At 67.8% G+C, this 56983-nt stretch carries 48 protein-coding genes, 1 tRNA gene and 1 pseudogene (2 of these 50 running past the window's edge); 24 read left to right on the top strand and 26 right to left on the bottom strand.

Annotated elements, in window-relative coordinates:
* Window positions 1-443: the beginning of a dicarboxylate/amino acid:cation symporter gene (locus tag G6R31_RS12205; RefSeq protein WP_017870491.1), read on the bottom strand. 910 nt of this gene lie to the left of the window's left edge; only the first 443 of its 1353 coding nucleotides appear in the window; the start codon lies at window positions 441-443; its stop codon lies off the left edge, out of view.
* Window positions 444-695: 252 nt separating this feature from the next.
* Here G6R31_RS12205 and lpdA point away from each other — a divergent pair, with 252 nt between their 5' ends.
* Window positions 696-2102, top strand: coding sequence for a dihydrolipoyl dehydrogenase (gene lpdA, locus G6R31_RS12200; RefSeq protein WP_017870490.1), 1407 nt, complete (start codon window positions 696-698; stop codon window positions 2100-2102).
* Between the two features lie 306 nt (window positions 2103-2408).
* Window positions 2409-2483: transfer RNA gene (locus G6R31_RS12195), tRNA-Glu, on the top strand.
* Window positions 2484-2785: 302 nt separating this feature from the next.
* Here the strand turns inward: G6R31_RS12195 and G6R31_RS12190 are convergent.
* Both G6R31_RS12190 and G6R31_RS12185 read right to left on the bottom strand, forming a co-directional pair.
* Window positions 2786-3250: a hypothetical protein gene (locus G6R31_RS12190; protein WP_017870489.1), complete on the bottom strand. Its 465-nt coding sequence runs from the start codon at window positions 3248-3250 to the stop codon at window positions 2786-2788.
* Between the two features lie 212 nt (window positions 3251-3462).
* The gene (locus tag G6R31_RS12185) at window positions 3463-5835 is read right to left on the bottom strand and encodes a DUF937 domain-containing protein (RefSeq protein ID WP_017870488.1); all 2373 of its coding nucleotides are present in this window, start codon (window positions 5833-5835) and stop codon (window positions 3463-3465) included.
* A gap of 212 nt (window positions 5836-6047) precedes the next feature.
* On the opposite strand from G6R31_RS12185, the gene G6R31_RS12180 reads away from it, so the two are divergent.
* Both G6R31_RS12180 and G6R31_RS12175 read left to right on the top strand, forming a co-directional pair.
* Entirely contained in the window at window positions 6048-6932 is an 885-nt protein-coding gene (locus G6R31_RS12180) for a sulfurtransferase (RefSeq protein WP_017870487.1), read from the top strand.
* A gap of 248 nt (window positions 6933-7180) precedes the next feature.
* Entirely contained in the window at window positions 7181-8449 is a 1269-nt protein-coding gene (locus tag G6R31_RS12175; RefSeq protein WP_051056488.1) for an NRAMP family divalent metal transporter, read from the top strand.
* An 87-nt stretch (window positions 8450-8536) separates the two neighbouring features.
* Here the strand turns inward: G6R31_RS12175 and G6R31_RS12170 are convergent, their stop codons facing one another.
* Complete coding sequence (locus G6R31_RS12170) at window positions 8537-9640, bottom strand: hypothetical protein (protein WP_017870484.1); 1104 nt, start codon at window positions 9638-9640, stop codon at window positions 8537-8539.
* Window positions 9641-10261: 621 nt separating this feature from the next.
* Between G6R31_RS12170 and aguB the strand changes: the two genes are divergently transcribed.
* The 4 genes from aguB to G6R31_RS12150 all read left to right on the top strand — a co-directional run bounded on the left by aguB (window position 10262) and on the right by G6R31_RS12150 (window position 14041).
* Entirely contained in the window at window positions 10262-11155 is an 894-nt protein-coding gene (gene aguB / locus G6R31_RS12165) for an N-carbamoylputrescine amidase (protein WP_017870482.1), read from the top strand.
* Window positions 11156-11384: 229 nt separating this feature from the next.
* Complete coding sequence (locus G6R31_RS12160; protein WP_081608258.1) at window positions 11385-12497, top strand: GGDEF domain-containing protein; 1113 nt, start codon at window positions 11385-11387, stop codon at window positions 12495-12497.
* Window positions 12494-13462: a protein-methionine-sulfoxide reductase catalytic subunit MsrP gene (msrP, locus tag G6R31_RS12155; protein ID WP_025567650.1), complete on the top strand. Its 969-nt coding sequence runs from the start codon at window positions 12494-12496 to the stop codon at window positions 13460-13462. The genes G6R31_RS12160 and msrP overlap by 4 nt, the downstream gene beginning before the upstream one ends.
* Window positions 13463-14041 (top strand): protein-methionine-sulfoxide reductase heme-binding subunit MsrQ, encoded by a 579-nt coding sequence (locus G6R31_RS12150; RefSeq protein ID WP_017870479.1) that lies wholly within the window; start codon window positions 13463-13465, stop codon window positions 14039-14041.
* 514 nt (window positions 14042-14555) lie between these two features.
* Here the strand turns inward: G6R31_RS12150 and G6R31_RS12145 are convergent.
* The 3 genes from G6R31_RS12145 to G6R31_RS12135 form a co-directional block, all read right to left on the bottom strand.
* Window positions 14556-16046: an amidohydrolase gene (locus tag G6R31_RS12145; protein WP_017872013.1), complete on the bottom strand. Its 1491-nt coding sequence runs from the start codon at window positions 16044-16046 to the stop codon at window positions 14556-14558.
* A 254-nt stretch (window positions 16047-16300) separates the two neighbouring features.
* Window positions 16301-16846, bottom strand: coding sequence for a hypothetical protein (locus G6R31_RS12140; protein WP_026138836.1), 546 nt, complete (start codon window positions 16844-16846; stop codon window positions 16301-16303).
* Window positions 16847-16860: 14 nt separating this feature from the next.
* The gene (locus G6R31_RS12135) at window positions 16861-17616 is read right to left on the bottom strand and encodes a peptidylprolyl isomerase (protein ID WP_017872015.1); all 756 of its coding nucleotides are present in this window, start codon (window positions 17614-17616) and stop codon (window positions 16861-16863) included.
* Between the two features lie 77 nt (window positions 17617-17693).
* Between G6R31_RS12135 and cmk the strand changes: the two genes are divergently transcribed.
* Complete coding sequence (gene cmk, locus G6R31_RS12130; protein WP_017872016.1) at window positions 17694-18314, top strand: (d)CMP kinase; 621 nt, start codon at window positions 17694-17696, stop codon at window positions 18312-18314.
* A gap of 389 nt (window positions 18315-18703) precedes the next feature.
* Here cmk and G6R31_RS12125 read toward each other — a convergent pair whose 3' ends face one another.
* Window positions 18704-20143, bottom strand: coding sequence for a nitronate monooxygenase (locus tag G6R31_RS12125; protein WP_025568132.1), 1440 nt, complete (start codon window positions 20141-20143; stop codon window positions 18704-18706).
* Between the two features lie 382 nt (window positions 20144-20525).
* Complete coding sequence (locus tag G6R31_RS12120; protein ID WP_017871298.1) at window positions 20526-22598, bottom strand: hypothetical protein; 2073 nt, start codon at window positions 22596-22598, stop codon at window positions 20526-20528.
* Between the two features lie 152 nt (window positions 22599-22750).
* Between G6R31_RS12120 and hemA the strand changes: the two genes are divergently transcribed.
* Complete coding sequence (gene hemA, locus G6R31_RS12115) at window positions 22751-23851, top strand: glutamyl-tRNA reductase (protein ID WP_025568105.1); 1101 nt, start codon at window positions 22751-22753, stop codon at window positions 23849-23851.
* A gap of 170 nt (window positions 23852-24021) precedes the next feature.
* Here the strand turns inward: hemA and G6R31_RS12110 are convergent, their stop codons facing one another.
* On the bottom strand, window positions 24022-24756 hold the full coding sequence (locus tag G6R31_RS12110; RefSeq protein ID WP_017871296.1) for a YebC/PmpR family DNA-binding transcriptional regulator: 735 nt from the start codon (window positions 24754-24756) through the stop codon (window positions 24022-24024).
* Window positions 24757-24901: 145 nt separating this feature from the next.
* Here G6R31_RS12110 and G6R31_RS12105 point away from each other — a divergent pair, with 145 nt between their 5' ends.
* The gene (locus G6R31_RS12105; RefSeq protein ID WP_017871295.1) at window positions 24902-25741 is read left to right on the top strand and encodes an alpha/beta fold hydrolase; all 840 of its coding nucleotides are present in this window, start codon (window positions 24902-24904) and stop codon (window positions 25739-25741) included.
* 206 nt (window positions 25742-25947) lie between these two features.
* Here the strand turns inward: G6R31_RS12105 and mltG are convergent, their stop codons facing one another.
* The 4 genes from mltG to gatB all read right to left on the bottom strand — a co-directional run bounded on the left by mltG (window position 25948) and on the right by gatB (window position 30182).
* Window positions 25948-26979 carry an endolytic transglycosylase MltG gene (mltG, locus tag G6R31_RS12100; protein ID WP_017871294.1) on the bottom strand — a complete coding sequence of 344 codons (1032 nt, stop codon included), beginning with the start codon at window positions 26977-26979 and terminating at the stop codon, window positions 25948-25950.
* On the bottom strand, window positions 26976-27995 hold the full coding sequence (locus G6R31_RS12095) for a carbohydrate kinase family protein (protein WP_017871293.1): 1020 nt from the start codon (window positions 27993-27995) through the stop codon (window positions 26976-26978). Before G6R31_RS12095 ends, mltG begins: the two co-directional genes overlap by 4 nt.
* A gap of 79 nt (window positions 27996-28074) precedes the next feature.
* Complete coding sequence (locus G6R31_RS12090) at window positions 28075-28746, bottom strand: hypothetical protein (RefSeq protein ID WP_017871292.1); 672 nt, start codon at window positions 28744-28746, stop codon at window positions 28075-28077.
* Window positions 28743-30182, bottom strand: a complete 1440-nt coding sequence (gene gatB / locus G6R31_RS12085; protein WP_017871291.1) for an Asp-tRNA(Asn)/Glu-tRNA(Gln) amidotransferase subunit GatB — start codon at window positions 30180-30182, stop codon at window positions 28743-28745. Before gatB ends, G6R31_RS12090 begins: the two co-directional genes overlap by 4 nt.
* 167 nt (window positions 30183-30349) lie before the next feature.
* Between gatB and G6R31_RS12080 the strand changes: the two genes are divergently transcribed.
* On the top strand, window positions 30350-31384 hold the full coding sequence (locus G6R31_RS12080; protein WP_017871290.1) for an AfsR/SARP family transcriptional regulator: 1035 nt from the start codon (window positions 30350-30352) through the stop codon (window positions 31382-31384).
* Window positions 31385-31443: 59 nt separating this feature from the next.
* Here G6R31_RS12080 and G6R31_RS12075 read toward each other — a convergent pair whose 3' ends face one another.
* A complete protein-coding gene (locus G6R31_RS12075) occupies window positions 31444-32091 on the bottom strand; it encodes an MBL fold metallo-hydrolase (protein WP_017871289.1) in 648 nt (215 codons plus the stop codon).
* Window positions 32092-32153: 62 nt separating this feature from the next.
* Between G6R31_RS12075 and G6R31_RS12070 the strand changes: the two genes are divergently transcribed.
* Complete coding sequence (locus G6R31_RS12070) at window positions 32154-32642, top strand: hypothetical protein (protein ID WP_017871288.1); 489 nt, start codon at window positions 32154-32156, stop codon at window positions 32640-32642.
* A gap of 66 nt (window positions 32643-32708) precedes the next feature.
* Entirely contained in the window at window positions 32709-32936 is a 228-nt protein-coding gene (locus G6R31_RS12065) for a hypothetical protein (protein ID WP_017871287.1), read from the top strand.
* Between the two features lie 56 nt (window positions 32937-32992).
* On the opposite strand, the gene G6R31_RS12060 is transcribed toward G6R31_RS12065, so the two are convergent.
* From G6R31_RS12060 to G6R31_RS12040, 5 genes are all read right to left on the bottom strand, one after another.
* On the bottom strand, window positions 32993-33199 hold the full coding sequence (locus G6R31_RS12060; RefSeq protein ID WP_017871286.1) for a YwbE family protein: 207 nt from the start codon (window positions 33197-33199) through the stop codon (window positions 32993-32995).
* Window positions 33200-33201: 2 nt separating this feature from the next.
* Window positions 33202-33843, bottom strand: a complete 642-nt coding sequence (locus G6R31_RS12055; RefSeq protein ID WP_017871285.1) for a class I SAM-dependent methyltransferase — start codon at window positions 33841-33843, stop codon at window positions 33202-33204.
* A gap of 73 nt (window positions 33844-33916) precedes the next feature.
* Window positions 33917-34129 (bottom strand): hypothetical protein, encoded by a 213-nt coding sequence (locus G6R31_RS12050; protein WP_017871284.1) that lies wholly within the window; start codon window positions 34127-34129, stop codon window positions 33917-33919.
* Window positions 34130-34363: 234 nt separating this feature from the next.
* Window positions 34364-35059, bottom strand: coding sequence for a histidine phosphatase family protein (locus G6R31_RS12045; RefSeq protein WP_017871283.1), 696 nt, complete (start codon window positions 35057-35059; stop codon window positions 34364-34366).
* Between the two features lie 91 nt (window positions 35060-35150).
* Window positions 35151-38468: a heterodisulfide reductase-related iron-sulfur binding cluster gene (locus G6R31_RS12040; RefSeq protein ID WP_017871282.1), complete on the bottom strand. Its 3318-nt coding sequence runs from the start codon at window positions 38466-38468 to the stop codon at window positions 35151-35153.
* Window positions 38469-38634: 166 nt separating this feature from the next.
* Here G6R31_RS12040 and G6R31_RS12035 point away from each other — a divergent pair, with 166 nt between their 5' ends.
* Entirely contained in the window at window positions 38635-39147 is a 513-nt protein-coding gene (locus G6R31_RS12035) for a DUF2726 domain-containing protein (protein WP_161618009.1), read from the top strand.
* A gap of 117 nt (window positions 39148-39264) precedes the next feature.
* A complete protein-coding gene (locus tag G6R31_RS12030; protein WP_017871280.1) occupies window positions 39265-41037 on the top strand; it encodes an N-acetylmuramoyl-L-alanine amidase family protein in 1773 nt (590 codons plus the stop codon).
* Window positions 41038-41304: 267 nt separating this feature from the next.
* Here G6R31_RS12030 and G6R31_RS12025 read toward each other — a convergent pair.
* Window positions 41305-41436 (bottom strand): annotated as a pseudogene (locus G6R31_RS12025) (FAD-binding protein); the annotation flags it as partial.
* Window positions 41437-41545: 109 nt separating this feature from the next.
* On the opposite strand from G6R31_RS12025, the gene G6R31_RS12020 reads away from it, so the two are divergent.
* Genes G6R31_RS12020 through G6R31_RS12000 form a run of 5 tightly spaced genes read left to right on the top strand, consistent with a single transcriptional unit; the run spans window position 41546 to window position 46231 of the window.
* Window positions 41546-41893: a PadR family transcriptional regulator gene (locus G6R31_RS12020; RefSeq protein WP_017871278.1), complete on the top strand. Its 348-nt coding sequence runs from the start codon at window positions 41546-41548 to the stop codon at window positions 41891-41893.
* The gene (locus G6R31_RS12015; RefSeq protein ID WP_025566880.1) at window positions 41890-43014 is read left to right on the top strand and encodes a permease prefix domain 1-containing protein; all 1125 of its coding nucleotides are present in this window, start codon (window positions 41890-41892) and stop codon (window positions 43012-43014) included. Before G6R31_RS12020 ends, G6R31_RS12015 begins: the two co-directional genes overlap by 4 nt.
* Window positions 43011-43391 carry a hypothetical protein gene (locus tag G6R31_RS12010; RefSeq protein ID WP_017872073.1) on the top strand — a complete coding sequence of 127 codons (381 nt, stop codon included), beginning with the start codon at window positions 43011-43013 and terminating at the stop codon, window positions 43389-43391. The genes G6R31_RS12015 and G6R31_RS12010 overlap by 4 nt, the downstream gene beginning before the upstream one ends.
* Window positions 43381-44373: a permease prefix domain 1-containing protein gene (locus tag G6R31_RS12005; protein WP_025566877.1), complete on the top strand. Its 993-nt coding sequence runs from the start codon at window positions 43381-43383 to the stop codon at window positions 44371-44373. The genes G6R31_RS12010 and G6R31_RS12005 overlap by 11 nt, the downstream gene beginning before the upstream one ends.
* 28 nt (window positions 44374-44401) lie before the next feature.
* Entirely contained in the window at window positions 44402-46231 is a 1830-nt protein-coding gene (locus tag G6R31_RS12000) for an arginine--tRNA ligase (RefSeq protein WP_017871663.1), read from the top strand.
* A 67-nt stretch (window positions 46232-46298) separates the two neighbouring features.
* Here the strand turns inward: G6R31_RS12000 and G6R31_RS11995 are convergent, their stop codons facing one another.
* On the bottom strand, window positions 46299-47306 hold the full coding sequence (locus G6R31_RS11995) for an alpha/beta fold hydrolase (RefSeq protein WP_017871662.1): 1008 nt from the start codon (window positions 47304-47306) through the stop codon (window positions 46299-46301).
* A gap of 266 nt (window positions 47307-47572) precedes the next feature.
* Between G6R31_RS11995 and G6R31_RS11990 the strand changes: the two genes are divergently transcribed.
* The 3 genes from G6R31_RS11990 to G6R31_RS11980 all read left to right on the top strand — a co-directional run bounded on the left by G6R31_RS11990 (window position 47573) and on the right by G6R31_RS11980 (window position 50617).
* Window positions 47573-48175, top strand: a complete 603-nt coding sequence (locus tag G6R31_RS11990) for a YceD family protein (protein ID WP_025566875.1) — start codon at window positions 47573-47575, stop codon at window positions 48173-48175.
* Entirely contained in the window at window positions 48172-48690 is a 519-nt protein-coding gene (gene moaC / locus G6R31_RS11985) for a cyclic pyranopterin monophosphate synthase MoaC (protein ID WP_017871660.1), read from the top strand. Before G6R31_RS11990 ends, moaC begins: the two co-directional genes overlap by 4 nt.
* Before the next feature lie 148 nt (window positions 48691-48838).
* Window positions 48839-50617: a bactofilin family protein gene (locus G6R31_RS11980; RefSeq protein ID WP_229659262.1), complete on the top strand. Its 1779-nt coding sequence runs from the start codon at window positions 48839-48841 to the stop codon at window positions 50615-50617.
* Window positions 50618-50767: 150 nt separating this feature from the next.
* Here the strand turns inward: G6R31_RS11980 and G6R31_RS11975 are convergent, their stop codons facing one another.
* The 4 genes from G6R31_RS11975 to slpA form a co-directional block, all read right to left on the bottom strand.
* On the bottom strand, window positions 50768-51157 hold the full coding sequence (locus G6R31_RS11975; RefSeq protein WP_017871658.1) for a helix-turn-helix domain-containing protein: 390 nt from the start codon (window positions 51155-51157) through the stop codon (window positions 50768-50770).
* A gap of 215 nt (window positions 51158-51372) precedes the next feature.
* Window positions 51373-52674 (bottom strand): bifunctional folylpolyglutamate synthase/dihydrofolate synthase, encoded by a 1302-nt coding sequence (locus G6R31_RS11970; RefSeq protein ID WP_229659263.1) that lies wholly within the window; start codon window positions 52672-52674, stop codon window positions 51373-51375.
* A 105-nt stretch (window positions 52675-52779) separates the two neighbouring features.
* Window positions 52780-53724 (bottom strand): manganese-dependent inorganic pyrophosphatase, encoded by a 945-nt coding sequence (locus tag G6R31_RS11965; protein ID WP_017871656.1) that lies wholly within the window; start codon window positions 53722-53724, stop codon window positions 52780-52782.
* 109 nt (window positions 53725-53833) lie between these two features.
* Window positions 53834-56983 carry the 3' portion of an S-layer protein SlpA gene (slpA, locus tag G6R31_RS11960; RefSeq protein WP_017871655.1) on the bottom strand. It continues 363 nt past the right edge of the window, so only the last 3150 of its 3513 coding nucleotides appear in the window; its start codon lies off the right edge, out of view — the gene reads right to left on this strand; it ends in the stop codon at window positions 53834-53836.

Here is a 56983-nt window from a genome sequence, read left to right as displayed (position 1 = left end):
TCACCGCTGGTAAACGCGCTCACGAAGGTGTCGGGCACAATCTTGAGGACGTGGTCCCACACCGACGTTTCCCCGGCGGCCTCGGTGTATTTGGTCAGGCCCTCGGTGTCGAGCGTCTTGGGGTCCACGTTCATGCCGACGCCGGGCTTGAGGACGTTCATGACGACCATGCCGATGACCAGGGCCAGCGTCGAGACGACCTCGAAGTAGAGCAGCGCCTTGCCGCCCACGCGCCCGACCTTCTTGGTGTCGCGCATGTGGGCGACCCCGCTCACGACTGTGGCGAAGATGATGGGCGCAATGATCATCTTGATGAGCTTGACGAAGAGGTCGCCTAAGGGCTTGAGACCCTCACCGAACTTCGGAAACAGTGCCCCGACGAGAATGCCGAGCACGATGGCGATGATGACCTGAACATAGAGACTGCGAAAGATCTTGGGCACGGCGGGGGTCCTCCTGGGTGAGGGCGCACAGGAACGGTCACGGACGGGACGAGCCGCCAGCGGGGAACGGAAGCGGAATTCTTGGTGTCCGGCAGTATGCAGCCCAGCCCCCCCGACGTAAAGAGGTCACCCGGCCTGCGGCGCAGACGCGCAACGAGGCGGCGGTCCCGGTCGGCAGCTGCCCCTCCGTGTCTCCCTGACAGGAACGGCTCCCATTTGCCGCTTGAGGGCGGTGGTACGCTCTGAAACGGTATGGATACCTTTGACGTTCTGGTGATTGGGGGCGGCCCGGCAGGCTACGTGGCGGCCATTCGTGCGGCGCAACTCGGGTTCAAGACGGCCTGTGTGGACGCCTTCGAGCGTGACGGCAAGCCCTCGCTGGGCGGCACCTGCCTGAACGTGGGCTGCATTCCCAGCAAGGCGCTGCTCGATTCTTCCGAGCGCTTCGAGATGATCGCGCACGACACCGCCGAGCACGGCATTCAGGTCGAGCCGCCGCGCATCGACGTGTCCAAGATGCTGGCCCGCAAGGACGGCGTGGTGGACAAGCTGACCGGCGGCATCGCTTACCTGTTCAAGAAGAACAAGGTCACGTCGTTTCACGGCTACGGCAAACTCGTGCGCCAGGACGGTGAGCAGTGGGTGGTGGACGCCGCGGGCACCGAGGTCAAGGCCAAGCATGTCATCGTGGCGACGGGCAGCAGCCCCCGCGCCCTGCCGGGCGTGCCCTTCGGCGGTCACATCGTGGAAAACAGCGGCGCACTCCAGATTGACCGGGTGCCCGGCAAGCTCGGCGTGATCGGTGCGGGCGTCATCGGCCTCGAACTCGGCAGCGTGTGGCGGCGCCTCGGGGCGCAGGTCACCATCCTCGAAGCCATGCCCGGCTTCCTGATGGCCGCCGACGACGCGGTCGCCAAAGAAGCCCTCAAGCAGTTCCAGAAGCAGGGCCTCGACTTCCACTTCGGCGTCAAGATCGGTGAGATCAAGCAGGATGAGGGCGGCGTGACCGTCTCCTACGAGGAAAACGGCTCGACGGTCACCGCGCAGTTCGACAAGCTGATCGTCTCCATCGGCCGCGTGCCCAACACCCAGGGTCTGAACGCCGAGGGCGTGGGGCTGGCGCTCGACGAGCGCGGCTTCGTCAAGGTGGACCAGCACTACCGCACCAACCTCCCCGGCGTGTACGCCATCGGCGACGTGATCGGCGGCGCGATGCTGGCGCACAAGGCCGAGGAAGAGGGCGTGGCGCTGGCCGAGATGCTGGCCGGGCAGGCCGGGCACGTCAACTACGACGTGATTCCCTGGATCATCTACACCAGCCCCGAAATCGCCTGGGCGGGCCTGACCGAAAAGCAGGCCAAGGACAAGGGCCTGAACGTCAAGACCGGCCAGTTCCCCTTCAGCGCCAACGGACGCGCCCTGGGCCACGGTGACCCGCGCGGCTTCGTCAAGGTGGTGGCCGACGCCCAGACCGACAAGCTGCTCGGCGTCCACATGATCGGCGGCGGCGTGTCTGAACTGATCGGCGAAGTGGTCGCCATCATGGAATTCGGCGGCAGCGCCGAGGACCTCGCCCGCACCATCCACGCGCACCCCACGCTGGCCGAAGTCGTCAAGGAAGCCGCGCTGGCGGTGGACAAACGCGCCATTCATATGTAATACGGATTCCGATTGAATCCAGAAATCTGCTGGATTCAATCCGACTGAAAGGAGTAGGAAAAGATACGGATTTCGCGATATGGATGCACAGGCGGTGTAGTTCCGACTGTGCAGGAATTTAGCGGAATCCGTACAAAAGGTGCAGGGCAGAGGGGGGAGGGAAGAAGGTCGTTCCCTCTCCCCTCTCCTTTTCACCGTCCGTACCTCTGCCCCCTATTGACGAATCTCCGCCCTGCCTGTATCTTTCTGTGCGTGCCGGAAACGGCGCCCCTTGAAAGGCAGAAGAGCAACCCCCTTCTGAAGTGTGGCCCCATCGTCTAACGGTTAGGACACTACCCTTTCAAGGTAGCGATACGGGTTCGAATCCCGTTGGGGTCACCAGAAACCGCGCTCTCTGCAAAGGGGGCGCGGCTTTTTTTTGTTTGCCCTGCCACCGATTTGCCCTCTCATACGGATTCCGCTTCATTCCTGCACAGTCGGGCCTATACAGTTGGGAAGGCGCCGCCTGTGCATCCATATCGCAGAATCCGTATTTTTTCCTACTCGCATCCGCTCTGCTGCGCAGCTTTGCAAGTCGGATTGAATCTGAAACGACCAGATTCAATCGGAATCCGTATCAGCAAGAAGAAAAGCCAGCGCGGAGGCTGACTTTCCAGGGAAGTGTGGTGACTTTTGGCGTTCGCTCAGCGGGCCGCGTCGATGTCGTAGTTGTTGAGGACGGTGGTCTGAATCTCGCCCGTGCTGTCGTTGCGCACGTTCCAGCCGTACTTGACGCCGCTGTAGACATAGTTGTCGCGGGGGGCGTAGATCAGGGACTTGCCGTTGTGACGGCTGAGCACCGCATCGCCGCTGTCGTAGGCGTTGTTGTTGTTGGCGTCGCGGAAGACGATCAGGCGGTAGACGCCCGACTGCACGTCACGGGGCAGGGTGAAGGTGTAGCCGCCGGTCAGCAGCTTGTCGAGCACCTGGGCCTGACGACCGTCGGCCACGTACTGGTTGTTGTTGAAGCCCACGAGCGCGAGGCGCAGGTTCTGATCCGAGTCGAAGCCGCGCAGTTGGCCGGACACGGCGGCGCTGCGGGTGCCGATCACGCTGCACGAGCTGAGGAGGGCGGTGCCGAGGACGGCGAGCGTCAGTGCTTTTTTCATGGTGGTTCTCCTTTGCCGCTGGACGCGGCCCGGGTTCAGTGTCAGGAAACAGACGGCCCGGTCTGACGTTCAGGCTACGAAGGCCCTGCCAGCCCCGGCAAGGGCGCCTCCCTTCATCTTTCGGCGCTCGGGGGAACAGGGCAGCAGAGCGGGGCACCCCCAGAACAAGTCCGGAGGTGCCCCGCAGCGCCGCAGGTTGGCCGAGGTTCAGGTCAGCGGGCGCGGACTTTGAGGTTCAGAGTCGCGTCGGCGGGGGCGCTGGCAGCCGTGCCACTGGCGCGGACCTCGTAGGTCACGTCGTTGACGGTGCCCGAGCGGCCGCCGGGGTTGCTGCTGTAGCTCCAGGTGCAGCCCGCGCCGAGGGGAATCTTCTTGGTGCCGATGACGCGGTCGGCGCGGCGGATGGTGACGGTGTAGCTGTCGCTGCTGCCGACGCCACCGAAGCGGAAGGGCGCACTCACGGTTTCGCCGTCTTCCAGGCTGACCGACAGGTCTTGCGAGCATTGGCCCGCGTCGGCGGTGCCCGCGCCGACCTTCACGGGGAGGGTGGCGACTTCGTTGCCGCTGCCGTCCTGAATGGTGTAGGTCTTGTCGCCCTCGCTGGGGGCGGCCACGTCCGCCGTCCAGTTGCCGTCGTCGCCCACGGTGAAGGTGCCCACGCTCACGCCGTCTTCGAGCAGCTCGTAGGTTTCGCCGGGCGTGCCGGTGCCGGTCAGGTTAAAGCCGGTGGCGGCCACGTCGGCATTCTGGGCCGGTTCGGTCACCGTGAAGTCACCCGCTGCGGCGCCGTCGGTGCCCGTGCTGTCCGTGTCGCTCGTGTCCGTGCCAGTCGCATCGGTGCTGCCCTCGGCGTTTTCATCGGTGACGTTCACCTTGAATTCGCTCTTGGCACCCTCGCCACCGATGATGCTGTAGGTGTGCTCGCCGACGGTGGGAGCGGGAATCTCGGCGGTCCAGTTGCCGTCGGCGTCGGCGGTGGCCTCGGCGACGGTCTGGCCCTCGTCCTCGATCTTGAGCTGCATGTTGGGGGCCGCCGTGCCGCTCATGGTGAAGGGCTGAGCGGGCAGGTTGCTGTCCGACTGCGGGTTGCTCACGATGATGCCGCCGTCTTGCTGGGCCGCAGTGCTCGTCGTGGTGGTCGTGGTGGTCCTGTTCTGGTTGTTGACGAACCAGCAGCCGCCCAGCAGCAGCAGCGGAAGCAGCCACACCCACCAGGGAATCCCGCCCCGACGTTCGGGCACCGGCGCCGAGGTGGTCGTCGCCGTAGTCACGGGCGGAGTGACCACCGGCGCGGCGGGCGTCACAGGCTTGGCCGCGGCCACGTTCTCGACCACACGCGGGGTGGTGGAGGCGACCACCGTTTCGCTGGTCTGCGCCTGAGCGTTCTGAGCCTGAGCGGTGCCGGTGCCGAGCAGCGCGGCGAGGCCACCCATGCCCGCCGGAATCAGGCCGGGGAGCTTGTCCTGCATGGCGCCGAGCAGCCCGCTCAGGACCACCGGACTCATGCGCGAGGTGCGGGCGGTGCGGCCCAGCAGCCCCAGCACCAGCGGGGTGAGCAGGGACAGCAGGCGGCCCGCGTTGGCGCCACTGCCGCCCAGTGCGGTGCCCAGGCGACCGGTCAGCGCGTCCACGTTGCCGTAGAGCTGACCCAGCACGCCGCGCCCCTGCCCTTCAAGCCGCGCCATCTCGGCGCTGTCGCTCAGCAGGCTGGCGTTGAGGCGGCCATCGGTTCCAGTCAGGCGCTCGAGTTCCTGGCTGTTGTTCAGAAGCTCGGCGGCGCCCGCTTCGGTGCGGCCCCGACCGATCAGGGCGCTGAGCACCACCGGCAGGGCGCCCAGCACGGCCTTGCCCGCCGTCGCGCCGCTGAAGCCCGCCGCGCGGCCGATGCGGTCGGCGTTCTCACCGCTGAATTCGGCCTGAATGGTTTCGAGCAGGCTGGTGGGGGTCACGGCGCCGGGCGCGAGCTGCGCCGCCGTGACACCGTTGCCCAGGCCGCTGGGGGGCGGGGGGGGCACCTGTCCGGCGTCGAGGCCAGTGGCGACAGCCCCGGCGCCCCCGGCCAGACCACTGGCAGCCAGACCACCCGCAGCCAGACCACCAGTGGCCAGACCACCCAGGTCGAGGTCGCCCAGGCCACCGCGCAGGCTGCCGAGCATGGACTCGGCGGTGCTGGCGTTCATGCCCTGACGCCCCAGCAGGCTCAGCAGCAGCGGCAGGGCCATGTGCAGGACCTTCTGCACCCCGCCCACGCTGCCACCCACGCGGCGCGTGACCTGCTGCACGATGTCGTCGGCCTGCCCGCCCAGCAGGGTGGGGGCCAGAAGTCCGCCCGCCTGCTGGAGGTTCAGGGCGCCGCTGGGGGCGCTCAGGGCTTCACTGACCGAGCCGAAGTGCGGCAGGTTGCTCAGGGCTTCGCCGAGCTGGGTGCGGCCCTCGGGAGTGCTGGCGTGTGCGGCCAGAGCGTCGAGCTGCAGCGGCAGACCGAGGCTCAGCGCCCGCTGGGTGAGGGTAGCATCGAGTCCGGCGACCTGACCCAACTGGGACACGGCTTCGGGGCTGAAGTACGACTGAATAATGTCTCTCATGGTTCCTCCCGTCCTGCGGAGTGTGGTAGTACCGGAAACCGCAGCGCGGTCCCCGACATCCGTTCCTTGTGACAAAGGTATCTTCTCACATTTAGTGATTTTTCCCTCACCCCCTGAAGGTTTCTTTACCTGCCCCCTTTCCCTGCACCCCTGAACCCGGCTGCGGCCCGCGCCACTTGGGGCCAACACAGGGCCGGGCGGTAGGCTGCGGTATGACCCTTTCCTCCCCGCTCACCTCGCCGCTCAAGTCCGCCGACTGGCTGCTGGCGCACCGAAACGACCCGGACCTGCGCGTGCTCGACTGCCGCTACGCCCTGTCCGACCCGCTGCTGGGGCGCCTCGCGTACCTGGAGGGGCACGTTCCCGGTGCCGCGTACGCCGACCTGGAAACCGACCTCAGCGGGCCGGTGCAGCCGGGGGGCGCAGGCGGGCGTCATCCTCTGCCCGACCCGCAAGTTCTGGCGGCGTGGCTGGGCGCGGCGGGCATCGGCGACGGCAGCACGGTGGTCTGCTACGACGACCCCAGTGGCGGCCAGGGCTTTTACGCGGCGCGGGCGTGGTGGCTGCTGCGCTGGCTGGGGCACCGCGAGGTGTATGTGCTCGACGGCGGCTGGCCCGCGTATCTGGCGGCAGGAGGAGAGGTGAGCACCGAGGAGCCGACGCCCACCCCTGCCAACTTCACCCCCCAGGTGCAGCCCGAGATGGTCGCCACTGCCGGGGAGGTGCAGGCGCGGAGCGCAGACACGGTGCTGATCGATGCCCGCGCACCCGAACGCTACCGGGGCGAGACCGAGCCGCTGGACAGAAAAGCCGGGCACATTCCCGGGGCCGTGAACCGGCCCTTCAGCGCGGGGCTGGACGAGCAGGGCCGCTTCCGCAGCGCCGAGGCCCAGACCGAGCGCTTGAATGTGGGAGACGCGCCCACCATCACCTACTGCGGCAGCGGCGTGAGTGCTACGCCCAACCTGCTCGCCCGCGAACTGGCGGGAATCCCGCTGGGACCGGACAACCGCCTGTATGCCGGGTCGTGGAGCGACTGGGTCAGCGACGACACGCGGCCCATTGCCACCGGAGCCGGAAACGAGCCAGCGAAGTAACGCTCCGGGCAGGACCACTGTTCACCTGTTGCTCCGCCTTGCCGCAGGGGGGACCGTTCGTTGCGAGTCGGCCTAGAGCAGTTCTCCGAATTACGTGATGCGCGGAACGGCACCCCGCATCACTCCATTCTCCGCCCTGCTCAGTGTTTTGCACTCGCTCCGCTCGCCAAAAAGACGTAACGTCTTTTTGTCAAATGCTCTAGATGATGCTCCGGCCTGTCAGGCGCGCTTTGGTGACAATGGGCGGAATGCGCAGCGCCCCGTCCGCTTCTTCCCCCAGTCCTTCGAGCTGGCGCACCCGACTGGCCGCCCTGGGTCCGGGCATCATGATGGCGTCGGCGGCCATCGGCGGCTCGCACATCGTGTCCTCGGCGCAGGCCGGGGCGCTGTTCGGGTGGCAACTGGCGGGCCTGATCGTGCTCACCAACCTGCTCAAGTACCCCTTTTTCCGCTTCGGGCCGCAGTACACCGTCGAAACGGGCCGCAGCCTGATCGAGGGCTACGCCGACAAAGGCCGGCCTTACCTGTGGGTCTTTTTCATCCTGTGCGCGGTGTCCTCGGTCATCTCGGCGGCGGGGGTGGGGCTGCTCTCGGCGGTCATTCTCAATTCGATGCTGCCTGCCGGACTGGCCGTGAGTGCGCCCGTAACGGCGAGCGTGATGATGCTGGTCGTCTGGGCGCTGCTGATTGCCGGACACTACAAGGCGCTGGACGGCGTCACCAAACTGATCGTGGCCGGGCTGACGGTGGCGACGGTGGTGTCCACCTTCGTCGCGGCGAGCAAAGGCTCCAACGTACAGCCCGGCTTCGTCCAGCCTTCGCCCTGGAACCTCGCCACGCTGCCCTTTCTGGTGGCCCTGGTGGGCTGGATGCCTGCGCCCATCGAAATCAGCGCCATCAACTCGATGTGGATCAAGGCCAAGCAGAAGCTCAGCCCCGCCAACGCCGCCGACACCCTGTTCGACTTCAATGTGGGCTACGTGACCTCGGCCCTGCTCGCCCTTTTTTTCCTGGCGATGGGGGCGCTGGTGCAGTACGGGAACGGCGAAAAGCTGGAACCGGCCAGCGCCGCTTACATCAACCAGCTCGTGCAGATGTATGGCCGCACTATCGGCGAGTGGTCGCGCCCTGTCATTCTGCTCATCGCCTTCATGTGCATGTTCGGCACGACCATCACGGTGGTGGACGGCTACGCCCGCGCCAGTGCCGAGGCGCTGCGGCTGCTGCGGGGCAGGAGCGAACTCAGGTCCCACTCGGTCGGCCTGTGGGTCACGGGCATCAGCGTGGTCAGCCTCGCCCTCATCCTGCTGATGCAAAACCAGCTGGCGGGCATGCTGAAATTCTCCATGACCAGCGCCTTCGTGACCGCGCCCGTCTTCGCGTGGCTCAACCTCAGCCTCGTCAGCGGCAACCGGCACCTGTCGGGGGGCCTTAAGGCACTCGCTTATGCCGGGCTGGTGTTTCTGGCAGGCTTCACGGCGCTGTTCCTGGCGAATCTGACGGGGCTGGTTGGCTGAACTGAGGCGGGCGTCACTCTTCCCACTTCTCGCCTGAGGCAAGGGTCAGAAAAAAGCCATCTGCCTTCTGCCTTCTGCCATCCGCCCTCAACGCAGCGTCACACTGTCCGTCTCATTCCCCGCGTCCCTGTACTGCACGCGCCACTTCGCGCCCGCGCCGTCGGCCCGCAGGCCTTCGGGGGTTTTGGGGTCGGGAAATGAGCAGTAGCCGCCCGTCTGAAGGCCCGTCCAGGCGCGGGCGTCGGCCTCGCTGGTGCCGATGACGCTGCCGCTCCAGCGCACGTTGCGCAGGTAGGAGCCGCTCTGGAGGTTCTGATGCCCGCGCCTCTGGCCGATGGTGGTCATGCGCTTGAGGACGTTGCCGCCGCCCAGCGCGTCCCAGCGGTAACGCGGGTCCACCGGCGCGCGGAGGGTCAGGCTGGCGGCTTCGCGGTCGAGGTTGGTCACGCCGCTCATGGTCATGCTCAGGATGGTCTGCCCCGCTTCCTGACTCACCCAGAAGGTCAGGTCGGCGGCCTGCCCCGCCAGCAAGCGCCAGGGGTCGCCGCTGCGCTGGCGCTCGGTGGCGACGGTAATCGCGCTCGGCCCGCCGGGCTGCTCGACCAGAAAAAAGGGTGCCCAGTCGTCCTGCTCGCGGGCCATGTAGCGCCCGTGCTGAAACCCCGCGTCCACCGCGCCGCCCTTGCCGCCCCAGCCGCCCACGTACACGAAGGCGGTGTCGCCGCTGCCGCCCGATTTTTCCTCGTACAGGTCGGCGGATTTGTCGGTGGGCAGATAGACGCTGCTGCGCTGGAAGGCGTAGCCGGGTTTGGAATACACGCGGCGATACGGCCCGGTCTGCTCGTCGCGGCACTCCACCTTGACGCCCGCAGGCACCTTCTGGCCCGCGCCGTCGTGCTGCGTGGTTTTGGGGGCGGTCCCGAAAATCTTGGCAATCAGGCTGCCCAGCCCGCCGCCCGTGCCCTGCACCGCCCTCAGTTCGCCTGTCACGGGATGCGGCGCGAAACGGTGAACCTCCAGCGCCCCCGCCAGCGCCGCGCTGTTGGCCGTAATCCCGCGCTCGGTCAGCACCGCCACGTGCCGCGCCTGCTCGGCGCTCAGCCCCGGCAGCAGCGCCAGCAGCAATTCGGGGTCGGGGCCGACGGCGTGCGGCGGGGCAGCCGGGTACGGGGCGGGCGTCCAGAGGGTCATGGAGTGGAGTCTAAGGGTCTAAAGGTCTGAGGGTCTGAGGGGCGATGTCCGGCCAGCACCAAACCAGTCAGCAGTGCGGCTCCACATAGGCAGGCCAGGAAAAAGCCTCGGTTAACGTCGCCGTCAAGCTGAACGGCGAGCCACTCGGTAGCGGTATCCGGCATTGCGGCGAAAATAGGCGGCAAGACCAGCCCGTAGAAAATGGGGAATAACGCCAGCAGGGGCGCAGGCGTCCAACGCGCCGCACGCCACGCCCCCCAGAGAGTGAGTCCAGCGACGAGAGCGAACAGAAGAAGGCACTCGACTTGAAAGGCAGACCATACAGCGGCCCGCTGCGGCGCAAGAGCGGCGGCCTGCACGGTGGCCTCCATGTAGCCCCGCAGCGAGGCGGCAGGCAAAAGGAGCGCCCCAACTCCCCAAGCAAGACACCAGAATCGGCCCCCAGGTATCCAGCGGCCCAGCCACCCCACGCCGAGGCCCAGGAGCAGTGCGGCGGTCAGAGGCAGCGTCAAGAAAAGGAACAGGCCAAGCATGGCTCTACCCTGGACGGCAGGTAGGAAAAGCGCATCCGTCAAAGGTTGCACTACCAACGCGCTGACGCCCGCCCGCTATCCTCTCCCCATGAACCGCCGCCCCGACCACGTCAAACTCGCCGTGATTCAGATGCACATGACGAGCGACCTTGAGGACAACGTGTCCCGCGCCGTGCAGCATGTCCGTGACGCCGCCAAGCAGGGCGCCCAGGTCATTCTGCTGCCCGAACTGTTTGAAAACCTGTACTTCTGTCAGGTGGAACGCGAGGAATACTTCGCCCTGGCGCACGAAATCGAGGGCCATCCCTTCATCGGGCGGTTTCAGGAGCTGGCCCGCGAGCTGAACGTGGTGCTGCCCGTCAGCTACTTTGAAAAGGCGGGGCAGGCGCACTACAACTCGCTGGTGTGCATCGACGCCGACGGCACGCTGCTCGGCAACTACCGCAAAACCCATATTCCCGACGGCCCCGGCTACGAGGAAAAGTACTACTTCAACGGCGGTGACACGGGGTTCAAGGTCTGGGACACGAGGTACGGGCGCATCGGCGTGGGCATCTGCTGGGACCAGTGGTACCCCGAAACCGCCCGCGTGATGATGCTTCAGGGGGCCGACTTCCTGCTCTACCCCACCGCCATCGGCAGTGAGCCTGCCGAGGTGGACACGCCCAACAGCTACCTGATGTGGCAGCGGGCCATGCAGGGCCACGCGGTGAGCAATTCGACGTTTATCGGCGCGGCCAACCGCATCGGCAAGGAAATTGTCGGCGGGCTGGAGCAGACCTACTACGGCCACGCCTTTATCGCCGACTACACGGGCGAACTCGTGGCCGAATTCGGCGAAACCGAGGAAGGGCCGCTGCTCTTTGACCTCGACCTCAAGGAAGCCCGCAAGTTCCGCGCCGGGATGGGCTTTTTCCGGGACCGCCGCCCCGAGCTGTACGGCCCGCTGCTGACCCTCGACGGGGTGACGCGCCGGAGCTGAGGAGGGCCGAGGGTGAAGGCCGGGTCAGAAGGTCGAGTCCTTTGCACCTCACACTGCGAGATGTTCGGGAACACACCGGACCTTCTCCGCAAGCGATTTTGCGAGTTCATTCCCAGTGCAATCGCTCCTCGCACGGCTGGGGGCTTTTCAAGGCCGCCCGGCTGATCTAAAGATCACTTTCGACCTGTCTTAAGTCGCCACAAATCGTTTCCATGTCTAATGACAGGTCATGACTCCGCTCCGCTTTCCTTTGCCCGAGGCCCGCATGCGGCGTCGGCCAGGGGTATATCTGGCGTTGACCCTGCTGACAGGGGTGCTTCAGGTGCTGGCGGCGCTGGCCTGCATGCACGACCCGCCCCGGCTGGCGGCGGGCGTCACCGGCGTGGCGCTGAGCGCAGCGATGGTCGGCCTGAGCCTGCGCCGCCCGCTGCCCGAAGACCACATTCACCGGCTGGCGGTGACCCTGGCGCTGGTGTGGCTGCTGACCGAGGCCGCATTGATGGTCTGGCACGGCGGGGTGCTCAGCCCCCAGCAGCTCACCAACGCGGCCATCACGTCGGCGCTGGCGCTGACCCTGCTGCCGCCGCGCCAGGCCGTGCCTATCGTGGCGATGGTCTACGGGCTGCTGCTGGTGCTGGTGCTGACCATTCCCGGCAGCGACCTGATTCTGCTGCTGATGAACATGGTGCTGGCGGGGCTGATGGGCTTCATGTCGGTCTACGGGCGGCAGGTCAGCGTGGCGCAGGCCCGCAGCGCGTGGCTTCAGGACCTCGCCTTTCGGGACCCGCTCACCGGCCTCGCCAACCGGCACATGGCCGACGAGGAACTGCGGGCGCTCGAGCTGGCCCAGGGCGCGCTGGCACCCGAGCAGTCGGCGGGGGCGGTGGGGGACGCGGCGCTGCTGATTCTCGACCTCGACGACTTCAAGCGCATCAACGATTCGCTGGGACACGCTCGGGGCGATCAGGCGCTGGTGCATGTGGCGCGGCTGATCGAGGGCCAGTTGCGCCCCGGCGACACGGCGGCCCGCTGGGGGGGCGAGGAATTTCTGGTGATTTTGCGCGGGGTCAGCCGTGAACAGGCCCGCGCCGTCGGCGAGCGGATGTTGCAGGCCGTACAGAACACGCCGCTGCCGGGTTTTCCCCACCTGACGCTCAGTGGCGGCGGGGCCATGCTGGAAGAAGCACCGGACCATGCCGCGCTCCTCGACCTCGCCGACCGCCGTCTCTACGCCGCCAAGCACGCAGGCCGCGCCCGCAGCGTCTGGTCGGAAGACGAGGTGCTGGCCACCTACGCCCTTTCGCACGCGCCGCGGAGCGCCACCCGGAGCCGAGGACCATGACCGACCCCCGTCCCCCAGCCCCCCCTGCCGACCCGGGCCGCCGCGAACTGCTCAGGCAGGCCGCGCTGCTGACCGCCACCGCTGCCGGCTTCGGCGGGGGGTTGACGCTGCTCACGCGCTCCGCCGGTTCGGGGGCCGGTCCTGCTGCGGCGCCCCCGGTCCCCGAACCGGCGGGGCGCGTCATTCGTCCGAGCGGGCCGTACGATACCCGCGAGCCGCTGACGAGCTACCGCGACATGACCACCTACAACAACTTCTACGAACTGGGGCTGGGCAAGGGCGACCCCGCCCGAAATGCCGGAGCGCTCGTCACGCGGCCCTGGACGGTGGTGGTGGACGGCGAGGTGAGAAAGCCCGTCACGCTGGACGTGGACACGCTCACGCGCTGGTTTCCGCCCGAGGACCGTATCTACCGCATGCGCTGCGTGGAAGGCTGGAGCATGGTAATGCCGTGGCTGGGCTTTTCGCTGGGCGACCTGCTGCGCCGCGTAGAGCCGACGGGCGCCGCGAGGTACGTGCAGTTCACCGCCATCCACGCCCCCGACAAGCTGCCGGGGCAACGGCCCTGGGTGCTCGACTGGCCGTATACCGAGGGCCTGCGGCTGGACGAGGCGCTGCACCCGCTCACCCTGCTCGCCGTGGGGCTGGAGGGCCGGACTCTGCTGCCGCAAAACGGCGCTCCGCTGCGGCTGGTCGTGCCGTGGAAATATGGCTTCAAGAGCATCAAGGCCATCGTGCGTATCACGCTCACGCGGACGCCGCCGCCGACCACCTGGGCGCTGGCTGCTCCGCACGAATACGGCTTTTACGCCAACGTCAACCCCGCCGTGCCGCACCCGCGCTGGTCGCAGGCCACCGAGCAGCGCATCGGGGAAAGCGGGCGCCGTCCCACGCTGCCCTTCAACGGCTACGCCGAGCAGGTGGCGGGGCTGTACGCAGGCATGGACCTGCGGCGGAACTTCTAGGTGCGCCGCCTTCCGCCGCTGGCGTGGCTGGAACCGGGAGTGGCCCTCGGCGGTCTGGTGCCGGCTGCCTTCCTCGGCTGGGACGCGCTGACGGGCGGGCTGGGGGCCAACCCGGTCAAGCAGGCCACCCACCAGACGGGACAGTTGGCACTGATGTTGCTGACCCTCTCGCTCGCCTGCACACCGGCGCGGGTCTGGCTGCGGTGGACCTGGGCCGCCCGCGTTCGCCGGGCGCTGGGGCTGCTCGCGGCCTTTTACGCGGCGCTGCACTTCGGGCTTTATGTGCGCGGGCAGGACGTTCATCTGGGCCGCATCTGGGAGGACGTGGCCGAGCGGCCCTTCGTCACCTCGGGCTTTGCGGCGCTGCTGCTGCTCGTGCCGCTGGTGCTCACGAGCGGCAAGGGCAGCGTGCGGCGGCTGGGCTTCCGGCGCTGGACCCGGCTGCACCGTCTGGTCTACCCCGCCGCCGGGCTGGCCGCGCTGCACTACTGGTGGGGGGTCAAACAGGACCACACCGGACCCCTGCTCGCCGGGCTGGGCCTGCTTCTGCTGGGGCTGGCGCGGCTGAGACGGCCCTGATACGGGACTGGGCTTTATCAACGGTTCGGACAGATTCATAATTTTCGGCTGAAGAAACTGCGATTTATACGGATTCCGCTTAATTCCTGCACAGTCGGGAAAGCGCCGCCTGTGCATCCATATCGCGGAATCCGTATTTTTTCCTACTCGCATCCGCTCGGATTGAATCTGAAACGACCAGATTCAATCGGAATCCGTATTAGTTGTCTGGGACGCCATTTATGTTACCCCTCCCAGCCTCCCCCGCAAGGGGGGAGGAGCTAAAAACACCGCATTCATCGCAATTCAGAAGCCAGGTTCTCAAAACTGTCCGAACCATTGGTTACTCCGCACCTCCGAGGAAAGCGGCCGAATGTGCTCTGCTTCGCAGCTTTGCAAATCCGCGTCGCCCAGCCCCGTCTTCTCCTCTCCTCCCCGCGCTGAAAGCGGGCTAGGGAGCACTTCTATCGGCCCTGCGCGGCTCGCTCTGCTCGGAACAACAGTGTGGAGGCCCAAACTCTTTTGCAAAGCCGTACTAAAGAACCAGTGCCCGCGCCGCGCCGCCCAGTTCGTCCCAGAGGGTAAACGCCGCCCGCGCTCCGGGCCGAATCCAGCCTTCGCCGTTCCACCCGGCGGCGAGGGCGGGGCCTCGGGTGTAGGCCCACAGCACTTCGCCGGGCGTGAGCGCCTCGTGCGGGGCGAGGGGCAGACCGTCGTCGCCCAGCCGGGTCACGGCGGCGGCGAAGTTGGCCTGCACGCTCGGCGGGGCCACCGGCGCGTCGCTGCCGAAGGCGAGGGTGGCCCCGGCTTCTTTCAGCGACCGGAACGCGAAGCTCGTTACCTCGCCCTGCGGCAGCAGCCCACGAATCATGGCGGCGTCGCCCTGAAGGTGAATGGGCTGCACGCTGGCACTCAGGCCCCGGAAACGCGGCAGGTCTTGCGGGCGCAGGTGCTGGGCGTGTTCGATGCGCAGCCGGATGCCCCGCGCCTCCGCCTCGGGGCGAAGCTGCTCGTAGACGTTCAGCACCTCGGTGTTGGCGCGGTCCCCGATGGCGTGGGTCACGGGGGTCAGGCCCAGCTTCAGCGCCTCGCGGCCCCGTTCGAGCATCAGTTCGGGCGAGTCCAGGGCGATGCCGGTGCCGGAGCCGTCGGCAAACCCCGGCGCGTGCAGCCAGGCGGTGCGGCTGCCGAGCGCGCCGTCGGCGAAGAACTTGACGCCGCCCCACTGAAACAGCCCCCCCGCCCCGCGTGCCAGTCCCAGGTCGTGCGCTTGGGCCAGCCGCTCGTGCGGCAGACAGGCCCAGACCCGCAGCGGCAGTTCGCCCCGCGCCGCCAGGGTTTGCAGGGCACGCGGGGCCGCCGACGGCTCGAAGGCCATGGTGTGCGTGGCGACAAAGCCCCGCGCGGCGAGGTCCTGCGCCCCGGCGCGGGCGTGCGCCAGCCACTCGGCCTCACCGGGCGCGGGCACGAGGTCGGCCACCAGCGCCTGCGCCGTTTCCTGAAGGCAACCCAGGGGCCGAACGATGTGGCCGCCCTCCGGGTCGGGGGTCTGGTCGTGAATCCCGGCGAGGGCCAGCGCCCGGCTGTTGACCCAGAGCATGTGGTGGTCGCGCGAGTGCAGCAGCACCGGGTGGTCAGGACTGACCGCATCGAGGTCGGCGGCGGTGGGGTACCCGCTCAGGCCCATCTCGGACAGCAGAAAGCCGCCGCCCACAATCCACTCGCCCGCCGGGGTCCGCGCCGCCCGCTCGCGCAGCTTTGAGCGCACCTCGCCCACACTGCGCACCCCCTGCACGTCGAGTTGCGACAGCGACGCCCCGTACATCACCAGATGGGTGTGCGCGTCGCACAGGCCGGGGGTCAGCAGCAGGTCACGGTGGTCGAGCACCTCGGCGCGGGGGGCCAGAGCCGTCAGGTCTTCGCGGGCACCCACCGCCAGCACCCGCCCGCCGCCGACCAGCACCGCCTGCGCCCCCGGGCACGCCGGGTCGAGGGTGGTGACCTGGGCCAGAATCAGGGTGAGCATGGGCACAGGGTAGAGGGTAAAGGGTGGAGGGGTGAGGGGTAATACGGATTCCGCTTAATTCCTGCACAGTCGGGAAAGCGCCGCCTGTGCATCCATATCGCGGAATCCGTATTTTTTCCTACTCGCATCCGCTCTGCTGCGCAGCTTTGCAAGTCGGATTGAATCTGAAACTACCAGATTCAATCGGAATCCGTATAAGGGTGAAGGGACGCCCGCACGCGCCTTCCCTTCGCCCTCACCCCTCTCCCTTCTGCTCAGCGGCTCAGGTCGTAGCCCGTCACCTTGCTGCCGGGGCGGGGGTTGCCGTCGCCCAGAGGCCGGGCGCGGTCGTACAGGTTCCAGCCCTGCGCCACCGTCATGGCGGGCACCGCTTCTTCCCCGGCGCCGGGCAGCCCCTCCGGCACCCGGACCGCTGGCAGGTCGCCCCCGCGCGGGCTGAACATCAGCCACTGGCGGTTGCGGGCGAAGGTCTCGCTGGGGTCGAAGGTGCCGTCGTTGTCGGCGTCGTCGAAGGCGACGACCTGATAGACGCCGGCCACGTCGGGCAGGTCCGGCAGGTCCACCCCGAAGGCCGCACCCGGGGTCAGGCGCGTCTGGGCGAGGTTGGCGGTGTTCGTCACCACGTTGGGCAGGCCCGTGCCGACCAGGGCGAGGCGCAGGTTGGCGCCCTCCGCCCAGCCCCCGCCGAGGGTGCCGCTCAGGTCGTAGTCGCCCGGCGCCCTCACGGTCTGTTTGCCGCAGGCGGCCAGGGCCAGCACAGGCAGCAGCAGGGCGAGGCGTTTTATCGCCAGGCCTTTCATCACCTGCTCCCTCATCACTGGGCCTTGGTCAGAATGCGCACGCTCAGCAGCTTGTCGGCCACCGCGCCTTCCACCGGAGCGCCGTCGCCGCCGCTGGTGCGGGTCAGCTTGGGCAGCACGTCGTCGCCCGTGACGACCTTGCCGAAGATGGTGTGCAGGCCGTTGAGGTGCGGCGTCTGCTCGAAGGTGATGAAAAACTGCGAGCCGTTGGTGGCCGGACCGCTGTTCGCCATCGCCAGAATCCCGCTGCCGCCAAAGGTGAGCTTGGAGCGGATTTCGTCGGCGAACTGGTAGCCGGGGCCGCCCGTGCCCCAGGCGTCCTTCTGGGCCTCGTCGGCGCTCTTGGGGTCGCCCGCCTGCGCCATGAAGCCCTCGATGACGCGGTGAAAACGGGTGCCGTCATAGAAGTGGTTGCGGGCCAGCGTCACGAAGTTGTTGACGGTCACGGGCGTTTCCTGCTCGTAGAGGTCCACCAGAATCTGGCCCTTGTTCGTGTCGAGCAGCGCGTAGTAGTCCTGGCCGTCTTGCAGGCTCATGGCCGGCTCCTGCTTGAACTCGCGCACCGGCTTGTCGGTCAGGGCTTTGACTTCCACGTACCCGCCCGGCACCGCGCCGGGGGCCGTCACCTCCGTGGTCGTGCTCGTTTCGGTCTTGGTGGTCTCGGTCTCGGTTTCCGTCTTGGTTTCGGTGGTCGTCTCGGTCTTGTTCTGGCAGGCGCTCAGGGTCAGCAGGCCCAGCAGCAGAGCGGCAGAAAGGGGGAGCTTCTTCACGCCTCCCAGTCTACGGGCTGCCCCCGTGAGGAGAAGCAGGACGCGGGCCACCCCCCAAAGCTGCTACCTTTTCCCCCGTGATCGTGACCATCGACGGCGTGGCGGCCAGCGGCAAATCGAGCGTGTCGAGCGGCGTGGCGCGGGCGCTGGGCATTCCCTATGTCAGCAGCGGCCTGCTCTACCGCGCCGCCACCCTGCTGGGCCTGGAAGCCCGGCTGGACCTGGGCGAAGCGGCCCCGCTGCTTTCGCACCTGCAAATGCTCCCGCTGCGCCTCGAACCGCTGCCCGAAGGCAACCGCATCTGGCAGGGCGAGCGCGACCTGACCCCGCAGCTGCACCAGAGCGCGGTGGACGCGGGCGTGAGTGCGGTGGCCGCGCACCCCGAGTTGCGGGCCTGGGTGGACGAGCAGCTCCGGCGTCTGCCGCCGCCCTTTGTCGCCGAGGGCCGCGACATGGGCACCAACGTCTTTCCGCAGGCGGGGGCCAAGTTCTACCTGACCGCCAGCCCCCGCATCCGCGCCGAGCGCCGCGCCGCCGAGCGCCCCGAGGACGTGGACGCCATCGAAGCCGCCCTGGTCGAGCGTGACGCCAGAGACCGCGTGCAGAGCGCCCCCGCTCCTGATGCCCGCGTGATCGACACCGGACCACTGAGCCTGGAAGAAGTGATTGCGGAGATTTTGAAAGGGGTGAAGGGCTGAGGGGGAAGGCGAAAGCCCTCAGCCCCAGGTTTTTATCTTGACGGGGTACAAGGAAATGTAGAGGGGAATTTCATGCGCTTCTGACCCTCTACCCTGGTGGGAGAGGGCCTCGCATAGCGAGGGGTGATACGGATTCCGATTGAATCCAGCAGATTTCTGGATTCAATCCGACTGAAAGGAGTAGGAAAAGATACGGATTTCGCGATATGGATGCACAGGCGGTGTAGTTCCGACTGTGCAGGAATTTAGCGGAATCCGTATGAGGGGGTATCCGAGCGACAAAAACGCCCTATAGCCCAAGGAAAATCTTTTTGTACTGGATGGAGATAAAAACCTGCCCTCAGCCCCTCAACCCTTGAAACGGTCGGACGTTCGGACCCCGTAGACCTTTAGCCCCGCAGGAACGCCACCGCGTCCGCCGCCGTGTAACCGGGCTTCCAGCTGCCGAGTTCGGTCAGGCCGTCGCCGCTGGTGAGCAGGGACTTTTCCACGTCGCCGTTACGCTGGATCTGCGGCAGGCCCGCGTCGGCCATCAGCGCGTTGCACAGGCACTTGCGGCCCACGGTGTCCTCGATTTTGCCGCCCTTGGCGACGTACTGGTCCACCGGCTCGGCGGCGCAGCGCCAGCCCACCTTGCCTTCCTTGCCGGGCGCCGTGTCCCAGTAGGCTTCGCGCAGGTAGCCGATGTCGCAAATCCGCATCCGACGGGCGTAGACCTCGGGGTTGGACAGGGTGTCGGGAAGCTGCACCACCTTGAAGGGAAAGCCGGTGGGCGAGGCGAGCGGGTCGGTGTAGACCTTGAGTTCGCCCTGCTGCACCTCGTCCAGCACGCGCCGCTGCAACTCGTCGCGGATGCCCGCTTCCCTGGCGTAAGCGAACAGGGTGCCGACCTGAATCCCGGTGGCGCCCTCGGCCAGCGCCTCTTGCAGGCCGCCGCGCTTGCCGTAGCCGCCCGCCAGCCAGAACGGGAGGCCGAGCTTGCGCATCTCGGCGAGGTCGCACACGTCGCGCTCGCCGTAGACCGGCTGGCCCAGGGCGTCGAGTTCGTAGTTGCCGCGCGGGGGCGCGTTGTGGCCGCCTGCGGTGGGGCCTTCGACCACAAAGCCCTCGATGCCGCCGGTCTTTTTGCGCAGCATCGCCCCGGCCAGCACGTGTGAGGTGACGATGGGGTAGAACTTCGGGCGCACGGTGGTCATCCCCGCAAAGCCGTACGCGGCGGGGTCGAGCGTGACGCTGGGGGTGTCGCCCTGGGGGTCGCCCTTGACGCTGAGTTTGAAGGTGCCGGGCCGCCCCGCCGAGAGGTTGTCGAGCGCCGCCGGAACTTCACGCGGAATCCCCGCCCCCATGATGACCGTGTCCACCCCGGCGAGCATGGCGCCGTACAGGGCCGGCATGGTCATCAGTTCGAGCTTGGTGAGCAGGTTCAGGCCCACCGGGTGGTCGTGGCCCTCACGGGCGAGCCAGACCTCGACGAAGCCCCCGGCGATGGACAGCTCCCAGGCGAGCTGGTGGCTCCGGTGGGTGGGCAGCGGCACGCGGGCGTAGGGCTGCTCCGGGGCCTTGCCTCCCTCGATGAAGTATTTGGCGACAAATTCCTGGGCCTTGGCCGGGTTGGGGTAGGCGGCCAGCGCCCGGCGAACGTGGCCTTCCGGGTCGCCGTCTTGCAGGCGCCGGACCAGAACATTGTCGATGCCGGTGCCCGAAACCACACCGAGTTCACCGGTCTGGGACACCGCCCGCGCCAGTCGCCAGTCGGAAACGGCCACGCCCATGCCCCCCTGAATGATGCGGGGCAAGCGAGCCGGGGAAACGTGTGTCAGTTCAGTCATGGGTCACCTTGGTTCCCCCGTGGCCCGGTGCTCCCGTTGGCGGGCCGAGCGGCTGAGATCAGGGGTCAGGATAGTATTCCGCCCTCCCCGGCCCGAGGTGCCCAACTTGAGACGGGGTGCAACGAACGCGCCCCGCCTGGGTTCATGGTTTCATACGGATTCCGCTTAATTCCTGCACAGTCGGGAAAGCGCCGCCTGTGCATCCATATCGCAGAATCCGTATTTTTTCCTACTCGCATCCGCTCGGATTGAATCTGAAACGACCAGATTCAATCGGAATCCGTATCAGGAATTATTCTTTAGAGATATTGGAAATGGGCCGCCGTCTCCTCCATCCCACTTCGGAAAAGAAAATAGACCCTATCTATTTTTCAATGCAGTATCAGACCTTGATGGCCCGCAGTTCGCTCAGCGCCTTTTTGTACTGCTCGATTTCGCGCTCCACCACGCCGAGCTGCTGGGAAATCTCGGCTTCGTGGCGGTCCCAGCGGGCCGAGGTAAAGGCCCGGACAGCCTGCTCGAATTCCTCCAGCTCGTGCCCGAGCTGCACCTGCCCGCGCTGCTGGAGGGCATTGATCTCGGCGCGGGGCACCACGCCGGGGTCGAACTGGAAAAAGTCTTCCAGGCTGCGCCGCCACGCCAGCAGTTCGCGGCCCAGCGGCGCGGGCAGGGCGCGAACACGCTCGGCGTCCACCTCCAGCGCGGTGCGGATGCCCTGCGCCACCACCAGACCCAGTTCACGGGGGCCGAGGCCCGGCACGGCGCCACTGCGCAGCGGCTGCCCACGCAAAAAATCGAGCCGGGTCCGCTCGCGCCAGCGTCCCAGCAAGGCCCCCAGGCTGCCCCCCGCGCTGAGGCTGAGCAGTTGTGCCCGGCGCCGTTCCAGTGCTTGCTGCTCGCGCAGATGCAGGGCGGCGGCGTTGTCGGCGTGGTACTGCTCCCGCAGCGCCTCGCGCCGCTCTACGCGGGCCGCGAGTTCGGCCTTGACCTCGGCCCGGCGCTTGCGCACCGCCCGGCGGTAACGCTGCTGAGGACTGCGGCGCGGGAGCAGGCCACGCACCAGCGCGTGTTCCCAGCGTTCGTAGCGGTCAATCAATCCGTCCCAGTCCACCGCAAAACGCCGCCCCACCGTCAGCGCGAACAGGACGATGGCGGGCACCACCAGCCCCGCCAGCACCGAGCGCTGCACCAGACCGACCCCCAGCATCAGGGCCGTGAGTACCAGCGTCCGCAGTGTCCAGGTCAGCGCCTGAATCTGCTGGCGCTGGCTCAGGCCACGCGGTTTGTCGGGCAGGCCCAGCGGCAAGGGGGGCAGGGGCGGCGCCTCGGTCACCGGGGCCACCGGGGGCGCGGGCGGGGGCGCGACCACCCGCTGCACGTCGTTCCACAGCCTTTGTACCCGCGCCTGCATGTCTGTTCCGTCTGCTGCGGCGCCCGGCCCCTCGCGCTCGGCGGCGCACTCCGGACAGGGACGGCCCGGCACCTGCCAGTGCCCGCTGCGCCGGGGGCAGGGCACGAGTTCGGCGGCGAAGGTGTTGAGCGCCACCGCCCAGGTCACCGGGGTGGGGCGCGGTCCGGGCGGCGCGGCGAACGCCTGCACGAACAGCGCCTGCACGCCCGGCGGCAGCGCGGCAAAGGGCCACTCGCCCGGCGCGGGCCGCACGCCCGGCCCGGCCTGCGGCGAGTCCACGAACAGCCCGGCGGCAATCGCCTCGGCCGGCCCCGGCGCCGTTCCCCGCGCGTGGATTCCGGCGTAGGGGTGACGGCCCAGCAGCAGCTCGAACAGCAGCACGGCCAGGCCGAAGGCGTCGCTGTCGGCGTCGGCCCCCCCATTCGGGCCGCTTTCCGGGCCACTGCTCAGGCTGGACGCGCCCGTATTTCGCTGCCGCTCGGGGGGCAGGTACTCGGCGCTGGCGACCGGCCCGGCAAACTCGCGCCCGGTCAGGCGCAGGTGATAGTCGTCGGCGCCGACCAGCCGCACCTCGCCCGACACACTGACCAGCACATGCTCGGCCCGCACGTCGCCCATCCAGTGCCCGGCGGCGTGCAACTCGGCGAAGGCCAGCGCCAGTTCGCGCCCGACCCGCACGGCGAACGGCCAGTCGGCCTCCGGGAAGTCCCGGCGGCGCAGGTCGGGCCGCAGCAGCGAGTGCAGGCCCTGAAATTCCCGGGGCGGCAGCAGCGGCAGCAGCAGGCCCGCGAGCTGGCGGTTGGCGCCGTAGAGCGCGGCCAGCGGCCACACCAGCCGCCGCGCCAGGTCCGGCGGCGGCGGGGCCTTGACCATTTCCTCGACCTTCTGCGCCTGGGCCGGGTCAGGCGGCGTCAGGTAGACCTTGGCAAGCTGATCACGCTCCTCGCTCAGGGTCAGCAGGTCGGCGTGCCTGCCCTGGGCCAGCGGCCTTCCCAGCGGCACGGACACGCCATACACGTCTTGCAGGTTGTGAGGAGCAGTCATGGTCGCCCGCAGGGTAACGTCAGGCCAGCGCCTTCGTCATGCACCCCGGGCACCGCCCGGCGGGAGCAAACGGGAAAAAGAAGCGCCCAGACAACTTTCTTACCGTTCGGTACGGGACGCCCGCCCCGTCACGGAAGGCTATGCTGGGCCGCATGACGCTCGCCTGCCCCACCGCCCGTGGCCTGCTTGCCCGGCGACCGGGGCCACAGCCCGCTCCGCTGGATTTTCTGGTGGTGGGCCTCAACCACCAGACCGCGCCCGTGGAGGTCCGCGAACGCGCCGCCGTGCGCCCGGGCGAGGAAGACGCGCTGCTGGGGCACCTCTCGCGCCACGCCGAAGAGGTGCTGCTGCTCGCCACCTGCAACCGCACCGAGGTGTACCTCGCCGGGGTCCAGGGTGAGGCGCTGGCCGCGTTCGAGGGCGCCTGGGGGCACGAGCTGCTCGAACACCTCTACGTCTACCGGGGCGAGGAGGCCGTGCGGCACCTCTACCGCGTCACGGCGGGCCTCGACAGTCTGGTCATCGGCGAAACGCAGATTCAGGGCCAGGTCAAACGCGCCTGGCAAAGCGCCCACGCGCGTGGCCTGAGCCGCACCCTGATGAACAAGGTGGTGCAGGGCGCCCTGGCTGCAGGCAAACGGGTGCGCCACGAGACGGGCCTGAGCGACAAGGTGGTCAGCGTGTCGAGCGCCGCCGTCGAACTCGCGCAGGCCGCGCTGGGCGACCTCTCGCAGCGCAGCGCCCTGATTCTGGGTGCGGGCGAAACCGCCGAGCTGACGCTGACCCACCTGCGGGCGGCGGGCGTGCAGGACGTGCTGGTGGTCAACCGCACGCCCGAACGTGCCCGCGCCCTGGCCGAAAAGCTGGGGGGCCGCGCCTGCCCCGCCGAGGAACTGCACGCCGCCCTGCCCGAAGCCGACGTGGTCATCGCGTCGAGCGCCGCCCCGCATTACGTCGTCACCGCACAGAACGTGCGTGAGGCGCTGGCGCAGCGTCCGGGCCGCGCCATGTTCCTGATCGACATCAGCGTGCCGCGCATTCTGGACCCCGAAATCGCCAGCGTGCCGGGCGCCTACCTCTACAACCTCGACGACCTGACCGCCGTCGTGCAGCGCAACATGCGCAGCCGCCGCGCCGCCCTGCCCTACGCCGAGGCGATTATCCGCGAACTCGGTTCCGACCTCAGCCGCTGGCACCTGACCCGCGCCACGCAGCTCGCCCGGCAATCGGCGCTGGCGCTCGCGAGCGACTGATACGGGACTGAACTCTTCTTCGGAGATGTCGGAAAAGCACCGCCATCTCCTTCGCGCCGTTCAGTCCCGTATTTTCTTCTACTCACTTCGTTCGGAAAAAGCCGTATGAAAAGGGCGGAAGCCTGCGCCTCCGCCTTTCTTCCCTCCACCCTCTGCCCTCCCCTCTTCTCTCAGTCCTCCGCGTCTTCGGGCAAGTCCGCGTTGGTGTACACGTTCTGCACGTCGTCGAGTTCTTCGAGGTACTCCACCAGCGTCAGCAGCTTGCGGGCGTCGTCGCCGGACACGGCCACCGTGTTGGTGGGCAGCATGGTGATCTGCCCGCTTTCCACCGCGTATCCGGCGGCGGTCAGGGCGTCCTGCACGGCGTAGAGGTCGGCGGGGCCGGTGCTGATTTCCAGGCCTTCCTCGGATTCCTGAATGTCCTCGGCGCCGTGTTCGATGGCGACTTCCTGCGCGGTTTCACTGGTATCGCGAATCAGGATGATGCCTTTTTTCTCGAACTGCCACGCCACGCTGCCGGAGTTGCCCAGGCTCCCGCCGCGCTTGTTGAACACGGCGCGGATGTCGGCCACCGTGCGGTTGACGTTGTCGGTCAGCGTCTCGATGAAAATGGCCGTGCCGCCGGGGCCGTAGCCCTCGTAGGTCTGCTCCTTGTACTCGGCGGCGCCTTCGCCCGCGCCTACCGCACGCTTGATAGCGTTTTCGATGTTGTCCACCGGCACGGTGTCGGCCTTGGCGGCGGCAATCGCGTTTTTCAGGCTCAGGTTGCCGGCGGGGTCGCCGCTGCCGCCCGAACGGACGGCGGCCTGAATGGCGCGGATGTGCTTGGAATAGATGGCGCTGCGTTTCTTGTCATTGGCGCCTTTTTTGCGCTTGATCTGGGACCACTTGCTATGACCGGCCATGTTTCAGAAGTCTCCTGTCTGGAATGTCTTGCGGCACGAGTCCGCGTGCAGTTTTCCCGGCGCCTGCTCACGGGGGAGGCGCAAAACGGCGGGCATTCTAACGCCTGGGGCCAGGGCAGAGAGAAGGCAGGCGCATACTGACGCCATGAACGCTGAACTTCGCCACACCGAACGCCTGGTGAACGGCGTGCGGCTGCACTGCGCCGAAGCCGGGCCTGAAACCGGCCAGCCGGTGCTGCTGCTGCACGGCTTTCCCGAGTTCTGGCACGCCTGGGACCGTCAAATCGGGCCGCTGGCCCGCGCGGGCTTCCGGGTGGTGGTGCCCGACCTGCGCGGCTATAACCTCAGCGAAAAGCCGCCGGGCGTGGAGAACTACCACATCGACACGCTGGTGGGCGACGTGGCGGCGCTGGTTCACGACCTGGGCCACGAACGCGCCCATATCGTCGGGCACGACTGGGGCGGCGTGATTGCCTGGGCCGTCGCCATCTCGCGGCCTGGCGTGGTGGACCGGCTGGTGATTCTCAACGCCCCGCACCCCGGCGCCTTCGGGCGGGAGCTGCGCCGCCCCGAGCAGAAAAAGCGTTCCTGGTACGTGGGCTTTTTTCAGCTGCCCTGGCTGCCCGAGCGCCTGCTGGTCCCCTTCGGACGCTGGGCGCTGGCCGGAGCGCGGCCCGGCAGTTACAGCGCCGAGGACCTCAAGCTCTACCAGGCCGCCTGGACGCAGCCCGGCGCCGCTACGGCCATGATCAACTACTACCGCGCCCTGATGCGCTTCGGCAACGTCCGGGGCCGTCAGGTGCAGGCCCCCACCCTGCTGCTGTGGGGCGAAAAGGACATGGCGCTGGTGCCCGAGCTCGCCGAAGGGCTGGACAAATGGGTGCCCAACCTGAAGACCGTCAAGTTTCCCCACGCGACCCACTGGGTGATGCGTGACGAGACGCTGCGGGTCAATCAGGAAGTGCTGGCGTTTCTGGAGGGGTAATACGGATTCCGATTGAATCTGGTAGTTTCAGATTCAATCCGAGCGGATGCGAGTAGGAAAAAATACGGATTCCGCGATATGGATGCACAGGCGGCGCTTTCCCGACTGTGCAGGAATTAAGCGGAATCCGTATAAAGGGTAGAGGGGAGAGGGTGGAGAGGAGAAGGCATTTTCCCTCCACTCTCCACCCTCTTCCCTCTCCCCCCTCAGCGGTACAGGTCGTTGTCGCGCAGGTGCTCGGCGTAGGTGTGGTTCACGTAGATTTTGCCGCCCGCGTGCAGGAAGTACAGGGCGTCGCGCCCGTCGCTCAGTTTGCGCTGGGGGTTCAGGACGCTCAGCAGCGCGGCCTGGCCGGGGTTGTTGATGGGACCGGCGGGCAGGCCCTGGCGGGTGTAGGTGGAGTAGGGCGTGTCCTTCGTGAAGTCCCCCGCCGAGCGGTCGAGTTCGGGCAGGTCCTTGCCCAGCCCGTAGGCCACCGTCGGGTCGCTGCCCAGCGCGATGCCGTCGCGCAGGCGGTTGAGAAACACCCCGGCAATGATGGGCATTTCGCCGTTGTTGGCGGCCTCGGCCTGCACCATGCTGCCCAGAATCACCCAGTCGCGCACGCTCAGGCCCAGCGCCTGCGCCCCCGCGACATTTTCGGGCGTGAACTCGGTTTCCATGCGGGCGACCATCTTTTTCACGACCTCGGTGGCGCTGTCCTTGGGCCGAAACTCGTAGGTGGCCGGAAACACGAAGCCTTCGAGGTTGGGCTGCTTGCCGTTCGCGTACTGGCTCAGGGCCGGGGTGTTCAGGGCAGTGGCAATGGCCTGCGCGTCGAAGCCCGCCTTCCCGAAAATTTCGGGCAGGTCCTTAATGCGCCTTCCTTCGGGCACCGTCACGTTGACCACCGGAATGCGGGCCGGACCGTCGAGGGTCTTGACCACCTCGTCCACCGTCATCTGGCCGCTGAGGTCGTAGGCGCCTTCCTTGAGCCGCTCCGCCGCGCCCGACTGCTTCATGGCGAAGCGCAGAACCTGGGCGCTTTTGACGATTTTTTTGTCTTCCAGTTCGCGGGCGATTTGCGGCACGGTGGCGCCGGGCGCGACTTCCAGGGTGTAGGCGGGGCCGCCCGCCGGAGCGAACAGGCTGCGGAAGTACGCGAAGGCGCCCAGCGCGGCCAGCAGCCCCAGCACAATCAATCCGAGCAGAAGTTTGGCCCAGAGCGGCAGGCCACGGCGGGAATTCAGGGTCGTCATGCGTTTACCTCTGGAGAAGCGTCAGGGGGAGAAAAGTCAGGGGCGGGAAGGGAAGACAGCGCCGCGCCCACACCCGACAGGCGCCGGGCGAGGTCGGCATCGGCAGGCGGACGGGCACCGAAGCGCGAGACCACCCAGCCGCCGACCTGCACGGCGACCCGGGCGGCGGCCTCGGCGTCGCGCCCGCGCAGCCACTGCGACAAAAAAGCGCCGCCGAAGGCGTCCCCGGCCCCGGTGGCGTCCACCAGCGGGTCACGGGTGGCGGGCACCTGCACGCGGGCCGTCTGCGGGCCTTCGAGCAGGGCGCCTTCCTCGTCCATCTTCAGGGCGATCAGGGCGTGGGGGTAACGCTCACGCAGCCAGGTCAGGGCGGCGGCGTTGTCGCGTTCGCCGCTCATGGCGCGGGCCTCGTCGTCGTTGGGAAACAGCACGTCGAACGGCACGGCGTCCACGATGCCCAGAAACTGTTCGCGCCCGAGCTGCTGAATCATCTGGAAACTGCCGGGGTCGAGGCTCAGGGTCGCGCCTGCGTCCTTGGCGATGTGGGCGGCTTCCAGCGCGGCGGCGCGGGGCGGGTCACGAAACAGGCTCCAGGCGGTCAGGTGCAGGTGCCGGGCACGGGTGAGCGCGGCGTGGGGCAGTTCGCCGGGCAGCAGCTCCCAGTCGGCGCCCTGCCCGGTCAGCATCGCCCGCTGGCCCCGGCGGTCGATCAGGGCGAGAATCACGCCGGTGGGGTGCGCCGCGCTTTCCGTAACCTCGGCCTGCACGCCCTCGGCCCGCAGTTCGGCGGTCGCGAGTTCGCCGAAGCGGTCCTTGCCGATTTTGCCGACGAAGGTGGTGGGGGTGCCCAGCCGCGCCGCCCAGACCGCGAGGTTGGCCGCGCTGCCGCCGCCGGAAAGTTCCAGGCGCCCGGTGGTGTCGCCGCCCGGAAGCAGCAGGGTGTCGGGCTTCGCCAGCACGTCCCAGGCGAGGTCGCCCAGCGAGACCAGCGAGGCCGAAAGGGTGGCGTCAGTCATGCGTAAGGCTCAGGATAGCAAGGCGCGGGACCGGGCATTTGGAGGGGCAGCCGCTTCCTCCCCTCCCCCCCGGCTCCGGTCAGTCTTCCCCACGCGCGGGCGCAGGCATCCCGCGCAGCGCGAGCAGGCTCAGGCCCAGTGCCAGCAGGTCCAGCGCGGCGTGCAGGCCGTAGACCGCCACCGTCAGCGGCGCTGGCCCCTCACCCGGCCCCCCCTCACCCGGCCCACCCAGCGGCACGGTGTTGATGACCCCGATGGCGAGCGCGAGCGGCGCGGCCACGTTGAGCCACTCCCCCAGGCGGCGCCGTCCCAGGGCGTTTGCCGGGTCGGTGGCGTAGCGGGCGAGCGTGCCGTACACCGCGTTTTTGGCGAAGATGTACCCGAACGACAGCGTTTGCAGCGCCGTGAGCGCCACCGCGTTGACCTCTGCCGACGCGCCGCTCAGCGAGAGCAGGCCCAGCAGCCACAGGGACAGCCGCAGCGCCGTGAGCCAGGGAAAAAAGACCCGCAGCGACCGCAGCGTGCCGTCGGTCTCCGGCGTGCCCTGCCCGAGCAGATACCGCCCGAACAGGACCGCCCACCACGCCCCCACCAGCGCGGCGAGCAGCGAACGCAACGCGGTCAGCGCCGTGCCCTCGTTCAGCCCTGGCAGCAGAATGTAAGCCGTCAGCCCCAGCGTGGCCGCCACGTAGAGCCACTGCGCGGCGAGCGCGGGCGTGCGCCAGCGGTTGACGGCTGCAGCCTGGCTCACAGGCCCAGCTTGGCCGTCAGCCGCTCGCGCACCACTTCGGGTTTGGCCTGCCCGCCCATCGCCTTCATGACGGGGCCGAACAGCGCGTTCATGGCCTTGGCGTTGCCCGCCCGCACCTTTTCCACCGTGGCGGGGTCGGCCTGCATCGCCGCGTCGATGGCGGCGTCGATGGCGGCGGTGTCGGTCACCACGCTCAGCCCGCGCTCCTGCACCAGCCGGGCGGGGTCGTGGCCCGCCATCACGTCGGGCAGCAGGTCTTTGGCGACCCGGCCACTGATGGTCCCAGCGTCAATCAGGCCCACCAGCGCGGCGAGGTGCGCGGGCTTCAGGTCGCTGTCCCCCAGCCCCTTTTCCTGCGCGGCGAGGTGTCCGGCCACGTCGGTCAGCAGCCAGTTGGCGAGTTTCTGGGCGCCGGGCTTCTGTGTATCGGGCTGACTTGCCAGCGCCTCGTCGTAAAAGCGCGAGAGCGGCACGCTGAGGCTCAGGGTCTGGGCGTCGGCCTCGCGCACGCCCGCCGAGCGGTAGCGCTCCAGCTTCTGCGCGGGCAGTTCGGGCATCTTCGCCCGGACTTCGGCAATCCACTCGGGCGTGATGTCCAGCGGCGGCAGATCGGGTTCGGGAAAATAGCGGTAGTCGGCCTCGCCTTCCTTGGTGCGCATCAGGAAGGTCTTCTGGCCGCCCTCGTCCCAGCCCAGCGTGTCCTGCGTAATCCTGCCGCCCGCGTCCAGCACACGGGCCTGCCGCGCCGCCTCGTACTCGATGGCGCGGGCCACGCTGCGGAACGAATTGAGGTTCTTGACCTCCACCTTCGTGCCCCAGGGCTGCCCTTCTTTGTGAATCGAGATGTTCACGTCGCAGCGCATCTTGCCTTCTTCCGGGGTGGCGTCGGACACGCCGAGTGCCTGCGCGATGGCCTGCACGCTCTCCAGAAAGGCGCGGGCCTGCTCGGGGCCGGTGATGTCGGCCTCGGTGACCATCTCGATCAGGGCCGACCCCGCCCGGTTGAGGTCGAGCAGGCTGTAGGGCGCGTAGGTCGGGTGCACGAGCTTGCCCGCGTCGTCTTCGAGGTGCGCCCGCTTGATGCGGATGCGTTCGGGGCCGTCTTTGCCCGGCAGGTCGAGGTGGCCGTCCCGCGCGATGGGGCGGTCGTACTGCGAGAGTTGAAAGTTCTTGGGCGCGTCGGGGTAGAAGTAGTTTTTGCGGTGAAACTGCGTAAAGCCCGACACGTCGCAGTTCAGCGCCAGGCCGAACATCATGGCGAGTTCCACCGCGCGGCGGTTGAGGGTGGGCAGGGTGCCGGGCAGCCCCAGGGTGTAGGGGTCGGTGAATTCGTTCGGCCCCGCGCCGTGGTAGTCGGCGGGACAGGCGCTGAAAATCTTGGACCGGGTGTTCAGTTGCAGGTGCACTTCGAGGCCGATGACCGCCTGATACGTCATGGAAGCCAGGATAGCGCCCACCCACCATGCCGCCGCGTAGCGGAAAAGGCCGGACACAGCCCGCAGCGAAACACTTCCGGCGTCTTCTCACGAAACTGTAAGGCAGACCCTTATGCAGTCGGGGCGGGGGGAACGGGGCAAGACAGGGAGCTGGTAGACTTTTCTCCATGCCGCGCATCCTGGTCGTGGACGACGACGCCGCCATCGTCAAGCTCATCAGCGTCATTCTCAGCCGCGCCGGACACGAGGTGCGGACCAGTTCGCATCCGGTGGAGGCGCTGGACCTGCTCAAGGTGTTTACCCCCGACCTCATCATCAGCGACGTGGTGATGCCGTACATGACCGGCCTGGAATTTCTGGAACAGGTGCGCGACCACGAACACCTCTCGGCGATGCCGTTCATTCTGCTTTCCAGCCACGCCGAGCGAACCGACGTGCGCCGGGGCATGAACCTGGGCGCCGACGACTACCTGCCCAAGCCCTTTACGCCCGCCGACCTGACCACCGCCGTAGACGCCCGCTTGCGCCGGGTGGGGCTGACCGCGCAGGCCGAGAGCGGCACGCAGGCCAAGGGGCTGGGCACCGCGCAGGTCATCTGGCAGGGGGGGCAGGTGTCGTGGGTGTCGCGCAAGGCGCTCGAACTGTTTTTCTACCTGCTGGAGCACAAGGAAGTCACGAGCTGGGAAGCCGCCGAGGCGCTGTGGCCGGAAAAAGACGAGTCGCGGGCGAGCAGCCTCTTTCACACCACGCTGCACCGCCTGCGCAAGAGCCTGAGCAACGAGGCCGTGACCAGCCAGAACCGCAAGTACGCGCTGGCCCCCGGCCTGAGTCCCGAGTACGACGTGCAGCGCTACGAACTGCTGGCCGGGCAGGCCGAAGCGGGCAGCCTGGGCTACGAGGAACTCAAGGAACTCGTCGGGCAGTACGGCACCTTCCTGCCCGGCGCCGACAGCCCCTGGGTGGACGACGTGCGCTCGCGGCTCGAACAGACGCAGATGAACCTGCTCGGCCTCGCGGCGCGGGCAGCGAGTGCGGCGGGCAAACCCAAGGAAGCCGCGCAGTACCACCAGCGGGCGCTGAGCCTGGACCCCATGAGCGAGCAGGACTGGAAAGGATTGCAAGCAGCCCTGGACACCCTGGGCGACCCCCGCGCCCGCATGGCCGAACAGCGCGAGGCGTGGTGGGCGATGGATTTCGACTGAGCGCAAAAGGAAGGCGGCGTCCCCGTGCAGGTGCCGGGACGCCGCCTTCTTTTTTTGCTTTACAGGAACGGATTGCTGCGCTTTTCCCTGCCGATGGTCGTGAAGCCGCCGTGTCCGGGGTAGACGTAGGTGTCGTCCGGCAGGCGGAGCAGCTCGCGCTCGATGCCCGCGATGAGTTGCGGGTGGTTGCCGCCCGGCAGGTCGGTGCGCCCGATGCCCCCGGCGAACAGCGTGTCGCCCGCGATGACGAAGCCGTCGCCCACGAACACCACATGCCCCGGCGCGTGCCCCGGCAGCTCACGGGCGGTCAGCGTCAGGTCGCCCGCCGTGAAGGTCTGGCCCTGGGCGATGCCCTGGTCGGGGTCGGCAGGCTGGACGAACGGCAGGTTCCAGCGCCCCGCCGACGCCGCGCCGAGGTGGTAGGTGGGCAGGTCGGCGGGGTGCAGGTAAACGGGCACGCCGAGCGCCTCCCGCACCGGCTGCACCGCGCCGATGTGGTCGAAGTGCGCGTGGGTGAGCAGGATGGCCTGCACCTCCACGCCAGCCGTGCGCACGAGGTCCAGAATCCGCGCCGCGTCGTCGCCGGGGTCGATCAGAAAGCCCTGGTTCCGGGCACCGGCGACGAGCAGTGCGTTTTCCTGAAGGGGGCCGGTGGGCAGCGACCACAGCCGGACAGGGCCGTGGGTGCGGGGAGCAGGCAGGGTCATGGAAAGCAGGATAGCGGGGCGCGGCGCTTGTTCCCCCGCCCCCCATCCCCGATGATGACGGCATGAAACACACCCGCACCTGGACGGACGTGTACGGCTCGCCCCGCGCCAGTTTCGAGGGCCGCGCCGGGGGGCACCGCTGGCTGGTCGCCGCGCCGCCCGAACTTGCCGCCGGGCTGCCTGCGGCCCTGGCGACGGTGGACGGCAAGGGCACTTTCGACCTGCTCGTACACGACGGCCTGACGCCGCTGCTCGGCGCTCTGGCGGAGGGCGGGCACCGGGGCGTGCTGGTGGTGGCGCCCGCGTCCCTGGCAGGCGGCCCGGCGGTGGAAGTCCCGGCGCGGGTGGTGGACGACCTGAGCGGCGCGCCCTACCACGAAGGCGGAGCGTTTCCGGCCTGGACCGGAGCAGGCGCGGCGACCGGCGAGCAGGGCGAGTGCGCGGCGGCGAGTGCGGCGGCCTCGCTGGGGGTGCCGGTGGTGGTGGCCGACCCGGAGAGCGTGGGCGCGGCGCTGACCGCCTGGCTGGGCGCCACCCCGCACGGGCGCTGAAAACCCCTCCCCAACCTTTCCGAACGGCCAAGAGCGGCAAACGGGCGGAGACTTACAATCTGAACCATGCAGATTCTTTCCAAACTGATGGTCATTCTCGGCCTGCTCGTGACGGTCGGAAGCCTGGTCTATCTCGGCATGAACGTGATCGAGATCAACCAGTTGCACGCCGTCGCCTACGCCAACAAGAGCAACGAAGGCCCCAACCCCGTCAACAACGTGATGCTGATGACCGCTCTTGCCGTGTTGGGCGGCTTTCTGTCCGGCCTCGGCCTGAGCATGCCCAAGCGCTGAGCGGGTCCAGCAACAAAGCACCCCTCCGCTCTGGAGGGGCTTTTTGCTGCTGGACTTCACGGCCCCGGCGCAGGCGACACCACCGCCTGAACCCGGCCCACCTGCCCGCTCGTCAGCCGCACCTTGATGCCGTGCGGGTGCGAAGGCGAGCGCGTGAGCAACTGAGCAACTATGCCGCGCGTGAGCTTGCCGGTGGGCTGGTCCTGTTTCTGCACGATGTCCACGGTCAGGCCGGGCCGAATCTGGGAACGGAGGGGGGGCATTCTCAGAGCCTACCCGCCGACGCCGACCCGCCGCCCCGGACGAAGCGGGCAAACTGCACCTGCCCGGCCCGGCGGGCGTGAACCAGCGTGCAGCCCGGCAAGGCCGCTTCCACCGCGCTCAGGTCGGGAAAGGTCAGGCCGCCGAGCCGCGAGAGCAGCCCTTGCAGCGGCCCGCCGGTGCGCGGCACGAACATCAACCAGAGTTGCCCGCCGGGGCGCAGCAGCCGCTCACCACTGCGCAGCAGCCGCCAGGGGTCGGCGGTTTCATTCAGCGTGGCCCCGACCACCACGCCGTCAAAGCGGGCCGGGCGCCAGTCGGTGCTTTCCAGATTCGCCTGCACCCACTCGATCTGGGGCCGGGGTTCGCGCCGCGCCGCCGCGTGCAGCATGACGGGGCTGAGGTCGGCGGCCACCACGCGGCAGCCTGCCCGCGCCAGCACCCCCGCATAGAAGCCGGTGCTGGTGCCCACGTCCAGCCAGCGTTCCCCGGCGGCTGGACGGCACAGGCCGAGAAACAGCCGCGCTTCCCTCGCCAGGCCGAACGGCTCACCCGCCAGCAGGGTCAGCGACCGTGCCCGCCACAGCGGATAGGCCCAGGCGGTCAGGGAGAAAAAATTGCTGCGCTGCGCGGCGGTGAGGGGCATACGACCTCCGATCGAAAGGGGAGAAAAAGGCGAAAAGCCGCCCCGGTGGACGGCCTTTGTCAGCGCAAGAGCTTCAGGCGTCGGCGTCGAGGGCCAGGGTGTTCTGCTTGCGGTACTCGCGGTTCTCGGCCCCCACACCCAGGATGAAAAAGGTGGGCGCCCACTGGCCGACGAACAGGGCGTCGCGCTTGGAGTCGCCGTCGCTCGCCGTGGCGTAGCGGTAAGCGCTGTAAGCGATGGAGGCGTAGCCCAGCACAATCAGGATATCGGACATCTTCAATTTCATGGGGGACTCCTTTGACCTCGTGTTCCGAAGTGGTGATGCCTCAGCATGAACCGCTCCGGCCCGCCGTGTATGGCAGCCGTCCTTAGCATTCCTAACGGGAAGCGCCGAAAAAGCGCCTTTTTGTAAGCAGACCCACACCTGGAGTCTTTGGCAAAAGACCCAGCAGGACGGACGGGCACAGCTGCGGAGCAGAGCATGAAGCGGGTGACGGTGCTGCTCATTCGGAGACCGGCGCTAGACCGTCACCTGCTCAGGCGAGAGGTGGTCGTGCCGGTTGACCCAGCCCACCAGAGGGCCGAACTCGGGTGGGTCGTGTGGGCCGGGCAGGGTGAGCAGGGTGGTGGAGGTGTTGGCGACGCGGAAAAACGCCGTGCCGTGGCTGATGAGTTCACGCAGCAGAAACTGGGTGAAGTGCCCGTGCGTGACGAGACCCACCGTGTCCTGAGGGCCATGCGCCGCGCGCAGCTCGCCCAGCACGCGGCCAGCGCGGGTGAGGTAGGCCGCGTGGTCCTCCGGCTCGAAGCCGCCCGCCCAGGCGTCCTGTGCCGCGAGGTCGGCGGGCCACAGCAGCGCGGGATTGTCCCCCAGCAGGTCGGCATGGGTGCGCCCCGGCACCGGCTGGGGCACCCCGGCCTCATCGCGCAGAAACAGGCCCTGCGTCTCGTGGGCGTGCGCCAGTCCCTGAACCGGCAACCCCAGCGCCGCCGCGAGGGGGGCCGCCGTCTGCACCGCCCGCGTGGTGAGGCTGCAATACAGGTGGGTCAGCCCGCGCAGCGCCGCGTCGGTGTGGGCAAAGTCGGCCAGCGCCCGCGCCTGCTCGTGGCCGAGAGGGGTCAGCGGCGGGTCGGCAGAGCGGCCCTCGCTGCCCCCCGTCTGGGCATAGAGCAGGTTGTTGGTGGACTGCGCGTGCCGGATCAGCAGGAGGTTCACGGCTGGATTGTAGAGGCCGCCCGGCGCCGCCTCCGAAAAAAAGCCCCCGCCGGGAAACTGGCGGGGGGGCGTCCGACTCAGCGTTTGAGTCTCAACCTTTGTTCCTGGGTTGCCACTTCTTGCGGCCCGTTTCGGCGTTCACTTCACCCGTCTGGACGGCGGCGGGTTGTGGCACGGCGGGCTGGGTCGTCACCGGCACCTCACCCTGCGCGGCGTCGGGGGCGGAGGTCGCGGCGTGGCCTTCTTCCAGGCCGTTCACACCCACCTCGTCCAGCACGACGTGTTCGGTGATGGGCGCGGGCGCAGAGGGTTGAGGACTGACCGTAGAGGAGGACGCTTCGGCCTTCGCCTTCGGGTTCCACTTCTTACGCTCGCCGCTCTGGGCGGGGGCGCTGGTGGCCGGGGCGCTGGTCTGCACTTGCGTCTGCTGGACCGGGGGCTGAGGCAGCGGGTCCTGAATGTCGTCCTGTACGGGAGCGGGAGCGGCGACAGGAGCAACGGGGGCAGGCTGCGGCGCGGCTTCCTGCACCGGGGCCGGGACCTCGGACGCCGCCGGCGCTTTGGCCCTGGGGTTCCACGCCTTGCGGCCCGTGCTGCCGGATTCGGCAGGCGCAGCGGGAGCGGCGGCCTGGGCCACGGGTGCCGGGTTCACGTCGTCACGCACCGGGGCAGGCGCAGGCGCTTCGGCTTTCGCCTTCGGGTTCCAGGCTTTGCGGGCAGGCGCGGCACCGTCGGCAGACGCAGGAGCAGCCGGGGCCGGGGCGGGCGCGGGTTCCTGAGCCACCGTTTCAGCCACCGTCTCGGCGCTCACGTCTTCGGCCTTCGCCTTGGGCTTCCAGGCCTTGCGGGTGCCGGTCTCGGCAGCAGCGGGGGCGGGAACAGGTACGGCCTCGGCAGCCGGGGCCACATCGTCGCTGCTCGCCTTGGGCTTCCAGCTCTTGCGGGCGGGGGCGGCGCCGTCAGCGTCAGGAGTAGGGGCTGGTGCGGGCACAGCCGCCGCGCTCACGTCGTCGCCGCCCTTGGGTGTCCACGACTTGCGGGCTGCGGGAACGGGCGTGCCTTCGCCGCTGGGCGCGGGGCTGGGGGCCGCCGCCTGGGGTTCAGGCTGCGTGCCCGCGTTGGCGACGGGGCTGCCGGGCTGGGCGTTTTCCACGTCGGCGCTGGTGGTGCCCACCACGTCGTCACGGGGGGCGTCGGCAGCGGGGGCGTCGCCGGTGCGCTCCATCGGCAGGGCGGCGTTGGGCACTTCGACCTCGGGCGAGGGCGCCGCTTCGGGTTGCACCCACTCGCCGCTGGCCCGCTGCACGCTCTCCAGCATCAGTTCGGCCACGTCCTTGACCACGATGTCGTCGCGCTTCTGCTTCTCGGGCGTGGAGTTCATCATGGACTTGCAAAAGGGGCAGCCCACCGCGAGCACCTTGCCGCTGCGCTCAAACTCGGCGCTCGCTTCTGCCGCCGAGTCGAGCCGCGCCTGCAACTCGCGGAAACGGTTGTCGGACACGCGCTCGCGGCCTTCTTCCTCTTCTTTCCAGAACTGGGCGCCGCCCGCGCCGCAGCAAAAGCTGTTCTCGCGCTGGCGCTCGATGTCCAGAATCTGCCCGGCCATCTGGGTGATGAGCTGCCGGGGCGCGTCGTACACGCCGTTGTGGCGGCCCAGGTAGCAGGGGTCGTGAAAGACGATGTTGTCGGAGAGCTGAGCGGTCGGCAGCTTGCCCGCCGCCACGAGCTGTTCGAGGTACTCGGTGTGGTGGATGGTGCGGTAGTCGCCGCCGATCTGCCGGTACTCGTTGCCGATGGCGTTCATGCAGTGCGGGCAGGTTGCCACGATGAGCTTGGGGGCCACCTGATTGAGCGTTTCCACGTTTTCCTGCGCGAGTTGCTGGTACAGGAATTCGTTGCCCGCACGCCGGGCGCTGTCGCCCGTACAGGCTTCCTTCTTGCCCAGCACGGCGTAGTTCACGCCTGCCTTGTCGAGCAGTTGCACGAAGCTTCTAGCCACCTTCTGAGCGCCGGGGTCGTAGCTCGCGGCGCAGCCCACCCAGTAGATCACGTCGGGTTCGGGGTTTTCGTCGATGGTGGGGACCTTGAGGCCCTCGGCCCACTCCATGCGCTTGTCGCGCGAAATGCCCCAGGGGTTGCTGGCCCGCTCCATACCACGGAAGGCGGTCTGAAGCTGCGGCGGAAACTCGCCCTGAACCATCACGAGGTTGCGGCGAATGTCCACGATGTCGAGCATCTGCTCGTCCTGCACCGGGCACACCTGCATACAGGCCCCGCAGGTGGTGCAGGCCCAGACGGACTCCTCGTTGATGGCGTATTCCAGCAGCGGACGGGCGGTGCTGTCACCCGCCTCGAACGGCACGGGCCGCAGCACGAACGGGTTGTGCTGCGCCGCGATCACGTTCAGTTCCATGCGCTTGTTGATTTCCAGCGCGGCGGGCGAGAGCGCCTTGCCGGTGGCGTTCGCCGGGCACACGTCCTGGCAGCGGTTGCACTGGATGCAGGCGTAGGCGTCGAGCAACCTAGGCCATTCCAGGTCTTCGAGTTTTTCCACGCCCAGCTTGGGGTCTTCGGACTCCATCGCTTCTTCCAGCCCCTTCATCGGGGGCAGGGTGCCGCTGTTCACGGGGCGCTTGAGGGCATAGTTCAGAGGCGCCATGAAGATGTGGATGTGCTTGGAGAAGGGAAAGTAGCTCAGGAACAGCAGGATGCTGCCCAGCGCCCCCCAGAACCCGAAGATGCGCCAGCCGTGCAGCGCCGAGTCGCTCAGGCCGCCGAACAGGGCGCTGCCCAGGGCCGAGGAAAACGGCTGGAAGGCGTCGTACTGCCCGCCGTGCAGCCGGGCCTCTTCGACCATCTTCGCCATGTTGCCCAGAATCCGGCTGCCGACGTGGAACAGGATGAAGCTGGAGACGATGAGCGAGTCGCGCTTGATGTAGTTCTCTTTGACCAGCGGGTGCAGCAGCGTCTTTTCGGTAAAGCGGAAGTCGCGCCGACTCTTGCCCCAGAGGCGGCGGTAGAGCAGCCCCAGCACGCCGATGAGGACACCGAAGCTCAGCAGGTCGGCCAGGAAGTTGTAGGCGGCGCCGAGGGGGTGGCTGCTCGGAACCGAGAAGTGGAAGTAGCCTTCCAAGCCGTCCACGACGTTGACGAGCAGGTAGTAGACGAAGCCGTAGAAGATGAACGAGTGCAGGACGCTGATCCAGGGCCGCTTGCGGAAGGTGCGCTCCTGGGTCAGCGAAGTCCAGAGGGCATAGCCGATGCGCTGCGGGGCGTCGTTCCAGCGCCACTCGGACGCCGGGGCGCCGCGCTTGACGCGCAAAAAAAGGCGGTAGAACCCGAAGGCACCGAGGCCACCGGCAACCAGCGCGAAGACGAAAAAGGCGATCTGATGTTCAAGGGGAAGCAAGGGGGAAACCTCCGGGGGAAGCGCGGGGGCGCGGCGCAGCGGGGCAGACGGAATATTGAACTCAGTACAAAGACTCGGGAGAGTATAGCGAGTTCGCGGCGGCCTACAGCATAGGCGCCTGCGCGTGGTCTGGCCTGTTACAGTCTGGCCCGTTACAGTCTGCCCCATGCCCCTGGGATGCCTCGCTTCACTGTTCGGCCTGCGGGACGCCCCCACCCCCGCCTCGCCACCGTCCTCTCCCCCACCCGCCGAAAAACGGGTGCCCGACTCTCTGCCGGTTGCGGCCCGGCGCTACTTCTTTTCCGCCGACGAGAACGCCTTTTTCCGCGCGCTGGAAGACGCGCTGGTCGGCACGGGTTACCGGGCGTTTCCCAACGTGCGGCTCAACGACCTCTTTACCATCACCGACCCCGCCGAGCGCGGCGCGGTGCTGGGGCGGCTGCGCGACAAGCACGTGGACTTCGTCATCGTGGACGCGGCGGACCATTTCCGGCCCCTGCTCGCCATCGAACTCGACGGTCAGTCGCACCGCAAGGCCGAGCAGCAGTACCGAGACTCGGTCAAGGACGTGATTTTCCGCTCGGGGGGGCTGAAGTTGCTGCGGCTGCCTTCGCGCCGCTACGCGGTGGCCGAGTTGCGGGGCGTTCTAGAACGGGAGGGCCTGCGCGGCCCGCGTTGACCTATCCTGCCTTCCAACACACAACCTACGGGAGGCTCTACCTTGAAACGCACCGTTCTCACTGCCCTGCTGGTCTGCTCCCTCGCTGCCGCCCAGACGGCCCCCACTACCCCTTCTATGCCCACGCCTGCCGACCTGACCCGCCTGCTCTCGCCCATCAGCAGCGACCCCATTTTCGTGGCGTATCCGCCCGACAAGCACAGCGTGGCCTTCGACCATGTGCTGCTGGAAGGCAGCGTTCTGCCCGGCGCGACCTTCAGTATCGGCGGGCAGGCGGTGGACGTGGGGGCAGACGGTCTGTTCATCGAATGGGTGCCGCTGCAACCCGGCGAGAACGTGCTGAAGCTCGAAACCACCCTCGGCGGCGTGACCAGCACCAAGGAACTGCGCGTGACCAGTCGCCCGAAAACTCTGCTCAGCGGCGCGGCGCAGATCGTGGAGGGCAGCGTGCTGCCCGCCGTGGACCGCGTGGCCTACCTGCAACCCGTGAATCTGGAAACGCGCGGCGTGCCCGTGGGCTTTACCGGCACGCCCGGCGGCAAAGCGAGCTTCAAGGTGGGCGACCTCGGCCCCTTCCCGATGACCGAGAGTGCCTCCGGCGAGTACGCGGGCACGTTCCTGCTGCCCGCGCAACTGGCCGCCGCCCCCTTGACGTTCACCCTGACCGGCGCGGACGGCTCGGCCGCCACCGCCACCAGCAAGGGCAAACTCAGCGTGACCGGCACCGGCCCCCGCGTGGCCGAGGTCACGGCCACCATCGCCGGGCGCGGCCTCCAGGCGGGCGGGCAGGTGTGGCGCAATGGCGCAGGCCGCAACTACGTGGTCTACCCCCGCCCCGGCGCGCAGACCGTCATTGTCGGCGAGGAAGGCAGCACCTACACGGTTCAGGCGTCCGGCGGCCTGACCCTCAACGCGCCCAAGTCCACCCTGACCCTGAAACCCGAGGGCACGCCCCTTCCGCGCGCCATCTTCACGACCATCAACGTCAGGAACGCGGGCACCCACAGCGAGGTTCAGGTGGATCTCCCCGCGCGCGTGCCGTTCACGGTGGAGCAGCAGGTGGGGCAGGGCGGCAGCAGCCTGGACCTGAGGCTGTTCCACAGCATTGCCGACGTGGATTACATCGTCTCCGATTATCCGGTGGGGGCCGTACGCGACGTGCGCTGGTTCCAGGACGCCGACGGTGTGGCCCGCGTTCATGTGGACCTGAACGGTGCGCCCTGGGGCTACGACGCCACCTACGGCGCGGACGATTCGGCGCAGCGGAGCACCCTGACCCTGCGCGTGCGAAATGCCCCGGCCATCAACGCCCGGCAGCCGCTTGACGGGCGCAGCATCGTCCTCGACCCCGGACACGGTGGCGACGAGTTCGGCGGGGCGGGGCCGCTGCGGGTGCCCGAGAAGAATCTGGTGCTGCCGCTGACCCTGCGCGTGGCCGAACTGCTGCGCGAGAAGGGCGCGAACGTGATCCTGACCCGCGACCGGGACGTGGTCACGCCCATCTATAACCGCCCACTGCTGGCCGAGGAAAAGAACGCCGAACTGCTCGTCAGTATTCACGCCAACGCGCTGCCCGACGGCGTGGACCCCCGGACCAAGCGCGGCGCGGGCGTGTACTTTTACAATCCACAGGCCCGCGCCCTGGCCGACGCGGTGCAGGGTGCCCTGGTGGAAAAACTGCCCGACGTGGGCAACGACGGCGTGCATTACCAGAACCTCGCGCTGACCCGGCCCACCACGCAGCTTTCCATCCTGATCGAGACGGCCTTCCTGACCGACAAGCAGAACCTTCGCCTCCTGATGAGCGACACAGGCCGCGAGCGGCTGGCGCAGGCCATCGCGCTGGGGCTGGAGCGCTTTTACCGGGACGCGGCGCTGAAACAGCGGTAATACGGTTTCAAATTGAGTCCCGGACATGTCCGGGCGTAATTTTGCGCGGAGCGCATGGAAAAAATACGGTTTTAATCCGATTCCCGAACATCCGGAAAGGCGCCGGATGTCCGTCCATCTCCTTAAAACCGTATGAATACTGAGGTCTTCCTTGACCATGAAGCTGTCACCGTACAGCCCGCGCTCGTGGTAGCCGGTGAGATGCACCACCGCTTCCCGGAAAGTCTTGCTGGGAATGGTGCCGGTGTTGGTGCAGACCCCACCCACCACCGCCTGCTTTTCCACGACCGCGACCCGTTTGCCGAGCTTGGCCGCCTGAATCGCGGCCCGCTGCCCGCCGGGGCCGGAGCCGATCACCAGCAGGTCGTAGGGATGAGGCTGACTCTGGGTTGAGGACATGGCTCAGGAGAGGCGCGCGCGGTCAGAACAGCGCCAGCCCGCCCGAATTCAGAACAAAGGCTGGTTATCTTGTTTGACAAGATACTTGCCGAGCATTACCTTGCAGAGCATGAATCCCCTCAAATCCGGCACGCTGGACCTTGCGCTCCTCGCGGCGCTGGAGGACCAGCCGCGCTACGGGCTGGACATCCTGGCGCACGTCAACACGCGCAGCGGCGGCCTCTTCGAGATGAAGGAGGGCAGCCTCTACCCCGCCCTTGCCCGGCTGGTCAAAGCGGGCTGGGTCGAAACCGAGTGGCAGCCGAGCGACCGGGGCGGTGCGCCGCGCAAGTTCTACCGCCTGACCGACGATGGACGCGGCGCCCTGACGGAAAAGAAACAGGAATGGCGCACCCTGCGCGGGGCACTGGACGCCCTTCTGGTCACGCGGCTACTGCCAAAGCCGGAGCGGGCATGATTCGCCGCCTGCGCGGTAAGAAGGCGCCCCTCACCATTGACGAGTATGTCCACCGCGCCACGCTGGGCCTGCCCAGAGCCGAGCGGCTGGACGCCGCCACCGAACTTCGCGCCCACCTGCTGGAGCGCGTGGCCGAGTATCAGGCGCAGGGGTACGCCCGCGAAGAAGCCGAGTTTCTGGCGGTGCGGGGGATGGGGGAGGTCGGAGAGGTCAGAAGGGGGTGGGGCGAGTACGCCCTGCTTAGAAAGGTGGGTTGGGGAGTTTTGGCCCTGCTGTTGGTCGGAACGGTTGCTCGGCAATTTGTAGGCAACCAAGAAGCCGCCCTCATCACTTACGGCGAACCTCTCCTGGTCAACTCTTTTACCAATGGGGGCGTCCTGCCCAACTTTTACCAGAGTTACAAGTTCAAGACGCCTCCGAAGACCCGCTTTGTAGAGGTGGCTTGGGTCGGTACTCACGCGGCGCAGCGAGCAACCCTGCCCGCTTCCGCTGGTACTGAGGGACAAGTGTTTTCGAGCTGGCCGACTTGGAGAGAGTGGTGGAAAGACCGCACACCTCTACCGCTGGCCGACTTGCCCTGGCGGGAAAAATGCCGTGACCAGCAGCCTGTGCATGTGGGTCTAGAAACGTCAGCTACGGCACAGGCTTATGAGGCTTGGCAAGCGGGTAAGAGCACTCAAACGGCCATCACGCAAACAGGTTCAGGGCCGTCTATGAAGGTGGGGCTGGAAATCCCCAATTCCAACCTGCGCGGCGTGCTGTGGTGCAGTGGCCTTAAGCCCCCGCCCCCGTCGCGCAGTGCCACCAGCAGCGGCAGCGGCGCAAGCAGCAGCAAAGGCGCAGCAGTAAGTGGCGGCACAGTAGAAGTGCGGCAAAGCGACGGGCAAGGTGATGGGGGTCGCCTCCGTTTGGGGCACTGGACACTGCTTTATCTCTTCGTGCAAGACAGCCGCGCCACCTACAAGACGGGCGAACAAAAGGTGCAGGGCGAGGCCGCCATGTTTATCCGCGCTACAGACGATGAACGCCCCGCACCCCTTCCAGAGATGCACTATGACCGCCAACACGACACTTGGGATATTCGTGAACAACCTGCCCAGCCCAAAGGAGACCAGCCATGAAAAACCTCCTCCTCCCCGCCCTCGCTCTCGCCCTCACCGCCTGCACCCCCACCCTGCAAAACGCTTCGGCGTGGGTGTCGCCCTCAGCCGTAGAACTGCGGCGCGGCGCGAGGACCGAAGTCTCGCTGATCTTTGTTGACCGCGCTGGGCGAAACGGCATGTACAGCGTTCCCGCCTACCCCAAAACGGCGGGCGGCGTGACGGTGGCACTTATCGGCTCCGGCATGGTGAACGGCAACAGCGGCACCATCCGTTACAGGGTCAGCGCCGCGCACAGCGCCGAACTGGGCAAACACACCTTTGACCTGACACTCACGGGCGAAGGGGGCCAGCTCACCCAAACCCTCACCGTGAATGTGCTGCCCTATGCGCCGTAAGAAGGCGCCCCTCACCATTGATGAGTATGTCCACCGTGCCACGCTGGGCCTGCCCAGAGCCGAGCGGCTGGACGCCGCCACCGAACTTCGCGCCCACCTGCTGGAGCGCGTGGCCGAGTATCAGGCACAGGGGTACGCCCGCGAAGAAGCCGAGTTTCTGGCGGTGCGGGGGATGGGGGAAGTGCAAGTCACTAACCGCGAACTGCTCGGCCATTTTTTCACCCACCGGGCGGGATGGCTCACCCTTTTCGCGCTGCTGGCGGGGAGCGGCGCGTGGGCGGCGTACCGGGCTTCGCAGTGGGAAGGGGTGCGGCCCGCTGCGCCCATCGCCCAGGATGACACGGCGGTGTTGCAACTGATGGCAGGCGTCTGGCCCATCTTTGACGAGTCCATCTTCAGGCAGGCGGCTGAAGTGCGCTTTCCAAAGGGAACACGGAGCGTCTTTGGCGCCATGCTCACCAGCGGAGCGAAAGGAATGAACCCCGCCTGGTCATGGCCGGTCCCCTCTGGCCTGACGGAGTTCGGTACGTTGGGTCAGGGCTGGCGGCCTTCTGTTGCCGACCAGTTGAAGTTCTGGCAGGGCCGCTTCCGGCTGCTCAGCACTGCCGGGCCGGACTTCACCATAAAAGGCGAACGCTGCAAAAAGGGACAATTTGCTGTTGGGAACCTACTTTACGGCTTAAACACCTACCAGCCCAAGATAAAAGGACTGATGTGGAAGAGTGTGGGGGCCGTGACCTACACCTCTGACCTGGCGAGCGGCTTCTGCTTTCCCAACGATTCCAACACGGTGCAGATGCACGCCAGTTCTCTGTCCCTCAACACCTGGACTCTCATCACGGACCTTCCCGCTGGCCCACCCGGACAGGGAACGCTGGCCCTCCTGTTGTATCCGAGCAGCGGCAGTATCACGCAGGACCCACCCGCCCCTGAACGCGCCTACCGCTACGACGCGGCGCAGAGGCAGTGGCTGCGGCGCTGAAGCCCTCCCGCCCCCGTACACTGACCCAATGGATTTGAAGGCCCAACTCAAAGCAGCCGTCGAGCAGGCCGCGCACCAGATGGGAATGCCCGTCGACGCCGCCATTCAGGAAACGCCCGCGACCAAGCCCGGCGACTACGGCACCCCCGCCGCCTTCCAGATGGCGAAAGCGGCAGGCAAGAATCCCGCCGAAGTCGCCGCGCAACTCGTCCAGAACATCACGCTGCCTGCGGGCATCAAAAAGGTCGAGGCCGCCGGGCCGTTCATCAACTTTTTCCTCGACGGCGGCGCGTTCGTGCGCGGCGTCGTGGAAAAACCCTTCGAGATGCCCAAATTAGGCGGCAAGGTCGTCATCGAGCACACCTCGGTCAACCCCAACAAGGAACTGCACGTGGGGCACCTGCGCAATGTGGTGCTGGGCGACTCGATGGCGCGGATTCTGCGGGCGGCGGGGCACACCGTCGAGGTGCAGAACTACATCGACGACACCGGGCGTCAGGCCGCCGAGTCCCTGTTCGCCATCGAGCACTATGGCCGCGTCTGGGACGGCGTGCAGAAGTACGACCAGTGGCTCGGTGAAGGCTACGTGCAGCTCAACGCCGACCCGCAGAAGCCCGAACTCGAAGCGGGCATCATGGAGGTCATGCACAAGCTCGAGGCCGGGGAGCTGCGGCCACTGGTCGAGCAGACGGTGAAGGCGCAGCTGCACACCTGCTTTCGCCTCGGCGCGCGTTACGACCTGCTGAACTGGGAGTCCGACGTGGTGGGCAGCGGGTTTCTGGCGCAGGCGATGAACATTCTGGAAGGCAGCAGGTACACCTCGCGCCCCCTTGAGGGCAAGTACGCCGGGGCGTTCATCATGGACGTGTCGGAATTCATGCCGGGGCTGGAAGAACCGAACGTGGTCCTCGTGCGCTCGGGCGGCACCGCCATGTACGCCGCCAAGGACATCGGCTACCAGTTCTGGAAATTCGGGCTGTTCGAGGGGATGAAATTCAAGCCCTTCATGCAGGACCCCGAAGGCAACACCATCTGGACGAGTGCCCCGGACGGCCAGCCCGACGATGAGCGGCGCTTCGGGCATGCGCAGGAGGTCATCAACGTGATCGACTCGCGCCAGGACCACCCGCAGACGGTGGTGCGTTCGGCGCTGGGCGTGGCGGGCGAGCAGGAGAAGAAGGAGCGAAGCATCCACCTCTCCTACGCCTTCGTTACCCTGGAAGGCCAGACCATCAGCGGTCGCAAGGGCATCGCGGTCAGTGCCGACGACGCGATGGACGAGGCCCAGAAGCGCGCGCTGAGCGTCTTGCAGGGCATCAATCCCGACCTGGCCGCGCGCGAGGACGCCGCCGAAATCGCCCGCCGCATCGGCCTGGGCGCCATCCGCTTTGCCATGCTCAAGGCCGAGCCGACCCGCAAGATCGACTTCCGCTGGGAGCAGGCGCTGGCGCTGAACGGGGACACCGCGCCCTATGTCCAGTACGCCGCCGTGCGCGCCGCCAACATCCTGAAAAAAGCGGAGGAAGCGGGCTTTGCCGTGAACGGCACTGGCGCCGACTGGGACGCGCTGCCCGACATCGACCTCGTGCTCGCCAAGCAGATCGCCAAGCTGCCGGAAGTCGTGGCGCAGGCCGCCCGCATCCACTCGCCGCATGTGGTCGCGCAGTACGCGCTGGACCTGGCGACCTCCTTCAACGCGTGGTACAACGCCAAGACCAAGCAGGGCAAGCCCGCCACCAACGTGCTGCAATCCGAAGAGGGGGTGCGCGAGGCACGCCTGGCGCTGATGGTGCGGCTGCGCCGGGCCTTCGAGGAAACGCTGGACCTCATCGGCATCGAGATTCCGGCGGCGATGTAAAACCGGGGCAAAAGGGAGGCAGAGAGACGGTCCTCTCTGCCCCCTTTCTATCCGGCTTTTGGGCCGCTCAGCTTTTCGGCACCGCCACAGGGGGCCGCTGCACCGCCGGGGCCGCCCCCGGAAACTCCCGGTTCTGCCGGGCGACGGCCCGCTGCTCCAGGCTCTGGTAGAAGCCGACCAGCCGCTCGACCATCTGCGGCGAGAAACGGTTGCCGCCGAGGTGGGGGCCGGTGAGCCGCACGACCTCGCTGACCCCCTGTTCGGCGTAGGGAATCAGCAGCTCGGCATTCTTGCGCGAGGCCACCACCGTGTCGGTGGGACTGAACGCCACGAACAGCGGCAGCGGCACCGCCCGCTGTGCGAGGGGCAGGGGGTCCAGTTTGGGCGTGGGGGGCGCCGACAGGCCGTATGCCTTGCCGATCTCCCGCTGCCGGGTCACGGCGCTGCCCCAGGCCCCGCGCAGGCTGACCCAGGCGTCGATCAATCCCACCCCGCTCACCCAGTACGGCGACTCGGGCAGGGCGCTGCGCAGAGACAGCAGGCCGCCCATGCTCAGGCCCAGCGCGTAGGTGCGGCTGTTCCAGCGAAAGCGCCGGGTGGCGTCGCGGTGTACCTGCGCCACCTCGCGCAGCGCCGCCGGGCTGCCCCAGGTGTTGACGCCGCCGTCGCCGCTGAGCAGCACCGCGAAGTTGGCGGCCAGCAGCGCCTGCGCGATTTTGCCGACCTGCGCACTGTCGCGCAGCCGCGCCGCGTCCTGGGCACGGGGGTGCGACACCACCACCAGCGGGCAACTGCGAAGCTGGCAACCGGCAGGCACCTGAAGCAGCGACGGTGCCGTCGAACGCCCCAGCCGTACCCAGCGCAGCGCCGCGTTGGGCCGGGCCGCCGACGGCGTGGCGACCGTGGCGACCAGCGGCGGGGCCACCAGAGGCGAGGCAAACAGCGACGCCGCCAGTCCCGCTCCTGCGGGCAACCCGGCTGCGGCGCTGCCCGGCGTGGCGGCGAGCAGCGGCCCCAGAACAGCCAGCAGCGCGAGCACGCGGGCCGGGGCAGGTCGGGTGGGCGGAAAGCGCATAAGGTGCCAGTGTACGGTCTTCCTGGCTCTGGCAGACGCAGAAGTGGAACACGGGCGGGGCAGGTCGGTCACGGGGAAGACACGGGAGGGAGCAGCCACGGCCCCCAAGTATGGCGCGGGGCCGAATGGGGCAGATGAGCGGACTGCCGGAAGGCCACCGCGAAACCCGGCCCTGAGAACCCCTTTCTCCCCGTGCCCCCCCAACCCGGCAGCAATCCCCACGCCGCCGCAGTTGCCTGCGCCCCCGGCCCACTATCATGGCGGGCATGAACGAACAGCCCCGGATTCACCTGGGTTCCCTGCTGCGCACAGCCGAGGACGCGCACGCGGAAGGCGAACTCGACCACCTCCAGTACCTCCAGGGCAAAGAGCCGCAGACCCTGCGTTTTGCCGAACCCGCCGCCTTCGAGGTGGACATCAACTCGCTCGGTGGCGACGAAATGTACCTTCAGGGCAGCTTTTCTCCCACGCTGGTCATGGAATGCGCCCGCTGCCTGCGCGAGGTGCAGGTGCCGCTCGACATTTCGCTCGGCACGCTGATGCGCTACGAGCCGTCTGCGCAGGAGCCTTATCTCGAAGAAGCCGAAACCGGCGAGGAAGTGCTGGTGTTTGGCAACCCCGACCTCGACCTCAGCGCCTACCTCGCCGAGAGCACCCTGCTCGCCGCGCCGCTGAGCGTGCTGCACGCGCCCGAGTGCCGGGGCCTGTGTCAGGTATGCGGCCACGACCTCAACGACGGCCCCTGCGAACACAGCGCCCAAGTGCCTATCGAGGAACAGGTCGTGGAACTCGGCTCGCCCGAGGGCAGCAGCCACGCGAAGCAAAACCCCTTCGCGGGCCTGAAGGACCTGGAACTTCCCGAAGAATGAGTGACCCGGCCACTGGACTGAACGGCGACGCGCCGCAGCTCACCCATTTCAGGGACGGTCAGCCCCGCATGGTGGACGTGTCGGCCAAGGCGCCCAGCACCCGCACCGCCCGCGCCGAGGCCTGGGTGTTCCTGCCCCCGGAGTCCCGCGCCGCGCTGCTTGCCGGGCAGACGCCCAAGGGTGACCCCCTCGGCGTGGCGCGGCTGGCCGGCCTGGTCGGCAGCAAGCGCACCGCCGACCTGATTTTCCTGTGTCATCCCATCCCCGTCACGGGCGCCGAGGTGGACGTGTCCCTGGCAGACGCGGGCATCCACATCACCGCCACGGTCAGGACCACCGCGCCCACCGGCGTGGAGATGGAGGCGCTGACCGCCGTCACGGTGGCGGCCCTCAACGTGTACGACATGCTCAAGGCCACGAGCAAGGCCATCGAGATTGGCGGCGTGCGGCTGCTGTCCAAGACCGGCGGCAAAAGCGGAGACTATCAGGCACCAGAGAGCCTTCCCCGGCCCTGATTCCAGCACTTATCTAGACAAGTCCCGGCAGCGCTCGACCTGTTGCCGGGAACCCTTCCTGATGGTTCGGCGTAAAGAGAGTGTTAGGGAGAGCGGGTGAGGGCAGGTCAGCTGCGTACAGGCACCGGGCAAGGTGGACAGAGGGGAGGTGGACAGAAACGACATGGGCAACGAACTGGGCAAGACGGAAGCGACATGGACGGCGGCGGGGTGTGCCGCACCCCTGACCCCCGAACTGCGGGCGCTGCTGCACCGAGAGGCCGACGGCGACCTCAGCGTGGACGAGCAGGCGGCCCTGGACGCGGCCTCCCTCGACCCGCAGGTGCAGGAGGCGCGGCGTTCGTTGCGCGGGGCAGTGGCCCTGCTGACCGGCCCGAATCCGCCCGCTCCCCGCAGCGTGGCGGGCGCGGTGGTGGCCGACCTGCGGCTGCGGCAGCAACTGGCGGCTCCGGTCCTGTCCCCCACCCTGGCGCACACGCTGGCAAGCGACGTCAGCCGGGACATCGCCAGGGACGCGGCCCTGGAGCGGGCACTGACCCCTCCCCCCCTGCCGCACTCGCTGGCCGCCAGCCTGCCCCGCGACATCGCCTTTTCCCAGCAGCTGCACCGGCAACTCGCCGCTTCGCCGCTCCCCCCCGTGCCCCCGCTGGCCCCGGCGCTGGCGTCCGAGATTGCGAGTGACGCCCGGACCCGCACCGCGCTGCAGGGGTCGCCCACGCCTTCCCTGCCCCGCTCGCTGGCGGCTTCCCTCGCCGGACGCATCGCGCAGGAGGCTTCAGATGTCCCACGAGCCTCAGTCGTCCAGCAGGCTTCACCCCAGGCCTCGCCCCAGGTCGTGGCCGCGCTGCACGCCGCTGCGCCGACCCCGGCCTTCGCCCAGGCGGCCCCGCGCACCAGCCGTGCTCCCCTGCTGCTCGTCAGTGCGCTGCTGGCCGGGCTGACCCTGCTGACCGTCACGGCGGCGTGGCCCAACCTGGCGGCGGGGGCGCTGGTGCTCCAGACCGTGCTCGAACATGTGGCGCCGGTGGCCGGTCTGGGCCTGCTGCTGCTGCTGCTGACCAGTGCGCTGGTCACCTGGATGCCCACGCCTGCCGTGCGGCGCTTCGGGGCGGGGGCCTTCGTTCTGGCCGGCGTCCTGACGCTTCCGCCGCTGTACGGCGTCGTCAACGGCGAACCCGGCCTGAGCTTCGGCCGCCCGGTGGAGGTCCAGGGGCTGGTCAAGGGCAACGTCGTCGCCATCGGTGGGGACGTGATCCTGCAACCCGGCGCCGAGGTGGAAGGCCGGGTGGTCACGCTGCTGGGCGACATCAAGCAGGCTCCGGGTGCGCGGGTCCACGGCGAAATGAGTGCCGTGCTGGGTCACACCCCCGGCGAGAGTGCCGCAGCCGGGGCCGTGCCCGCACCGCAGGGCGTCCAACTGGCGACCGCCGCCGCCTTCCGCCCACTGGTCGGCTGGCTGAGCGCGGCGGCGTGGCCGCAGATTTTCGTGGCCCTCACGGGGGGGCTGCTGCTGCTGCTGTTCGTGGCGGGCACGGCCCCGGTCCTGGCCCGGCGGCAGCGGCACGCCCCGATGAGAACGCTGGCGCTGGGCGTGCTGATGCTGGCGGCGCTGCTGCTTCCGGCCCTGGCGCTGACTTTTGCGGGACTGCTCGGTGCGGGCCTGCTGGTGCTGGCACTCGCCGGGCTGCTGGTCGCCACCGGCCTGAGCGTGACCGTCTACGACCTGGGCCGCGCCCTGGCCTGCCGCCTGCGGCTTCCCGTTCCCGACACCGTCGGGGCTTTCCTGGGCATCAGCCTCGTCGCGGGCAGCCTGAGCTGGGCACCCCTGGCCTTTGCCCTGGCACTGGTCGGCGGCGCCTGGGGCGCGGGCACCCTCTTTCTGCAACGCCAGACAGGTGAGGCGGGACGGACCCGAGCGGCCCTGTAGCACCGTTTCGAACCGACCACACCGCAGCGGCACCCCTTTCCAAGCCATCGGAAAGGGGCGCCGCTTGCCATATCAACTACGTATGCGAAACACCCTACGGAACAAATCGAAAAAAGAGAACGGCGAACCGTTCCCTTCTTCAGAGCGGCATCAGTTCAGGATGCGCTTGAGGTGCAGGTAGATCTCGTACCAGTCCTGCTTGTCGCGCGGGCGCTTGCCGCGCAGTTCGATGCGCGAGAGGGTCCGCACCCAGTCGGGCGTGATCTGTGGTCCCAGCGTGGGATCGGCGACCAGGTCGGCCAGCCCCTTGGGCAGGGCGCCGTCGGTCGATTCGCCGTAGAACTCCACCCCTTCGAGCAGGTCGTGCACCGTGATGCTGTAGGCACCGGCCAGCGTCTGGAGGGTTTCCAGGCTGGGGTTGGTGCGGCCACGCTCGAGGTCGCTGAGGTAGGGCACGCTGATGTCGGCCACTTCGGCCACGTCCTTGAGCCGCAGCCCACGTTCGCTGCGCAGTTCACGAAGTCGTTCGTGCAGTTTCAATGTCATTCACCTCCTGGGCTGCGGCGGACCACCCCTCACCGGTCGGGGATGCCCGAAGGACTGGTGAAATGGAACCGCCTGGCGTTTGCTTGTGGGCAGAATCAGGCACCCTTGGTCGGAGTGTAACACCCCCCCTTGCTACGGTCAACACAGAATAAGGGGGACAAGTTCGCTCTATTCCAGCCCAGGGAACGTGAAAGAGGCCGTGTCCGTGGCTATTGCCAGCGTTCGTGGCTCTCCGGCTGTTCGCCGAGCAGCAACGGGCGCAACTCTCCCAGCAGGTAAAGGCTGCCGCACGCGAGCGCGAGGTCCTCCTCCGGGCGCAGCGCGGCCAGAGCCTGAGCGGGCGTCTCTGTCCGCTCCAGCGGCACGCCGGGAAACAGCGCCGCCAGCTGCGCGGGGTCGGCGGCCCGGGGACTGAGGGCCGCCCGCGTCAGGATGACCCGCGAGGCGAGCGGCAGCAGTTCGGCGGCCACTCCTGCCAGGTCCTTGTCCTCCGCCGCACCGAAAATGACCGGCAGCCGTTCCTGCCCCTGTCCGGCCAGCAGGGGACGCAGCGCCTGGGCCAGCGCCCGCGCTCCCGCCGGATTGTGTGCTCCGTCAAGCAGCACCCGGTGGCCTCCCTGTCCGGTCAACCCCTGTCTGGGCAACCCCTGTCTGGGCAACACTTCCAGCCGCCCCGGCCAGCGGGTCTGTGCCGCTCCCTGCACGATGGCCGGGGTCGGTACGCCCAGCCGCGCCGCCGCGACTGCCGCCAGCGCCGCATTGAGGCCCCCATGTTCCCCCAGCAGCGGGGTCCGCAGCTGCGTTCCGCCTCCCGGCCACTGCACGCCCACTTCGGTGCCGTCCCAGCCCAGGCTGCGGGTCTGCGCGGCCCAGTCACGGCCCAGCGCCCAGAGGTCGGCGCCCTGGCGCTCCAGGATGGGCAGCACGTCCGGCGCCACGGCGGTCACGGCGCTTTGCCCGGCCCGCAGAATGCCTGCCTTCTCCGCCGCAATTTGCCCGGGCGTGTCTCCCAGAATGGCCGTGTGGTCGAGCGCCACGTTGGTGATGACACTCAGCCGGGGGTCGAGCACGTTGGTGGCGTCGAGTCGCCCGCCCAGCCCGACCTCCATCACGGCCAGGTCCACCTCCGCCTCTGCAAACAGCAGGCAGCCCAGCGCCGTAATGACCTCGAAAAAGGAGGCTTCGACCGCTTCGCTCGCCGGACGCACGCGGTCCAGGGCCGCTGCCACCGCCCCCTGCGGCAGTTCGGCGCCACCGACCACGAAACGCTCGCTCAGCCGGGTCAGGTGCGGACTGGTAAAGAGGCCGGTGCGCCTGCCCCCGGCCCGCAGCATGGCCTCCAGGGACGCAGCGGTGCTGCCCTTGCCGTTGGTGCCGCCGACGAGCACCACCTCGAAATTCCGCTGGGGAGTGCCCAGTCGCGCCAGCAGCTCGCGCACCCGCTCCAGGCCGGGGTGCACCCCGAAGCGTTGCCGGGCAAACAGCCATTCCACATTCGCGCCTTGCGTCACGGGCGGAGCATACCGCCGTGAGCCTGCCAGAAAAACACAGCCCCAGGGACACAGCAACGGGGAGACGGGAATGCCCTCCCCCGTCCCCCCTGGCAGGCGCAACGCTCAGGCTTCAGGCGTGAAGTACTTTTCCAGCGTCGGCACGATCTGCTTTTTGCGGCTGATGCGGGCGCCCAGATCGGCCACCTGACCCTCGGCCTCGACTCCAAAGGCCTCGCGCAGCACCTTGGCCTCGGTGGCCCCCAGCACCAGCGTACGGTTGGTTTCGTTGAGGATGTCCACCACGCTCAGCAACACGCCCGAAAGGCTGTCATCGGCCTTGACCTGATCCATTGCCGTGAGCAGCTCCTGCTGACGTCCGAACACGTAGGCCGGGTTGGTCGTCTCGATCACGCCGAGGCCCCAGTGCTGTGGCTGCGCCGCGTCGCCGAAAGGAAAGACCTTGTAGTCCATACGCAGCAGCGTTTCGGCAGGGGTGTCGCCCAGGTCGCTCTTGGCCGCAAACATTGCCAGGGCGTAGGCTTCGACGTCCTCGACCCCGGCTATGGGCGCCAGGAAGGCCACCGCTTCACGGTCCTGCGGGGTGGTGGTGGGGCTGCGGAAGTGCAGGGTATCGCTCAGAATCGCGCTCAGCATCAGCTTGGCGTCCTGGGGGTCCACGCTCAACCCCGCTTCCCGGTGCAGCGCGAGCAGGATGGTCCCGGTGCAGCCGACCGGCTCGAAACGCAGGTAGGGCGTGCTGGTGGTCGTCAGGTCGCCGAGCTTGTGGTGGTCCACCACGCGGGTGACGTCCAGTTCACTCAGGCCGGGGAGCGACTGCGCGCTCTCGTTGTGATCGACCAGGGCCACCTTGCTGCCGGCGGGCAGTTCGGTCAGCAGCGGGGGCGCCTCCAGGCCGAGTTCGCGCAGCACGTAGGCCGTCTCGAAGTTGGGTTCGCCCAGTCGGTAGGCCTGGGCCTCGGTGCCCTGCCGGGTCAGCAGCCGGGCATAGACCATCGCCGCCGAAATGGCGTCGGTATCGGGGTTGAGATGTCCAAAAACAGCGAGCATGGCGCCAGTCTAGCGAGTTTGTCCGCGGCGCACCGGAACTGTCTCCAGAACAGCAAGAACCCCCGCCGAAGCGGGGGCCGTTGCCCGGCAGGGCCGGGGGCGAGGGGCTTTAGAAGTTGACCTTGTAGCTGATCTTGAAGGTCTGGCCGCGGGCAGGCTGGCCGTTGCCGATACCGCTGCCGTACTCGGTACCGCTGGTCATGTCCTTCTGGCTGAGGGTGTAGGTCCCGTAGCTGAAGATCAGGTCCTGGTAGGCGCCTTCCACGTACACGCCGTTCAGGTTGGTGCGGCGGTTGTTGTTGCTGTCGCTGAAGAAGCCCTGGGTGCCGCTGCCGTCGAAGGGGGTGTACTGACGGTTCTGGGCCACATAGCCGTCGTAGCGCACGCCGATCTTGGTCTGGGGCAGCAGGAAGTCGTTCAGCACCACGCCTGCGCCGTACTTGGTCGCGTTGGCGTTGTAGGTGAGGTTGCCAGTGCCCAGACGGTTGTCGGCGGTGTAGTAGGCCACCTGACCGTTGAGCTGAGGACGGAAGGGCAGGTTGGCGAGGGGGTCGGTACGCACGATCAGGCCGACCGCACCACGGGTCCCGGCAGGACGGCTGTCGAGCTGGGTGTTGGTGGTCGAGAACGAACCGGCGAGGCGCACGTTCGCCACACCGACCTTGCGGTCGTAACGGGCGTCACCGTAAGCGACCGAGCCGCTGAAATCGCCCGTCGTCGCGGTGGCGGTGGTGGGCACGTACACGCGCGAGTAGCCCACGCGGAAGAACAGGTCCTTGACCAGCGCATTGGCGTTGTCGCCCGCGTGGCCCGCTTCCACACCGTAGGAGGTGAAGCAGGTGGAGGTGCGGCTCTGATCAAGGTTGACCGCCGGGTTGAGCACGCCGCCCACACCGTCGATGTCCCGGGTACCGGTGCCGAAGTTGTTGTCGGCGCAGCGCAGACCGGTGCGGTAGGCATTGTTGCCCACGCCGGGCTCGAAGCTGGAAGCCAGGTAGCCACGGCCCAGCAGGCCACGGTCGGTGGTCGAGCGCACACCGTTCACGTTCACGTCGCGGTAGTAGGCGCCCACGAACAGGCCCAGGCCAGGGGTCACGTCCGCCTGCACGGCGTAGCGGCGCACCTGAGCGTCGTCGATGATCTGGGTGCCAGCAGCGTCACGGTAGATCTGGGGACGGTTGCTGTCCAGGGTGTTGTACGTGCCACGCAGCGAGAAGATGCTGTAGGCCAGCTTGGCCGAGCCGCCCGCTTCGGTCATGCGGTTGGCATTGTCGCCGTTGGCGCCGGTGCTGGTGTCGTAGTAGCCGCCGATGGCCACGGGACCGAGGTTGGCCGCTGCCTTCACGCCGAAGCCCATCTGGCCGATCTTGGTGTTGGTCACCACAGCGGTGCCGTCGGCGTTGCGGTCCGGCGTACCGTCGTTGTTGGCATCGGTGTAGCTCTGACGGTCGAGGTTGGCAAAGGGAGCCGTCACACCGGTGTCGGGGTTATAGGCGATGTTCTGGGCCGAGGTGCGGCTGTAGGACCCGTAGCCATACTCGCTGATGCCAGCCACGTTGGTGTACCCAGCGTCGATCTTGCGGTAGTTCAGGTCGTACAGCGCCACGCCGAAGGTGTCGTTGCCGATCTTGGCTGCCGGAGTGTTCAGGTCGAACGCGAGGTTGTCCTTGCGGGTCGCCACGCGGGCGTAGAAGGCGTTGCTGGTCTGAACGGTAGCATTGGCCGTGTTGGGGCGCACGCGGCTGGTGGCGTACTCGCTGTGCAGTTCCACGCCGAACGCCTTACCGTGCAGGTCGGCGCCGTAGGTAGTGACGTCGGAAGGCGTGCTGGTGGTGTTCTGAGCCGCGCCGAAGAGGTCACGGCCTTCCTGCGCGTAGTGGATGCCCGCCGTCAGGGTGCCGACGGGGGTGATCTGCGCACGCACACCACGGTAGTACACGCCGTAGCCCGCTTCGCCGGTGCCGTCGAGACCGCCACGGCTACCGTACACGCCCTTGATCTGGGGCTTCCAGGCGCCGATCACAGGCACGTTGCTGCCGTCCACCGTGACGGTGAAGCCGTCGCCACGGCCATCGTAGTTGTTGTCGAAGACGTAGTCGCTGAAGTAGAACTTCTGCTGCTGGCCCAGGGTCACGATGACCGGGTTGTTGCCCACGCTGAACTGGGTGGTGGCGTTCTTGAAACGGAAGAACACGGGGCGGTAGATGTTGCCCGCAGGATCGCGGAGGGTGGCCGCCGTGCCGCCGCTGCCGAGGTAGGTGCCGCGGCCAGTCGCTTCGCCGTCGTCCTTCTTGCCGTTGCCGTTGGTGTCGATGTAGGCGTCGCTCGGCAGGCCCGTGACCAGACCGAAGTTCAGGTCGATCTGGTTGACCTGGAGACGACCTGCGGTGCTGAACAGGCTGCCACCGGTCCCGCTGGTGACCTGGCTGAACTGGCCGCTGGTGTCGAAGCCCAGGCTGATCCCGATGTCGGTGCTGCCTTCCTTGTAACGGGCCAGGTTGTTGAACGCGAAACCGTTGGTCCCCTTGGTGCGGTCAACCGTCTTGCCATCAGGCGCAGTGTAGCCGGCGGTGTTGAGGCCGTTGTAGGTCGCCGTGGTGCCGTCGGTAAAGTACACCGTGTAGCTCACACCGTCAGCGAAGCCGTACAGACCAGCTTCACCAGCAACGACAGCGTCGGAAGCGTTGCCGAAGTCGCCGAAGTCGCGGCGCTGCGCACCAGTGTCGCTGTCGATGCCGCCGCTGGTGAAGGCGTTGTTGGCGACCGTGCCGTCCGCGTTCAGGGGGAACAGGCGGTCGACGTCGAAGTTGCGGTTGGTGCGGCTCACGCTGTAGCCGATGGTCAGGCTGGGCTTAACGCTGAACGCGTTGCGCTCCAGAGCAGCGATGCGGCCACTCAGGGTGTTGTTGACGGTTTCGACGCGGGTTTCGACAGTGGTCACGCGGCCACCGAGGGCGTCGAAGTCGCTGCGCTGCACGAAGTCGGCCTGCGCGGCTTCCACGGCGCTGACACGGTCCTGCAGGTCCAGGATGTCCTGGTTGAGCAGCACGGTCAGGTCGTTGAGGGCAGCGATGCTGCTGGCGTTGTCGTCGACATCGGCACGCAGCGCGTCGTACTCGTCCACGCGGGCGGTCAGTTCGTCGATCTGACCCTGGATGTCCTCGCTCGCGCCCTGCTCGCCTCCGGCAGCCGCCACTTCTTCGATGCGGGCTTCCAGACGGGCGAAGTCGTCCTTGCTGACGGCGTTCGCCTCGAGGTC

The sequence above is a fragment of the Deinococcus wulumuqiensis R12 genome (genome assembly GCF_011067105.1).
Lineage (GTDB): Bacteria > Deinococcota > Deinococci > Deinococcales > Deinococcaceae > Deinococcus > Deinococcus wulumuqiensis.
Note: the sequence above shows the minus strand (reverse complement) of the source record. Positions and strands in the feature narration are given on the sequence as shown.

Coding starts and splice junctions, on each gene's coding strand:
- G6R31_RS12180 (WP_017870487.1), top strand. CDS start 6,048: ATGACCCTTTCCTCCCCGCTCACCTCGCCGCTCAAGTCCGCCGACTGG.
- G6R31_RS12070 (WP_017871288.1), top strand. CDS start 32,154: ATGAAACACACCCGCACCTGGACGGACGTGTACGGCTCGCCCCGCGCC.
- G6R31_RS12125 (WP_025568132.1), bottom strand. CDS start 20,143: ATGACTGAACTGACACACGTTTCCCCGGCTCGCTTGCCCCGCATCATT.
- G6R31_RS12190 (WP_017870489.1), bottom strand. CDS start 3,250: ATGAAAAAAGCACTGACGCTCGCCGTCCTCGGCACCGCCCTCCTCAGC.
- G6R31_RS12015 (WP_025566880.1), top strand. CDS start 41,890: ATGATTCGCCGCCTGCGCGGTAAGAAGGCGCCCCTCACCATTGACGAG.
- moaC (WP_017871660.1), top strand. CDS start 48,172: ATGAGTGACCCGGCCACTGGACTGAACGGCGACGCGCCGCAGCTCACC.
- aguB (WP_017870482.1), top strand. CDS start 10,262: ATGAACCGCCGCCCCGACCACGTCAAACTCGCCGTGATTCAGATGCAC.
- G6R31_RS12035 (WP_161618009.1), top strand. CDS start 38,635: ATGCCCCTGGGATGCCTCGCTTCACTGTTCGGCCTGCGGGACGCCCCC.
- G6R31_RS12175 (WP_051056488.1), top strand. CDS start 7,181: ATGCGCAGCGCCCCGTCCGCTTCTTCCCCCAGTCCTTCGAGCTGGCGC.
- hemA (WP_025568105.1), top strand. CDS start 22,751: ATGACGCTCGCCTGCCCCACCGCCCGTGGCCTGCTTGCCCGGCGACCG.
- G6R31_RS12030 (WP_017871280.1), top strand. CDS start 39,265: ATGCCCACGCCTGCCGACCTGACCCGCCTGCTCTCGCCCATCAGCAGC.
- G6R31_RS12050 (WP_017871284.1), bottom strand. CDS start 34,129: ATGAAATTGAAGATGTCCGATATCCTGATTGTGCTGGGCTACGCCTCC.
- G6R31_RS12140 (WP_026138836.1), bottom strand. CDS start 16,846: ATGAAAGGCCTGGCGATAAAACGCCTCGCCCTGCTGCTGCCTGTGCTG.
- G6R31_RS12120 (WP_017871298.1), bottom strand. CDS start 22,598: ATGACTGCTCCTCACAACCTGCAAGACGTGTATGGCGTGTCCGTGCCG.
- G6R31_RS12185 (WP_017870488.1), bottom strand. CDS start 5,835: ATGAGAGACATTATTCAGTCGTACTTCAGCCCCGAAGCCGTGTCCCAG.
- G6R31_RS12065 (WP_017871287.1), top strand. CDS start 32,709: ATGCAGATTCTTTCCAAACTGATGGTCATTCTCGGCCTGCTCGTGACG.
- G6R31_RS12105 (WP_017871295.1), top strand. CDS start 24,902: ATGAACGCTGAACTTCGCCACACCGAACGCCTGGTGAACGGCGTGCGG.
- G6R31_RS12060 (WP_017871286.1), bottom strand. CDS start 33,199: ATGCCCCCCCTCCGTTCCCAGATTCGGCCCGGCCTGACCGTGGACATC.
- lpdA (WP_017870490.1), top strand. CDS start 696: ATGGATACCTTTGACGTTCTGGTGATTGGGGGCGGCCCGGCAGGCTAC.
- G6R31_RS12055 (WP_017871285.1), bottom strand. CDS start 33,843: ATGCCCCTCACCGCCGCGCAGCGCAGCAATTTTTTCTCCCTGACCGCC.
- G6R31_RS12080 (WP_017871290.1), top strand. CDS start 30,350: ATGCCGCGCATCCTGGTCGTGGACGACGACGCCGCCATCGTCAAGCTC.
- G6R31_RS11995 (WP_017871662.1), bottom strand. CDS start 47,306: ATGCGCTTTCCGCCCACCCGACCTGCCCCGGCCCGCGTGCTCGCGCTG.
- mltG (WP_017871294.1), bottom strand. CDS start 26,979: ATGACGACCCTGAATTCCCGCCGTGGCCTGCCGCTCTGGGCCAAACTT.
- G6R31_RS12110 (WP_017871296.1), bottom strand. CDS start 24,756: ATGGCCGGTCATAGCAAGTGGTCCCAGATCAAGCGCAAAAAAGGCGCC.
- G6R31_RS12000 (WP_017871663.1), top strand. CDS start 44,402: ATGGATTTGAAGGCCCAACTCAAAGCAGCCGTCGAGCAGGCCGCGCAC.
- G6R31_RS12005 (WP_025566877.1), top strand. CDS start 43,381: ATGCGCCGTAAGAAGGCGCCCCTCACCATTGATGAGTATGTCCACCGT.
- G6R31_RS12075 (WP_017871289.1), bottom strand. CDS start 32,091: ATGACCCTGCCTGCTCCCCGCACCCACGGCCCTGTCCGGCTGTGGTCG.
- G6R31_RS12170 (WP_017870484.1), bottom strand. CDS start 9,640: ATGACCCTCTGGACGCCCGCCCCGTACCCGGCTGCCCCGCCGCACGCC.
- gatB (WP_017871291.1), bottom strand. CDS start 30,182: ATGACGTATCAGGCGGTCATCGGCCTCGAAGTGCACCTGCAACTGAAC.
- G6R31_RS12095 (WP_017871293.1), bottom strand. CDS start 27,995: ATGACTGACGCCACCCTTTCGGCCTCGCTGGTCTCGCTGGGCGACCTC.
- G6R31_RS11965 (WP_017871656.1), bottom strand. CDS start 53,724: ATGCTCGCTGTTTTTGGACATCTCAACCCCGATACCGACGCCATTTCG.
- G6R31_RS12020 (WP_017871278.1), top strand. CDS start 41,546: ATGAATCCCCTCAAATCCGGCACGCTGGACCTTGCGCTCCTCGCGGCG.
- G6R31_RS12010 (WP_017872073.1), top strand. CDS start 43,011: ATGAAAAACCTCCTCCTCCCCGCCCTCGCTCTCGCCCTCACCGCCTGC.
- G6R31_RS11990 (WP_025566875.1), top strand. CDS start 47,573: ATGAACGAACAGCCCCGGATTCACCTGGGTTCCCTGCTGCGCACAGCC.
- G6R31_RS12160 (WP_081608258.1), top strand. CDS start 11,385: ATGACTCCGCTCCGCTTTCCTTTGCCCGAGGCCCGCATGCGGCGTCGG.
- msrP (WP_025567650.1), top strand. CDS start 12,494: ATGACCGACCCCCGTCCCCCAGCCCCCCCTGCCGACCCGGGCCGCCGC.
- G6R31_RS12145 (WP_017872013.1), bottom strand. CDS start 16,046: ATGCTCACCCTGATTCTGGCCCAGGTCACCACCCTCGACCCGGCGTGC.